The 47,382-nt window shown below is 69.8% G+C and carries 47 protein-coding genes; 16 read left to right on the top strand and 31 right to left on the bottom strand.

Going from position 1 to position 47,382, the window contains the following annotated elements; all coding sequences use genetic code 11:
• Positions 1-287 precede the first annotated feature (287 nt).
• The 6 genes from ACFWV3_RS43490 to ACFWV3_RS43465 form a co-directional block, all read right to left on the bottom strand.
• Complete coding sequence (locus ACFWV3_RS43490) at positions 288-632, bottom strand: RNA polymerase-binding protein RbpA (RefSeq protein ID WP_030470277.1); 345 nt, start codon at positions 630-632, stop codon at positions 288-290.
• A gap of 66 nt (positions 633-698) precedes the next feature.
• Positions 699-938 (bottom strand): preprotein translocase subunit SecG, encoded by a 240-nt coding sequence (secG, locus tag ACFWV3_RS43485; protein ID WP_325520958.1) that lies wholly within the window; start codon positions 936-938, stop codon positions 699-701.
• 94 nt (positions 939-1,032) lie between these two features.
• Positions 1,033-1,821: a triose-phosphate isomerase gene (gene tpiA / locus ACFWV3_RS43480; RefSeq protein WP_382419836.1), complete on the bottom strand. Its 789-nt coding sequence runs from the start codon at positions 1,819-1,821 to the stop codon at positions 1,033-1,035.
• The gene (locus tag ACFWV3_RS43475; protein WP_382419835.1) at positions 1,821-3,014 is read right to left on the bottom strand and encodes a phosphoglycerate kinase; all 1,194 of its coding nucleotides are present in this window, start codon (positions 3,012-3,014) and stop codon (positions 1,821-1,823) included. The genes tpiA and ACFWV3_RS43475 overlap by 1 nt, the downstream gene beginning before the upstream one ends.
• Positions 3,015-3,030: 16 nt before the next feature.
• The gene (gene gap, locus ACFWV3_RS43470; RefSeq protein ID WP_382419834.1) at positions 3,031-4,035 is read right to left on the bottom strand and encodes a type I glyceraldehyde-3-phosphate dehydrogenase; all 1,005 of its coding nucleotides are present in this window, start codon (positions 4,033-4,035) and stop codon (positions 3,031-3,033) included.
• Positions 4,036-4,150: 115 nt separating this feature from the next.
• Positions 4,151-4,360 carry a hypothetical protein gene (locus ACFWV3_RS43465; protein WP_382419833.1) on the bottom strand — a complete coding sequence of 70 codons (210 nt, stop codon included), beginning with the start codon at positions 4,358-4,360 and terminating at the stop codon, positions 4,151-4,153.
• A 90-nt stretch (positions 4,361-4,450) separates the two neighbouring features.
• Here ACFWV3_RS43465 and ACFWV3_RS43460 point away from each other — a divergent pair, with 90 nt between their 5' ends.
• Together ACFWV3_RS43460 and ACFWV3_RS43455 are read left to right on the top strand one after the other, a co-directional pair.
• The gene (locus tag ACFWV3_RS43460) at positions 4,451-6,811 is read left to right on the top strand and encodes an ATP-binding protein (protein ID WP_382419832.1); all 2,361 of its coding nucleotides are present in this window, start codon (positions 4,451-4,453) and stop codon (positions 6,809-6,811) included.
• A 91-nt stretch (positions 6,812-6,902) separates the two neighbouring features.
• Positions 6,903-8,975 carry an acyltransferase family protein gene (locus tag ACFWV3_RS43455; protein ID WP_382419831.1) on the top strand — a complete coding sequence of 691 codons (2,073 nt, stop codon included), beginning with the start codon at positions 6,903-6,905 and terminating at the stop codon, positions 8,973-8,975.
• A gap of 78 nt (positions 8,976-9,053) precedes the next feature.
• Here the strand turns inward: ACFWV3_RS43455 and whiA are convergent, their stop codons facing one another.
• The 7 genes from whiA to ACFWV3_RS43420 all read right to left on the bottom strand — a co-directional run bounded on the left by whiA (position 9,054) and on the right by ACFWV3_RS43420 (position 16,004).
• On the bottom strand, positions 9,054-10,040 hold the full coding sequence (gene whiA, locus ACFWV3_RS43450) for a DNA-binding protein WhiA (protein ID WP_382419830.1): 987 nt from the start codon (positions 10,038-10,040) through the stop codon (positions 9,054-9,056).
• Positions 10,031-10,999: a uridine diphosphate-N-acetylglucosamine-binding protein YvcK gene (gene yvcK, locus ACFWV3_RS43445; RefSeq protein WP_382419839.1), complete on the bottom strand. Its 969-nt coding sequence runs from the start codon at positions 10,997-10,999 to the stop codon at positions 10,031-10,033. The genes whiA and yvcK overlap by 10 nt, the downstream gene beginning before the upstream one ends.
• A gap of 5 nt (positions 11,000-11,004) precedes the next feature.
• Entirely contained in the window at positions 11,005-11,862 is an 858-nt protein-coding gene (gene rapZ / locus ACFWV3_RS43440) for an RNase adapter RapZ (RefSeq protein ID WP_382419838.1), read from the bottom strand.
• Between the two features lie 715 nt (positions 11,863-12,577).
• Positions 12,578-14,479 (bottom strand): excinuclease ABC subunit UvrC, encoded by a 1,902-nt coding sequence (uvrC, locus tag ACFWV3_RS43435; protein WP_382419829.1) that lies wholly within the window; start codon positions 14,477-14,479, stop codon positions 12,578-12,580.
• Between the two features lie 42 nt (positions 14,480-14,521).
• Entirely contained in the window at positions 14,522-14,992 is a 471-nt protein-coding gene (locus tag ACFWV3_RS43430) for a Rieske (2Fe-2S) protein (RefSeq protein WP_382419828.1), read from the bottom strand.
• A gap of 106 nt (positions 14,993-15,098) precedes the next feature.
• Complete coding sequence (locus ACFWV3_RS43425) at positions 15,099-15,338, bottom strand: Rieske (2Fe-2S) protein (RefSeq protein ID WP_382419837.1); 240 nt, start codon at positions 15,336-15,338, stop codon at positions 15,099-15,101.
• A 171-nt stretch (positions 15,339-15,509) separates the two neighbouring features.
• A complete protein-coding gene (locus ACFWV3_RS43420; protein ID WP_382419827.1) occupies positions 15,510-16,004 on the bottom strand; it encodes a hypothetical protein in 495 nt (164 codons plus the stop codon).
• A 381-nt stretch (positions 16,005-16,385) separates the two neighbouring features.
• Here ACFWV3_RS43420 and ACFWV3_RS43415 point away from each other — a divergent pair, with 381 nt between their 5' ends.
• The 4 genes from ACFWV3_RS43415 to ACFWV3_RS43400 all read left to right on the top strand — a co-directional run bounded on the left by ACFWV3_RS43415 (position 16,386) and on the right by ACFWV3_RS43400 (position 20,149).
• Positions 16,386-17,819 carry a helix-turn-helix domain-containing protein gene (locus ACFWV3_RS43415; RefSeq protein ID WP_382419826.1) on the top strand — a complete coding sequence of 478 codons (1,434 nt, stop codon included), beginning with the start codon at positions 16,386-16,388 and terminating at the stop codon, positions 17,817-17,819.
• On the top strand, positions 17,819-18,295 hold the full coding sequence (locus ACFWV3_RS43410) for a hypothetical protein (protein ID WP_382419825.1): 477 nt from the start codon (positions 17,819-17,821) through the stop codon (positions 18,293-18,295). The genes ACFWV3_RS43415 and ACFWV3_RS43410 overlap by 1 nt, the downstream gene beginning before the upstream one ends.
• A 538-nt stretch (positions 18,296-18,833) precedes the next feature.
• Entirely contained in the window at positions 18,834-19,295 is a 462-nt protein-coding gene (locus tag ACFWV3_RS43405; RefSeq protein ID WP_382419824.1) for a hypothetical protein, read from the top strand.
• Positions 19,292-20,149 (top strand): hypothetical protein, encoded by an 858-nt coding sequence (locus tag ACFWV3_RS43400; protein WP_382419823.1) that lies wholly within the window; start codon positions 19,292-19,294, stop codon positions 20,147-20,149. The genes ACFWV3_RS43405 and ACFWV3_RS43400 overlap by 4 nt, the downstream gene beginning before the upstream one ends.
• A 35-nt stretch (positions 20,150-20,184) precedes the next feature.
• Here the strand turns inward: ACFWV3_RS43400 and ACFWV3_RS43395 are convergent, their stop codons facing one another.
• On the bottom strand, positions 20,185-20,376 hold the full coding sequence (locus ACFWV3_RS43395; protein WP_382419822.1) for a S1 RNA-binding domain-containing protein: 192 nt from the start codon (positions 20,374-20,376) through the stop codon (positions 20,185-20,187).
• Between the two features lie 182 nt (positions 20,377-20,558).
• On the opposite strand from ACFWV3_RS43395, the gene ACFWV3_RS43390 reads away from it, so the two are divergent.
• Positions 20,559-21,521, top strand: coding sequence for a helix-turn-helix transcriptional regulator (locus ACFWV3_RS43390; RefSeq protein WP_382419821.1), 963 nt, complete (start codon positions 20,559-20,561; stop codon positions 21,519-21,521).
• Positions 21,518-22,435 (top strand): sigma-70 family RNA polymerase sigma factor, encoded by a 918-nt coding sequence (locus ACFWV3_RS43385; RefSeq protein ID WP_382419820.1) that lies wholly within the window; start codon positions 21,518-21,520, stop codon positions 22,433-22,435. The genes ACFWV3_RS43390 and ACFWV3_RS43385 overlap by 4 nt, the downstream gene beginning before the upstream one ends.
• On the opposite strand, the gene ACFWV3_RS43380 is transcribed toward ACFWV3_RS43385, so the two are convergent.
• Positions 22,424-23,383 (bottom strand): threonine/serine dehydratase, encoded by a 960-nt coding sequence (locus ACFWV3_RS43380; protein ID WP_382419819.1) that lies wholly within the window; start codon positions 23,381-23,383, stop codon positions 22,424-22,426. The two genes, ACFWV3_RS43385 and ACFWV3_RS43380, sit on opposite strands and share 12 nt — an antisense overlap.
• A gap of 42 nt (positions 23,384-23,425) precedes the next feature.
• Between ACFWV3_RS43380 and ACFWV3_RS43375 the strand changes: the two genes are divergently transcribed.
• Entirely contained in the window at positions 23,426-24,145 is a 720-nt protein-coding gene (locus tag ACFWV3_RS43375; RefSeq protein ID WP_382419818.1) for a TSUP family transporter, read from the top strand.
• On the opposite strand, the gene ACFWV3_RS43370 is transcribed toward ACFWV3_RS43375, so the two are convergent.
• The 8 genes from ACFWV3_RS43370 to ACFWV3_RS43335 all read right to left on the bottom strand — a co-directional run bounded on the left by ACFWV3_RS43370 (position 24,146) and on the right by ACFWV3_RS43335 (position 34,607).
• Entirely contained in the window at positions 24,146-25,729 is a 1,584-nt protein-coding gene (locus tag ACFWV3_RS43370) for an alpha/beta fold hydrolase (protein ID WP_382419817.1), read from the bottom strand.
• A 112-nt stretch (positions 25,730-25,841) separates the two neighbouring features.
• Positions 25,842-27,440, bottom strand: coding sequence for an alpha/beta hydrolase (locus ACFWV3_RS43365; protein WP_382419816.1), 1,599 nt, complete (start codon positions 27,438-27,440; stop codon positions 25,842-25,844).
• 62 nt (positions 27,441-27,502) lie between these two features.
• Positions 27,503-28,474, bottom strand: coding sequence for an L-histidine N(alpha)-methyltransferase (gene egtD, locus ACFWV3_RS43360; protein WP_382419815.1), 972 nt, complete (start codon positions 28,472-28,474; stop codon positions 27,503-27,505).
• On the bottom strand, positions 28,471-29,196 hold the full coding sequence (gene egtC, locus ACFWV3_RS43355) for an ergothioneine biosynthesis protein EgtC (RefSeq protein ID WP_382419814.1): 726 nt from the start codon (positions 29,194-29,196) through the stop codon (positions 28,471-28,473). The genes egtD and egtC overlap by 4 nt, the downstream gene beginning before the upstream one ends.
• Positions 29,197-29,199: 3 nt before the next feature.
• Positions 29,200-30,489, bottom strand: a complete 1,290-nt coding sequence (gene egtB / locus ACFWV3_RS43350) for an ergothioneine biosynthesis protein EgtB (RefSeq protein ID WP_382419813.1) — start codon at positions 30,487-30,489, stop codon at positions 29,200-29,202.
• A complete protein-coding gene (locus tag ACFWV3_RS43345; RefSeq protein WP_382419812.1) occupies positions 30,486-31,685 on the bottom strand; it encodes a glutamate-cysteine ligase family protein in 1,200 nt (399 codons plus the stop codon). The genes egtB and ACFWV3_RS43345 overlap by 4 nt, the downstream gene beginning before the upstream one ends.
• A 134-nt stretch (positions 31,686-31,819) precedes the next feature.
• On the bottom strand, positions 31,820-34,195 hold the full coding sequence (locus ACFWV3_RS43340; protein WP_382419811.1) for a PQQ-dependent sugar dehydrogenase: 2,376 nt from the start codon (positions 34,193-34,195) through the stop codon (positions 31,820-31,822).
• Between the two features lie 250 nt (positions 34,196-34,445).
• On the bottom strand, positions 34,446-34,607 hold the full coding sequence (locus ACFWV3_RS43335; protein ID WP_382419810.1) for a hypothetical protein: 162 nt from the start codon (positions 34,605-34,607) through the stop codon (positions 34,446-34,448).
• 382 nt (positions 34,608-34,989) lie between these two features.
• On the opposite strand from ACFWV3_RS43335, the gene ACFWV3_RS43330 reads away from it, so the two are divergent.
• On the top strand, positions 34,990-35,583 hold the full coding sequence (locus ACFWV3_RS43330) for a TetR/AcrR family transcriptional regulator (protein WP_382419809.1): 594 nt from the start codon (positions 34,990-34,992) through the stop codon (positions 35,581-35,583).
• A gap of 31 nt (positions 35,584-35,614) precedes the next feature.
• A complete protein-coding gene (locus ACFWV3_RS43325; protein ID WP_382419808.1) occupies positions 35,615-36,892 on the top strand; it encodes a cytochrome P450 in 1,278 nt (425 codons plus the stop codon).
• Positions 36,893-37,398: 506 nt separating this feature from the next.
• Here the strand turns inward: ACFWV3_RS43325 and ACFWV3_RS43320 are convergent.
• Positions 37,399-38,874 (bottom strand): peptide MFS transporter, encoded by a 1,476-nt coding sequence (locus ACFWV3_RS43320; protein ID WP_382419807.1) that lies wholly within the window; start codon positions 38,872-38,874, stop codon positions 37,399-37,401.
• Between the two features lie 144 nt (positions 38,875-39,018).
• On the opposite strand from ACFWV3_RS43320, the gene ACFWV3_RS43315 reads away from it, so the two are divergent.
• Positions 39,019-39,582, top strand: a complete 564-nt coding sequence (locus tag ACFWV3_RS43315) for a TIGR03086 family metal-binding protein (protein WP_382419806.1) — start codon at positions 39,019-39,021, stop codon at positions 39,580-39,582.
• 85 nt (positions 39,583-39,667) lie between these two features.
• A complete protein-coding gene (locus ACFWV3_RS43310; RefSeq protein WP_382419805.1) occupies positions 39,668-40,330 on the top strand; it encodes a glycoside hydrolase family 75 protein in 663 nt (220 codons plus the stop codon).
• A 186-nt stretch (positions 40,331-40,516) separates the two neighbouring features.
• Here the strand turns inward: ACFWV3_RS43310 and ACFWV3_RS43305 are convergent, their stop codons facing one another.
• Together ACFWV3_RS43305 and ACFWV3_RS43300 are read right to left on the bottom strand one after the other, a co-directional pair.
• Entirely contained in the window at positions 40,517-40,984 is a 468-nt protein-coding gene (locus tag ACFWV3_RS43305) for a GNAT family N-acetyltransferase (RefSeq protein WP_382419804.1), read from the bottom strand.
• The gene (locus ACFWV3_RS43300) at positions 40,981-41,490 is read right to left on the bottom strand and encodes a DUF4262 domain-containing protein (protein ID WP_382419803.1); all 510 of its coding nucleotides are present in this window, start codon (positions 41,488-41,490) and stop codon (positions 40,981-40,983) included. The genes ACFWV3_RS43305 and ACFWV3_RS43300 overlap by 4 nt, the downstream gene beginning before the upstream one ends.
• A 117-nt stretch (positions 41,491-41,607) precedes the next feature.
• Here ACFWV3_RS43300 and ACFWV3_RS43295 point away from each other — a divergent pair, with 117 nt between their 5' ends.
• Both ACFWV3_RS43295 and ACFWV3_RS43290 read left to right on the top strand, forming a co-directional pair.
• Complete coding sequence (locus tag ACFWV3_RS43295; protein WP_382419802.1) at positions 41,608-42,441, top strand: helix-turn-helix domain-containing protein; 834 nt, start codon at positions 41,608-41,610, stop codon at positions 42,439-42,441.
• Entirely contained in the window at positions 42,441-42,608 is a 168-nt protein-coding gene (locus ACFWV3_RS43290; protein WP_382419801.1) for a DUF397 domain-containing protein, read from the top strand. The genes ACFWV3_RS43295 and ACFWV3_RS43290 overlap by 1 nt, the downstream gene beginning before the upstream one ends.
• Here the strand turns inward: ACFWV3_RS43290 and ACFWV3_RS43285 are convergent.
• Positions 42,567-43,139 carry a TetR/AcrR family transcriptional regulator gene (locus tag ACFWV3_RS43285; RefSeq protein WP_382419800.1) on the bottom strand — a complete coding sequence of 191 codons (573 nt, stop codon included), beginning with the start codon at positions 43,137-43,139 and terminating at the stop codon, positions 42,567-42,569. The genes ACFWV3_RS43290 and ACFWV3_RS43285 overlap by 42 nt on opposite strands.
• A 116-nt stretch (positions 43,140-43,255) precedes the next feature.
• Between ACFWV3_RS43285 and ACFWV3_RS43280 the strand changes: the two genes are divergently transcribed.
• Positions 43,256-44,191, top strand: coding sequence for an alpha/beta hydrolase family protein (locus tag ACFWV3_RS43280; RefSeq protein WP_382419799.1), 936 nt, complete (start codon positions 43,256-43,258; stop codon positions 44,189-44,191).
• Between the two features lie 91 nt (positions 44,192-44,282).
• On the opposite strand, the gene ACFWV3_RS43275 is transcribed toward ACFWV3_RS43280, so the two are convergent.
• From ACFWV3_RS43275 to pdxT, 4 genes are all read right to left on the bottom strand, one after another.
• The gene (locus ACFWV3_RS43275) at positions 44,283-45,056 is read right to left on the bottom strand and encodes an SDR family NAD(P)-dependent oxidoreductase (protein ID WP_382419798.1); all 774 of its coding nucleotides are present in this window, start codon (positions 45,054-45,056) and stop codon (positions 44,283-44,285) included.
• A gap of 102 nt (positions 45,057-45,158) precedes the next feature.
• On the bottom strand, positions 45,159-45,731 hold the full coding sequence (locus tag ACFWV3_RS43270; protein WP_382419797.1) for a TetR/AcrR family transcriptional regulator: 573 nt from the start codon (positions 45,729-45,731) through the stop codon (positions 45,159-45,161).
• Between the two features lie 129 nt (positions 45,732-45,860).
• Positions 45,861-46,610 (bottom strand): YebC/PmpR family DNA-binding transcriptional regulator, encoded by a 750-nt coding sequence (locus ACFWV3_RS43265; protein WP_382419796.1) that lies wholly within the window; start codon positions 46,608-46,610, stop codon positions 45,861-45,863.
• A complete protein-coding gene (gene pdxT, locus ACFWV3_RS43260) occupies positions 46,607-47,251 on the bottom strand; it encodes a pyridoxal 5'-phosphate synthase glutaminase subunit PdxT (RefSeq protein ID WP_382419795.1) in 645 nt (214 codons plus the stop codon). The genes ACFWV3_RS43265 and pdxT overlap by 4 nt, the downstream gene beginning before the upstream one ends.
• Positions 47,252-47,382 lie beyond the last annotated feature (131 nt).

The raw sequence follows: 47,382 nt of genomic DNA, 5'->3' as shown, positions 1-47,382 counted from the left end.
GCTCTTGGTGCGACTCGTGACGGGACCCCACCGCAACGCAACCAAACTACGAAACAGCAAGCCGCCCAACACAAACAGGCGTGCCATCAACCCGCCCACGGCGCGGGGCCCCCGATCAGATTGCCGGGGGTCTGGGGGCAGAGCCCCCAGGTGGAAGCACGCAACAGAAACCCGCCGCCCGCAACAGGGGAACGCCAAGCAACAGGGGAACCCAAAACAAAAGCAAAAGGCCCCCTCCCTGCGGCAGGAGGAGGCCTTCCACTCAAACCAAAACCAAATCCGAACCCCTACGGCTCTTCCCGCTGCCGACGAAGCTTGGCGAGAGCCTCCTCGAGGATCGCCTCCCCATCGGCATCCGACCGACGCTCCTTCACGTAAGCGAGGTGCGTCTTGTAGGGCTCGTTGCGCGGAGGCGCGGGTGGCGTCTGCTCGTCACGACCTGCCGGCAGGCCGCAGCGCGGGCAGTCCCAGTTCTCCGGCACCTCCGCGTCGACCGCGAAGGAAGGCCGGGACTCGTGACCGTTCGCGCACCAGTACGACACCCGACGACGAGGCGCGGACTCGCCGCGCTCCGACTCACCCATCGGGCCTGCGCCGACGCGGGTACCGCGAATCGCGTTACCACCGGACATCGACCGTTACACCCCCACCAAGTGGTTACCCCAAGCCCCGGAGGGCTTCTGCCGCTGAACGGTTGATCAGGCTCCGGGGAGCTTGATCAGCAGTCCGATGCCCACGATGGCGATGATCCAGACCGCGCCGACGAACAGCGTCAGGCGGTCGAGGTTCTTCTCGACAACGGAGGAACCGGACAGACTCGACTGCATACCGCCGCCGAACAGCGAGGAAAGGCCGCCACCACGGCCGCGGTGCAAGAGCACGAGCAGCACCAGCAGCACGCTGGAGACGATCAACAGGATCTGCAGGAACAGGATCATTTCTTCCTCGCTGTCAGGCAGCCGACGCCATAGAGTACCTGTTCGACTGCCGAACGTGTGCAACCAGTGGGGTTAGTGGTTTATCCAGATCAACTTAGGGTAGAGGGCCGCCGGCGGCCAGAGCGCACAGCTTGGTGAACTCGTCGGCCTGCAGGCTCGCACCGCCGACCAGGGCGCCGTCGATGTCCTTCTGCTGGATCAGTTCGCCGATGTTCGACGACTTCACCGAACCGCCGTAGAGCACGCGCACGACGGCCGCGGTCTCCTCGCCGTACTTCTCCGCCACGAACGAGCGGACCGCCGAGCAGACCTCCTGCGCGTCCGCGGACGACGCGGTCTTGCCGGTACCGATCGCCCACACGGGCTCGTACGCGAACACGATCTTGGCGACCTGCTCGGCCGAGAAACCGGCCAGGCCGTCCTCGAGCTGCCGGCGCACCAGTTCCAGGTGGCCCTTGGCCTCGCGGACGTCGAGCTTCTCGCCGAAGCAGAAGATCGGCGTGACCTCGTGCTTGAGCGCGGCCTTGACCTTCGCGTTGACGACCGCGTCCGTCTCGCCGTGGTACTCGCGGCGCTCGGAGTGACCGACCACGACGTAGTGGCAGGCGAGCTTCTTCAGCATCGGGCCGGACACCTCACCGGTGTAGGCACCGGAGTCGTGCTGCGAGATGTCCTGCGCGCCGTACTTGATGAGCAGCTTGTCGCCGTCGACCAGCGTCTGGATGCTGCGGATGTCGACGAACGGCGGGAGAACGGCGACCTCGACCTTGGCGAAGTACTTCTCCGGCAGGGAGAAGGCGATCTTCTGCACGAGACCGATGGCCTCGAGGTGGTTGAGGTTCATCTTCCAGTTGCCCGCGATGAGCGGGAGCCGGGCTGCCATCAGGACTCCAAGACGCTGATGCCGGGGAGCTCCTTGCCCTCGAGGAACTCGAGGGAGGCGCCACCACCGGTGGAGATGTGCGAGAAGCCGTCCTCCGGCAGACCCAGGGCGCGCACGGCCGCGGCGGAGTCGCCACCGCCGACGACGGTGAACGCCTCGGACTTCACGAGGGCCTCCGCGACGGCACGGGTGCCGCCGGAGTAGGTCTCGATCTCGAAGACGCCCATCGGGCCGTTCCAGAACACGGTCTTGGCGTCGGCGAGCTTCGACGCGAACAGCTCACGGCTGCGAGGGCCGATGTCGAGGCCCATCTTGTCGGCGGGGATCTCGGAGGTCGCGAGGACCTCGTGCTCGACGTTGCCGAACTCGGCCGTGACGAGCACGTCGACCGGCAGCACGAGCTCGACGCCGCGCTTCTCGGCCTCGGCGAGGAAGCCCTTGACCTGGTCGAGCTGGTCCTCCTGCAGCAGCGACGTGCCGACCTCGTGGCCCTGGGCCTTGAGGAACGTGTACGCCATGCCGCCGCCGATGAGCAGCTTGTCGACCTTGGCCAGCAGGTTCGCGATGACGCCGAGCTTGTCGGACACCTTCGCGCCGCCGAGCACCACGACGTACGGGCGCTCCAGGTCGTCGGTGAGCTTGCGCAGCACGCCGAGCTCGGTCTCCACCAGGCCGCCGACGTACGCGGGCAGCTTCTGCGCCACGTCGTAGACGGAAGCCTGCTTGCGGTGCACGACACCGAAACCGTCGGAGACGAACGCGTCGGCGAACGACGCGAGCTCGTCGGCCAGCTCCGCGCGCTCCGCGTCGGCCTTCGAGGTCTCGCGGGCGTCGAAGCGGACGTTCTCCAGCATCACGACGCCGCCGTCGGTCAGCGCGCCGACCACGGAGGTGGCGGACGGGCCGACGAGGTCGGACGCGAGCGGGACCTCGGTGCCGAGCAGCTCACCCAGGCGGGCGGCGGCGGGCGCGAGGGAGAACTTCGGGTCCGGCTCGCCCTTGGGGCGGCCGAGGTGAGCGGTGACGATCACGCGGGCACCCGCGTCGGCCAGGGCCTTGATCGTCGGCACCGACGCGCGGACGCGGCCGTCGTCGGTGATCTTGTCGCCATCCAGGGGGACGTTCAGGTCGGCGCGCACCAGGACGCGCCGACCTGCGACACCCTCGGCGAGCAGGTCGCGGAGAGTCTTCAACGCACTTACTCCGAACTCAGATCTTGGAGGCGACGAGCTTGACCAGGTCCGCGAGGCGGTTGGAGTAGCCCCACTCGTTGTCGTACCAGCCGACGACCTTGACCTGGTTGCCGATGACCTTGGTCAGCGGCGCGTCGTAGATGCACGAGTGCGGGTCGGTGACGATGTCGGCCGACACGATCGGGTCGGTCGAGTACTTGAGGATGCCGGCCAGGGGGCCCTCGGCGGCGGCCTTGTACGCGGCGTTGACCTCGTCGACGGTGACCTCGCGCTTGAGCGTGACGGTCAGGTCGGTGGCCGAGCCGGTGGGGATCGGCACGCGCAGCGCGTAGCCGTCGAGCTTGCCCTTGAGCTCCGGCAGCACCAGGCCGATGGCCTTCGCGGCACCGGTGGAGGTCGGGACGATGTTCAGCGCGGCGGCGCGGGCACGGCGGAGGTCGCTGTGCGGCGCGTCCTGCAGGTTCTGGTCCTGCGTGTACGCGTGGATCGTGGTCATGAGGCCCTGCTCGATGCCGAAGCTGTCGTTGAGGACCTTGGCCAGCGGCGCGAGGCAGTTCGTGGTGCAGGACGCGTTCGAGATGATCGTCTGCGAACCGTCGAACTTCTCCTCGTTGGCGCCGATGACGACGGTGAGGTCCTCGTTCTTGGCCGGCGCGGAGACGATGACCTTCTTGGCGCCGCCCTCGTCCACGTGCGCGCGCGCCTTGGTGGCGTCGGTGAAGAAGCCGGTCGACTCGACCACGACGTCGACGCCGAGGTCCTTCCAGGGCAGCTTGCCCGGGTCGCGCTCGGCGAGGGCCTTGATGACCTTGCCGTCCACCGAGATGCCCTCATCGGTGACCTGCACGTCGGCGTCGAGACGACCGAGGATGCTGTCGTACTTCAGCAGGTGCGCCATCGTGGCGACGTCACCGAGGTCGTTGAACGCGACGATCTCGATGTCGTGGCCGCCGGCCCTCACGGCGCGGAAGAAGTTGCGCCCGATGCGGCCGAAACCGTTGACACCTACACGAACCGTCACGACGGACTCCTTGCGTTCAGTCTGGCAGTAACGACCCCACCCTATCCGCAGAACTGCGTCGCTGGTCACAGGGATAGTGAGTATCTCTGGATCGAGCCAGAAAAACAGGCCCTGATTAGGCCGTTCGGCGGCGCGAGGCGCGGAGCATCCAGAGGTACGCGCTCAGCTCCTCCGCTGCCTCCGCCGCGGTGCGGCAGGCCTCCGGGCTGTCCTCCGTCGCGCCGCTGCCGACGACCGCCGTGATCCGCGTCAGCCACTCGTCCACCACCGCGCGGTCGCCCGGTGGCACGAGCGGACCGTTCCCCTGCTTGTCTCGCCCCGTCATGGCGGAATCGTCCCCACGCCGGGGAAGACGGTTCAATACTCCGAAACAGCGGGTGTTACGGGTCGTTACACAGCGGTACGGTCACACTCCATGACGGCCACTGCCGCCTGCGTGACTTGTGGGAACCCCCTCACCGAGGCCGCCGCGGGCAGGCGCTACTGCTCCAACGCGTGCCGCCAGCGCGCGTACCGCGAACGCACCTCGACGCGCGAGGACGCTCCGCACGACACGACGCTGCCGAGGCCGCTCGACACGTTCGTCGGCCGCCGCGAGGAGCTCGCCGCGCTGGCCCGCCACGGGACGGACCGCCTGGTCTCGCTGGTCGGCCCCGCGGGAGCGGGCAAGACCAGGCTGGCCGTGCAGCACGTCGGCAGGCGCGCCGACCAGGTGTGGTGGGCGGCTCTGGCGCCGGTGTCCGACGTCGTCCAGGCGGTCTACCACGCCGTGGGCGCGCGCCCGTTGCCGAACCGGTCGGTGCGCGACGCGGTGATCGCCGAGGTCGAGCAGCACCGGCGGCCGTTGCTGGTGCTCGACAACTGCGAGCACGTGCTGGCCGAGGTCGCCGACGTGGTGTCGGAGCTGCTGGCCTGCTGCCCGCAGCTGCGCGTGCTGGTGACGTCGCGGGAGCCGCTGCGACTCGCCGGGGAGCAGGTCTTCGCGGTCGGCGAGCTCGGTCTGCCCCCGGCGAACGCCGAAGTCGCCGACGTCGCCGAGGCCCTGCGGCACGACGCGGTGGTGCTGTTCCGCGACCGCGCCGTGTCGGTGGACCGCACGTTCGACGTCGACGCGGCGAACGTCGCGGACGTCGTCGCGGTGTGCCGGTCGCTCGACGGCATGCCGTTGGCGATCGAGCTGGCCGCGCGCCGCATGACCGTCCTGTCCCCCGCCGACGTCCTCGCGCGGCTGGGCGACCGGCTGGCGTTGCTGACCGGGGGCCCGCGCGCCGCCGACGACCGCCACCGCACGCTGCGCGCCGCGATCGGCTGGAGCTACGACCTGCTCTCGTCCGACGAGCAGGCCGCCTGCCGCCGGCTGGCCGTGCTGGGCGTCCCGTTCGACCTGGGGGTCGCGAGCGCGGTGTGCGGCCTGGACGACGCCCTGGAGCTGCTGACGAGCCTGGAGCAGAAGTCGCTGCTGGTGGCCGACCGCGCCGGCGGCCACGTCACGTTCCGCCAGCTCGAGTCGGTGCGCCTGTACTGCCGCGAACGGGCGGTCGAGTGCGGTGACGTCCCGTTCGTGGCGGACCGGGTGGTCGGCTGGGTGTGCTCGGTGGTCGAGCCGGAGATCTCCCGGTTCTTCCCCTCGCCGCCGGTGGTGCTGCGGCTGGAGCGCAACGCCGGTCTGATCGAGCTGGCCGTGGCCCGCACCGAGGAGACCGGCGACTGGACCCGGCACGCGCTGGCCATCGTCGCCACGGCGTACACGTCCTCGCCCCGCGGGCCGCGCGGCGCGCCGACCGAGCTGTTGCACAGCGCCCTGACCCGGCCGATGCCGCCGTCGTACCGCAGCGTCCTGACGGCGCTGGCGGCGATGCACCACCGCATCCGCGGCGGCTGGGAGGTGACCCGCCGGTTCGCGCGGGAGTCGTTGTCCATCGAACGGGCCGACGCGGGCCGCCCCGGCACGCTGGCCCGCGCGCTGGAGGTGCTGGCCTCCGCGGAGGCGCACACCGGCGACCCCGAGCTGGCCTGGACGCTCTTCGACGAGGCCGTGGAGCTCATGCGCGGCGACGGCGACAAGCTCGCGCGCGGCGTCCTGCTCAACTCCTACGGCTGGACGTTGCTGCAGCACGGCGAACCCGGCACGGCCGAGCCGCTGGTGCGCGAGTCGCTGACCCTGATGCGCCTGGTCGGGTTGCCCCACATGCTCAACTCCACGCTGCACACGTCCGGCGCGATCGCGTTGGCGCGCAAGGACCACGCGGAGGCCGTGGCGCTGTTCCGGGAGAGCCTGGAGGTGGGCTCGGAGCACCCGATGGACCAGTTCTACGACCTGGAGGGCCTGGCGCTGGGCCTGGTCGGCGTGGGCTCTGACGACGAACGCGCGCTGTCGCTGCTGACCGCCGCGGGCGTGGTCCGGGCGCGCTTCGACTTCCGCGCGGAGCCCTACTGGCAGGCGCTGCTCGACGACGCCCGCGCGGTGTGCCGCGACCGCATCACGGCGGGCCGGCTGCGGGCGGCGGAGTCGACGGGCGAGCGGATGTCGTTGGCGCAGGCCGTCTCCTACGCCCTGACCGCCCAGCTCGACGTGGGCGACGACGACGGCGTGATCTCGGCGCGGGAGCTGCACGTCGCGACGCTGGTGGCGGAAGGCCTGACGAACCGCCAGATCGGGCTACGGCTGGGCATCTCACCGCACACCGTGGCCCGCCACGTGACGCACGCCCGGTCCAAGCTGGGGCTGCGCTCGCGTTCTCAGCTGGCCGTCTGGGCTGGTCGTCACACGCAGTGACCCTGCCACGACTGATCCACTCGATCGAGTTATCCTCTGGCCTCTGACGCGGACGTCTTCCGCGAAAACCCAGGCAGCTGAGGAGTCACCTGTGGCGGTCACCTCCGCCGAGCGTCCCACCGGGGTGCTCGACGCCCCTCGCCCCCAGCACGCGATGCGCGGGGACATCCAGGGCCTGCGGGCGCTCGCCGTCGGCGTCGTCCTGCTCTACCACCTGCGCCCGTCGTGGTTGCCCGGCGGCTTCGTCGGCGTCGACGTCTTCTTCGTGATCTCCGGGTTCCTGATCATCGGCACGCTCACCAACGAGCTGCGCCGCACCGGCACGGTGAGCCTGCGCGACTTCTACGCGCGGCGCATCCGCCGCCTGCTCCCCGCCGCCACCGCCACGTTGCTCGCGGTCGTCGCGGCCGTCGTCCTGCTGCTGCCGGAGTCGCGGTGGCCGGGCTTCCTGCGCGAGGTCGTCGGGTCGGCGCTGAACGCGCAGAACTGGCTGCTCGCCGTGCTGTCCAACGACTACGGGCACGCCACCGCCGGCGCCTCCCCGGTCCAGCACTACTGGTCGCTGGCCGTCGAGGAGCAGTTCTACCTGGTCATCCCGCTGCTGCTGATCGGCAGCGCCGCGCTCGCCGGCAAGCTCAACGGCCGCACGGTCCCCTACGCCGTCGGCGCCGTCGCACTGGTGACCGTCGCGTCGTTCGCGTTCTCCGTCTACTACACGCCCGTCGACCACGGCGCCGCCTACTTCGTGACGCCGACCCGCATGTGGGAGCTCGGCATCGGCGGCCTCACGGCGATGGTGCTGCACCGCGTGACGCTCTCGCGGGCGGTGCGCGAGGTGCTCGGCTGGCTGGGCTTCGCGGCCGTGCTGGTCTCCTGCTTCCTGTACTCGACCGACATGATGTTCCCCGGCTACGTGGCGGCCCTGCCGGTGCTCGGCACCGCGGCGATGCTGGCCTGCGCGGGCACGGCGCTGGCGCGGCTGCTGAGCCTGCGTCCCGTGCAGTACGTCGGTGACATCTCCTACAGCCTCTACCTGTGGCACTGGCCGGTCATCGTCGTGATCCTGGAGATCGGCGGGCGCGACCGGCTGTCGAAGAAGGAGATGCTGCTCGCACTGGTGATCAGCCTCGTGCTGGCCGCGCTGTCCAAGCAGTTCATCGAGGACCCGTTCCGCCGCAACAGGTTCGGCCGCCGCCGTGGCACCTACCTGTTCGGTCTCGTGCTCGTGGTCGTGTCCGTGGTCGCGGCCTCGATCCCCTGGTACACCGCCGAGAAGCACCTCACGCAGCTCGCGTCCCAGACGGCCCTGGACGCCGACCACCCCGGTGCGATGGCGTTCGACCCGCGCTCACCCCGCCCGGTTCCGGCCGGCGTGCCGCTGCTGCCGGCGCCCGCGGTGGCGAACGAGGACGGCCCGTACGGCGGCACGAACGGTGCAGACTGCAACGTCTACGGTCTCGACTACGCCTCGACGGCCTGTTCGTGGGGTGACCAGACGGCGCCGAAGACGGTCGTGCTGCTCGGCGACTCGCACTCGGCGCAGTACTCGACCCCGCTGATCGACTTCGCGCGCGGCGACGGCAGGGGTCAGTGGCAGGTGAAGGCGATGACCCGCAACGGCTGCCCGTTCAACGCGGTGCCGCCGTCGGAGGCGGGCACGCTGCTCACGTCCTGCTCCGACCAGAACCGCGCGGTGCTCGACCGGGTGAAGGCGCAGAAGCCGACCCTCGTGGTGCTGTCGGGCATGAGCCGCGAGTCGTACGTCAGCGACCTGAAGTGGACGTGGACGTCGCGCGAGGAGATGGTCGGCGGCTACCGGGAGATGCTGAAGGCGTTCTCCGACGCGGGCATCCCGGTCGCGGTGATCAAGGACCTGCCGCGGCCGAACGGCCAGGTACCGCGCTGCCTGGAGCGCAACGCGGACGACCCGGCGGCCTGCGGCACCCCGCGCGCCGAGGCGTTCCAGGGCGAGGGCGACCCGCTCGTGGCGGCGTCCGAGGGCGTGTCCGGGGTGAAGGTCGTCGACCTGACGCCGTGGTACTGCAAGGACGACGTGTGCCCGGCGGTGATCGGCAACGTGGTCGTGTACCGGAACAACCACGTGACGAACACGTACTCGCGCACGCTGGCGAACCCGCTGCTCACGGGGCTGGGGATGATCTGATCCCCGCCTGACCCGCACAGCGCCCCCCGGGACCTGGTCCCAGGGGCGCTGTCGTCGTCCGGGCCGGGTGCCCGGTGCTCAGACCTCGGCTTCGAGCATGTCCGCCGTGACCGCGGACTCGGTGTCCGGCATGCCCAGGTCCTTGGCCCTCTTGTCCGCCATGGCCAGCAGACGCCTTATACGGCCCGCCACCGCGTCCTTGGTCATCTGCGGGTCGGACAGCTGGCCGAGCTCCTCCAGCGACGCCTGCCGGTGCGCGAGCCGGAGCTGGCCCGCCGCGGCGAGGTGGTCGGGTGCCTCGGGCCCGAGGATCTCGAGCGCCCGCGCGACCCGTGCCGCCGCGGCGACCGCGGCCCGTGCGGACCGGCGCAGGTTCGCGTCGTCGAAGTTGGCCAGGCGGTTCGCGGTGGCGCGGACCTCCCGGCGCATCCGGCGCTCCTCCCAGGCCAGCACGCTGTCGTGCGCGCCGAGCTTGGTCAGCATCGCGCCGATGGCGTCGCCGTCCCTTATCACCACGCGCTCGGCCCCGCGGACCTCGCGCGACTTGGACGCGATGCCCATCCGGCGGGCGGCGCCGACCAGTGCCAGCGCGGCCTCCGGGCCGGGGCAGGTGATCTCGAGCGACGAGCTGCGGCCGGGTTCGGTGAGCGAGCCGTGCGCGAGGAACGCCCCGCGCCACGCCGCCTCCGCGTCGCACACGCCACCGGACACGACCGGGGCGGGCAGACCGCGGACGGGACGGCCGCGCGGGTCCAGCAGACCGGTCTGGCGGGCCAGCCCCTCGCCGTCCTTGACGACGCGGACGACGTACCGGGTGCCCTTGCGCAGGCCGTTCGACTGGATCGTGAACACCTCGGCGTGGTGGCCGTAGAGCGCCTGGATCTCCTTGAGCAGCCGGCGCGCGGCGGACCCGAGGTCGAGCTCGGCCTCCACGACGACCCGGCCGGACACGATGTGCAGGCCGCCCGCGAACCTGAGCAGGGAGGACACCTCCGCGCGGCGGCAACAGGTCTTGGATACCGCGAGCCTGCTCAGCTCGTCCTTGACCGCCGACGTCATCGCCACGGGCCTGTCCCTCCTGCTCCGGTCTCCTCGACCACCTGCCTCAGGCAACCGGCAAGCGCCTCCGGATCATGCCGTTCGGCAGCGTCCGGTGCGGCGATCTTCGCCAGATGTGTGCGCGCGCCCAGTGCCGAGGCGGCTCGAGTCAGCCGGTCCGGGGTGGGGACCGAGTCGACGTCGGCGATCACCGCGTCCACCTTCAGCTCGGGTGCGTGTTCGCAGACTACGTCCAAATGGCGCTCCGGAGAGAAACCGGCGGTTTCCCCCGGTTGGGGGACAAGGTTGAGCACGAGGACCTTCGTGGCCCGCGTGCGCACCAGCGCGTCGTGGAGCTCGGGCACCAGCAGATGCGGCAACACGCTGGTGAACCACGATCCAGGGCCGAGTAGCACGAGATCGGCGTCAAGTACAGCCTGTACCGCTTCCGGGCAGCCGACAGGTCGCCCGTTCGGGGCAGTGAGCCGGATGCGCTGCACCAGCCCCGGCGTGGTCGCGATGGCGACCTGCCCGCGGATGCGCCGCACGTCCGTCTCGTCCTCGTCGAGGCCCACGACGTCCGCCTCGATGTCGAGCGGGTCGTTCGACATGGGCAGCACCCTGCCCGTCACCCCGAGCAGCCTCGACGTGAGGTCGAGCACCGCCACGGGGTCGCCGAGCTGCTCGAGCAGCCCGGCGATCACCAGGTTGCCGACCGCGTGGCCGGCGAGGGCACCCGTGCCGCCGAAGCGGTGCTTGAACAGGGACGTCCAGAGCCTGCTCGACTCGTCCTCCCCCGCCAGCGCCGCCATGGCCTTGCGCAGGTCACCCGGCGGCAGCAGATCTTCGAGCTCCCGCCGGAGACGTCCGGAGGAACCACCGTCGTCCGCGACGGTCACCACGGCCGTCACGTCGTCGGTGACCTGCTTCAACGCACTCAGCGTCGCGTGCAGCCCGTGCCCACCGCCCAAAGCGACAGCTTTCACCTTCGTCACTCGCGTCCCAGATCCCTGTGCACGACCTTCACGGCCATGCCGTCCTCGCTCGCCAGCCTCGCGGCCAGCTCTTCGCTCAGGGCCACACTGCGGTGCTTGCCACCAGTGCAGCCGATCGCGAGCGTCAGGTAGCGCTTGCCCTCACGCCGGTACCCGGCCCCGATCAGCCGGAGCAGCTCGTGGTACCGGTCAAGGAACTCGTCGGCGCCCTCCTGGGACAGCACGTAGTTGCGCACCTCACCATCGAGACCCGTCTGCTCCCGCAGCTCCGGGATCCAGAACGGGTTCGGCAGGAACCGCACGTCCATGACGAGGTCGGCGTCCATCGGCAGCCCGTACTTGTAGCCGAAGCTCAGCACCGTCACCCGCGTCCTGGACGCCGCCTCCGTGCCGAACGTGTCCTCGATCTTGGCCCGCAGCTGGTGGACCGACAGCGCTGACGTGTCCAGCACCAGGTCCGCTTCCTGCTTGAGCGGCGTGAGCAGGATCCGCTCGGCCTCGATGCCGTCGTGCAACCGCCCGTCCCCCTGCATGGGGTGACCACGCCGCACCGCCTCGAACCGCCGGATCAGCACGTCGTCCGTGGCCTCGAGGAAGAGCACGCGAGGCTTGTACCCGCGAGCGTCGAGGTCCTTGATGATGGCGGACAGGTCCTCCGTGAACGCGCGGCTGCGCACGTCCATGACGACAGCGACCCTGGTGATGGCCCCGCGCGCCTGGGCGCCGAGCTCGACCATGGTGGCGATGAGCTCCGGGGGCAGGTTGTCGACGACGAACCAGCCCAGGTCCTCCAGGCACTTGGCCGCGGTGCTGCGGCCCGCACCGGACAGCCCGGTCACCACGGCGACTTCGATGCCGGACTTCTCCGCGTTCACGACTACGACTCCGTTACCTGTTCATGAGCGCGACAACGCTCTCTTGTGGCCAGCTTCGGTGTTGGCTCGGTTTTTGCTCGGTGTTGGCGAGGCTTCTCGTGGGGCTCCGCGTCGGTGGGGCTCCTGCTGGGCTCCGCGTCGGCGGGGCTCCTGCGGGGCTCCGCGTCGGCGGAGCTCCTGTCAGGCTCCGCGTCGGCGGGGCTCCTGTCAGGCTCCGCATCGGCGGGGCTCCTGCGGGGCTCCGCGTCGGCGGGTCGTCGAGGACTCGCTCGGTGTGAGTCTCCACTGCCCCTGCCCCCGCGTGTGGCAGGTTGGGCACTTGGCACGCTACGTGCCTCGGTGGTTTCCGACACCCGAATGGGTGAACCTCGTCCTGATTCACGCTCGGCGCCGTCTGTTGGATGTCCGGAAACCATGATCAGCCGCCTCCCGCAGGAGGAAGGGCGGGGGCGGGGCGGCGGCTGGTCGCGGGCGGTGCGGCATGGTCGCGGGGCGCGGCGAAGCCGGCCGAGGCGCGCGTGTCGGAACCGGTCGAGGCACCCAGCGAAGCAGCTTGAGGGCACCCAGCGAAGCCGGTCGAGGCGCCCAGCGACGCCGCCTGAGGGATGGGTGACGAGACCGGCTGAACGACGCGCAGTGATGCCGGCTGAGCGATCCCACGCCCCGGCTCCGATCCCACACCCGCACGCCCCCGTCAGGCCTTGCCCTCCGGCGACGCCAGGCTCGCCACCACCGCCTCCGCCGTCCGCCGCCCCACCCCGGGGACGCCGCTGATCTCGTCCACACTGGCCTGCCGCAGCTTGCGGACCGAGCCGAAGTGCTTGAGCAGTGCGGCTTTGCGGGTCTCGCCGAGGCCGGGCACGTCGTCCAGCTCGGAGGCGATCATGCGCTTCGAGCGCTTCTGGCGGTGGTAGGCGATGGCGAAGCGGTGGGCCTCGTCGCGGACTCGTTGGAGCAGGTACAGGCCGTCGCTGCTGCGCGGGAGGATGACCGGGTCGGGTTCGCCGGGGACCCAGACCTCCTCCAGGCGCTTGGCCAGGCCGACGATGGCCACGTCGGTGATGCCGAGTTCGGCCAGGACGTCGGCTGCCGCGGCTGCTTGGGGGCCGGCGCCGTCGACCACCAGGAGGTTGGGCGGGTAGGCGAACTTGCGGGGTTTGCCGGTGTCCGGGTCGATGCCCGGGTTGGGGCCGCCGGAGGCGGTTTCGCGGAGCATGGCCTGGAAGCGGCGGCGGACGACTTCGGCTATCGAGGCCACGTCGCCTTCCGTGGCGGCTTCGCGGAGGGCGAAGCGGCGGTACTCCGACTTGCGGGCCAGGCCGTCCTCGAAGACCACCAGTGATGCCACCACGTCGGTGCCCTGGACGTGGCTGATGTCGATGCACTCGATGCGCAGCGGGGCGGTGTCCAGGGCCAGCGCGTCCTGCAGTTCCTGCAGGGCGGCGGAGCGGGCGGTCAGGTCGCCGGCGCGGCGCAGCTTGTGCTGGGCGAAGGCCTCGGAAGCGTTGCGCGCCACGGTTTCCATCAGCGCGCGCTTGTCGCCTCGTTGGGGCACGCGCAGAGCGACGCGGGAGCCGCGTTGTTCGGAGAGCAGGTCTTCCAGGGCGGACGCGTCGTCCGGGAGCACGGGCACGAGCACCTCGCGCGGGGTGTTCTCCGTCTCGTCGCCGTAGAACTGCATGATGAACTGGTCGACGATCGCCGCGTCGTCCACGGCCTCGACCTTGTCGAGCACCCAGCCGCGCTGGCCGCGCACGCGGCCGCCGCGCACGTGGAAGACCTGGACCGAGACCTCCAGGTCGTCCTGCGCGAACGCCATCACGTCCGCGTCCGTGCCGTCGCCGAGCACGACGGCCTGCTTCTCCATCGCACGGCGCAACGCGCCCAGGTCGTCCCGTAAACGGGCCGCGCGCTCGAACTCCAGGGCGTCGGAGGCGGCCGACATCTCGCGTTCGAGACGGCGGATCATGTTGTCCGTCTTGCCCGCCAGGAAGTCGCAGAAGTCGAGCACGATGTCGCGGTGCTCGTCGGCGGAGACCTTGCCGACGCACGGCGCCGAGCACTTGTCGATGTAGCCGAGCAGGCAGGGGCGCCCGATCTGGTTGTGGCGCTTGAAAACCCCCGCCGAGCACGTGCGCGCCGGGAACACCCGCAGCAGCAGGTCGAGCGTCTCGCGGATCGCCCACGCGTGCGCGAACGGGCCGAAGTAGCGCACGCCCTTCTTGCGCGGGCCGCGGTACACGTGCAGCCGCGGGTACTCCTCGTGCAGCGTCACGGCCAGCACCGGGTACGACTTGTCGTCGCGGTACCGGACGTTGAAGCGCGGGTCGAACTCCTTGATCCAGTTGTACTCGAGCTGCAGCGCCTCGACCTCGGTGGTGACGACGGTCCACTCGACGGAGGCCGCCGTCGTCACCATCTGGCGCGTGCGCGGGTGCAGACCGGCCAGGTCGGCGAAGTAGGAGTTCAGCCTGCTGCGCAAGCTCTTCGCCTTGCCGACGTACACGACCCGGCCACCGGCGTCGCGGAACTTGTAGACGCCGGGAGCCTCAGGGATCGTGCCCACCGCGGGGCGGTACGTCGAGGGGTCTGCCACGCCGTCCAGACTATCGACGGGGTCTGACAAAAACCGACAGGGTCAGGTCAGGACCACCTGGTCGCCGTCGACCTTCACCGCGACCGCCTTCAGGCCGGTCGTCGCCGGCCCCTTCTTCACCGAGCCGTCGGCCGGGGAGAACTGGCTGCCGTGCGAGGGACAGGTAATGGTGCCGCCGGACGGTTCCGCGACGATCGAGCCCTGGTGCGGGCACGTCGCGTCGAAGGCCTTCACCTCGGTGGCGGACACGCGCGCCACGACGATCTTCTTGCCGCCGGGGCCGTCGACGACGGCGCCGCCGCCTTCCGGCACGTCGGCGAGCGCGACGAGCGCGCCGCCCGCACTACCGGTGGAGCCTGACGTGGGGGTGGAACCTCCCTGGGTCGGAGTCGTGGCACCGGTGCCCGTCGACGAGCCGGAGCTGCACGCCGTCACGAGTCCGCTGGGCACCGCGAGGGCAACCACGATTCCGCACAGCGCCGTCCGCCTGTTGACCGGGCTTTCGGTGTTCACGACCGTTCCTCCGTGGTGGTGGGTGTTCGGGGTCACACCACAGCATTACGCGATGAGGACGGCGAAAGTTCAGCCTGGAACAGGATGCACAGCAAACGCACAGGTCTCAGGAGACGACCAGATCGTCACCCGAAAGGGAGATCGCGACCTCGGCGAGACCGGAAGTCGCAGGTCCTTTGCGGACGGCGCCCGTGGAAGCGTCGAAAGTGCTCCCGTGCAACGGGCAGGTGATCACCCCACCGGCTGGCGGGTTCACGAACGAGCCAACGTGCGGACACGCCGGGTTGAAGGCCCTGAATTCACCTGATCGAGGTTGGACGACCAGGAGCTGGGCGTTGCCGGGCATGTCCACGAGCACGCCACTGCCCACCGGCACGGAGGAGGCGGAGGTGACGCGGTCCCCGCGACGAGCGGCCCCGACGCCGCCCGTCCTGCGGGGCGCGGGCTCACCGCAGGCGCTCACAGCAGCAGCGACGAGCCCGCACAACAGCACTGATCGACGATCCACGAGCACCGATTATCGGCGCTGGTCCTCCGCGGCGGCCTGGCGGGCCAGCGCGAGCACCGCCGTGAACGGCGGGAACCAGTGCCGCGAGTGCGACGGCGGGTTCGCCCACCGCAGCGATCCGTACCTGGTCATCGTGGGCGGGAGTGCGATCCGGTGCGGCGATCGCACGAACTGGACCTCCGGTGGCGCCTTGAGGTGCGTCGGCAGCAACGCCACCAGCTCGGCCAGGAAGATCCAGTGTTCGCGGGGGCCGGGAATCACGGTGACGGGACCGGCGAGCATGCGCGACTTGAGGTCGGCCAGGACGCGCGACCCGATGCGCGCCGGCATGGCCAGCGCGGTGGTCGCGGGCCCGAGCGGCAGGAACACTCCCTGCTCGGTCACCGACACCTGCCAGCCGAGCAACCGGTAGCCGGCGACGGCCTCCCCGATCGCCCGTTCGTGTCCCCTGTTCTGTGGGATCCCGGCACTCCCCGTGCCGGTCTCCGCGGTCGTGAGGCTCATCGGCGGTGGTCCTCCCCGTTGGTGGGTCAGGCACTGGTCAGGCCACGGGGGTCGTCCCGCCCCTGACGATGTGCAGGGTGCGTCGCAGATCACGCCAACACCACTCGCCGGCTGCATGGACGTCATGCAGCGGACGTATGAAGCCCATCCACCGAGAGGGGTACCAGGCACTGCGACACGCGAATCCATTACGTCTTATGCATGAGATGGATGGACTGACGATCACGGCTCCGTACACTTGGAAAACGCTCAGTGACGGGGGCGAGGCCGATGGATACCGCGAGACCCAAATCCAGACGCGCTTGCCCTTGTGGGGCGTTCATCGCCGCCGACAACACCGATCGGCTCTGCCACCGTTGCCGCCGCAACGCCCGTTCCGGCGTGCACGGCCCTCCTGAGGTCCCGAACGACTTCTGGGACCACCCCGCGATCGCGGCCGCGTGCACGGACCGCGACATGGGTGCCCTGATCTCCGCGTACCGGCACCACCCCCAGCACCTGAGCCGCGTCACCCAGGACCGCATGGCGGCGTGGCTCGGCATCAGCCAGGCGCAGCTCTCGCGTTACGAGTCCGGCGAGAACCAGATCGACCGGCTCGACCGGCTGCGCCACTTCGCCCAGGTGCTGGGCGTGCCGGGCGAACGACTGTGGTTCGACCGAGTCGTCATCCCAGCTCAGGTGGGCTCCCCCGAAACGGGCCCGCCAGACGTGCTCGCCGCCGCATGGGAGGCGACGAGCATTGCCCGTTCGGTCGAGGAGACGGCGAGGAGCGACTTGGCGATCAGCAGACGAGCGGCGCTCACAGGAGCCGCCGCGGTGACGGTGGGATCCGCACTGGTCGAGCCCTTGCAGCGGTGGTTGCACCCCCTGCAGAACCTGTCGAAGTGGTCGTCGCACTCGGCGATCAGCACGGAGGAGCTCGACGCACTGCAGCACGTGGCCGACGGCCTGCGCGGCTGGGGTGGCCGGGGCGGGTACGGACTGGCGCGCAAGGCGGTGCTGGGCCAGCTGGACGAGCTGGCCGAGCGGCTGCAACGCGCGCCGGCGGGCCCCACGACGGAGAAGGCGTTCTTCATCGGCGCCGAACTGTCCAAGGTCGCGGCGAGCATGTCGTTCGACGCGGGCCTGCACAACGCGGCCCAGCGCTACTACGTGCTGGCCATCCGCATGGCCAAGGCGGGCCACAACGACGGCTTCGCGGCCCTCTGCCTGGCCGCGATGGCCCGGCAGATGTTCGACCTGGGCCGCCCGGAGGACGGCCTGGAGCTCGTCCAACTGGGCCAGTACGGCACCCGCCGCACCGGCACGCCGACGTTGAAGGCCCTCCTGCTGACCAGGGAGGCCTGGGCCTACGCCCACATGGGCAAGACCAGGGAGTTCCACCAGGCGGTCGGCATGGCCCAGGACAGCTTCGCCCAGCGCGAGGCCGGCAACGAGCCCCGCTACCTGCACAGCTTCGACGAGGCCGAGCTGGAGGGCGTGATCGGCGCCCGCTGCCGCGACCTCGCCATGCACGACCCCACCCAAGCCGTGTACGCCGAACAACACATCCGGCGCGCACTGCAACTGCGAGACCCGTCGAAAGTGCGCAACCGCGCCTTCGACGTGATCGGACTGGCGCGCACCAAGATGGTCGCGGGAGACCCGGAGGCGGCGTGCGGCTTGATCAACGAGGTGCTGCCGACGGCGGCGAAGCTCTCCTCTGGCCGAGTCCTGCGCAAACTGGAGGACTTCGCCAAGGAGGCGGCACAACACCGCCACATCCCCGCCGTGCAGGACACCCGCGACGCGATCAGAGCGATCCGGACCGCCTGATGCGAGTGGGCATCACCGGGCACAGCAACCTGATCCCCGACTGCATCCCCGCAGTCCAGGCGGCCCTGACGGAGGTACTGGACCAACTGGACCGCCCCCTGGTGGGCGTCACGTGCCTGGCACCGGGCGCCGACCAGGTCTTCGCCAGGGCGATCCTCGCCCTGGGCGGCGAGGTGGAGGTGGTCCTCCCCGCCCTCGACTACCGAGAACGCCTGAAGCCACACCAACTGGCCGACTACGACGAGCTGAGGGCAGCAGCCACGGTGGTCAGCGTCCTCCCGCACATGTCGAGCGGCCGCCTGGCCTACGTGGCGGCGAACGAACGAATGCTCGCCTCCGTAGAACTCCTGGTAGCCGTCTGGGACGGCGTCCCGGCCCAGGGCAAGGGCGGCACAGCGGACGTGGTGGAACAGGCAAGGGCAAGCGGCGTGCCGATCGAGGTGGTCTGGCCTCCGGAGGCACAACGCAAGTCGTAGCGACCGCGATGCCGCAGGCGAGCCAAGCGATGCCGAAGGCGAGCACGCAATGGCGACGGCGAAGCCGAGCTGCCTTGGCTTGAAACGAAGGTTCCGGTGGGCCCCCGTCACGAGTCGTGCCACAGCTCTCGCTGCAACGAGGTAGGGGTGTCAAGCGGGCACGCTTTTCGCCCGCTTGACACCCCTACCTCGTTGTGGCCGGCTCCTGGCTCGACTCGTGACGGGGGCCCACCCGAACCGCACCACCAACGCAACGCGCAGCCGCCCAACACAAACAGGCGTGCCATCAACCCGCCGAGGGCGCGGTACCCCCAGATCAGATTGGCGGGGGTTCGGGGGCAGAGCCCCTGAGGGAAAGCACGCAACCGCAACCACCCCGCCCGCACCAGGGGAACGCCACGCAACAGGGGAACGCCACGCAACAGGGGGCCCAACGAAACAACCCAACTAGTCCGAGTGAGGGAAGTTCGTCGGCAACCGGACCAACTCCGCCCACCGGTCTAGCCCCCTCCACCCCCGTTGATCACGATTTCAGGGCATGGCAGCCGATCCGTTCGCACGCCTGGCCGACCGCCAGAAGTCCCTGCGAACAGCCCTACGAGCCCTCCAAGCCGCAGGCCCAGGCAGCCCGGACTTCCCGACCCTCCTGACGACCACGAACAAGGAAGTGGAAGCGGTCCTGGAAGCCAGACGAGACGCGGAAGCAGCGCAACGAGCCACCCCGAACCGCGCGATAGCCGCGGCCACCACCGCGGCGGCGCTGGCGGTGGCGATCGGCTGGTTCGACGCCTGGTCCCTGCTCTCCCTCCTCCTGGCGGTGGCCGTGGCAGCGGCGGTCCTGGTGGACCCCACCGGCCGGCACCACTGGGAACCACGGGCCAGGACCACGGCGATAGCGGCAGCACTCGCCGCGACCCTCCTGACCCCGATTGCGAGCGGGTGGGCCACGGTGATCACCGCGGCCGGAGTCGCCTGGTGGGCCTGGAGGACGCTCCGGTGAACATCGACCCGGTCAAGGCCCTCAACGACAAGCTGGAACGGCTGAAGAAGGACCTCCAGTCGCTCACCACCCGGCTGGACGACACCCAAACCGAGGCAGCGCAACAACAACTGAGCATCACGAACCAGCTCAAGGACAACTCCAGGAAGCTCACCAAGACCGACGAGCGCGTCAACGAACTGGCCGAGAGCGTGCACCGCCTCGAACGCCTCCTCGTGGCGCTCAACCGCAAGATCCGGGCGAGCAACACCGAGAGGGCCGACTTCGACACGTGGCCGGAGATCACGGAGAACCAGCTCACCAGGATCGCCGCCGGCCAGGACGCCTACGCCCGCAAGACGTTCACGCCGCAGGAGGCCAAGCTGACCCGCAAGGCCATCGCCGAGTACGACAGGGACGCGCGCGAGGCCATGGAGGCGGCCGAAGCGCTGACCCACCTGCCGGCGAACGCGGAGGCGTTGTGGCGCAAGAACTACAGGCAGTGGCACGACATCACCGCCCGGACCCGGCCCGACCTGCCGGACGACGACACGCACGCCAAGGACACCGCTGCCAAGTCGGCGGGCAACACGGCGATCGCCGAGGTGCGGCAGCACATCCGCACGCGCGTCGAGGACGCGGTGGCACGGGACCTGCTGTTCCCGGCGTGGTTCGAGAACGCGCTCGGGCCGGCCGCACCGCCCGGCAGGGCGGACGACTGGCTCTTCACGGCGACGGACGTGGTGCTGTACCGGTTGCTGCACAACGTGACCAGCCCGGCGGACGCACTGGGTCCCGCGCCCTCCGAGGAAGGGCACCGCAAGACCCTGCACGACCGCCTCACGAACGAGTCCGCGGACTACCGCAGGCCGTAGGTCCCGGGCAGGGCGCCTCTGCCCGGGAACTCAGCTCACGCCAGCTCCAGGCTGAACCGCTGCTGCTCGGCGTCCACCGCGAGCACCTTCACCCGCACCGACGAACCGACCTCGGCCTGGCGGCCGTGCAGGAGCCCGTGTGCACCGGCGGGGTGCTCGACGAACGAGCCGAAGGGAACGGTCGAGACGACCTTCCCCGAGAAGACATCACCAACGTTGGGAAGCATTGCGCATCACCTCCTCTCCCGAAGCGCGTTGTCCCGAAGGGCACATCGCGCGGGGTGGAGGGGCCCTGATCAAGTCAGGGCCGGGCAACCGTTCCGCTCACGGCACAAGGCCGACCCGGCAGTCATACCGCGAACCTTAGCCATCACCGGCCGCCGTCCGCAATGGAATCTAGACTTCCCCCATGCTGGAGACGTCCGCACGGCTGCTGAAGCTGCTGTCCCTGTTGCAGGTGCGGCGCGACTGGACGGGCCCGGAGCTCGCCGACCGGCTCAGCGTCGACGTGCGCACGATCCGCCGTGACGTCGACAAGCTGCGCACCCTCGGCTACCCCGTCACGTCGCTGCCCGGCTCGACCGGCGGCTACCAGCTCGGCGCGGGCGCGGAGCTGCCGCCGTTGCTGCTCGACGACGACGAGGCGGTGGCCGTCGCGGTGGGGCTCAGGACGGCGGCGAACGGCACGGTCGCGGGCATCGAGGAGACGTCGGTCCGCGCGCTCACCAAGCTGGAGCAGATCCTGCCGACGAGGCTGCGCCGGCGCGTCCAGGCGTTGCAGGCGCACACCACTCCGCTGAGCGCGGCCGGTCCGACGGTCGACCCCGAGACGCTCACGATCATCGCCGCCGCCTGCCGCGACCGCCAGCAGCTGCGGTTCACCTACGCCTCGACGCACGGCGAGCCGGCGAAGCGCCTGGTCGAACCGCAGGGTCTCGTGCACACCGGCCGCCGGTGGTACCTCGTGGCCTGGGACGTGTCCAAAGAGGACTGGCGCACGTTCCGCGTCGACCGGGTCACCACCGAACCGGCGCTCGCCGCGCGTTTCACGCCACGAGAACCACCGGCGGAGAGCCTCGGCGAGTTCGTGTCGCGGCAGATCGCGTCGAACGTCTACACCTACCAGGCCGTGCTGAAGATCCACGCCCCGCTGAAGACCGTCGCGGAGCGCACGTCGCCGATGTCCGTGTCGCTGGAACCGATCGACGACGAGTCGTGCCTGATGCGCACGGGTGCCGAGGCGCTCGACCGGATCATCTTCTACCTGCTGTACCTGGACCTCGACTTCGAGGTGCACGAGCCCGCGGAACTGATCGGCCACGTCGCGAAGCTCATCACAAGGCTGCAGAACTCGATCGGAGCGCAACGGTGACGGTGGACTTCGAGACCGCGGCGGACCCGTTCCGGCGGGAGCTGCTGGCGCACTGCTACCGGATGCTCGGCTCCCTGCACGACGCCGAGGACCTGGTGCAGGAGACTTATCTGCGCGCGTGGAAGTCGTACGGCAAGTTCGAGGGCCGTTCGTCCGTGCGCACCTGGCTGTACCGGATCGCGACGAACGTCTGCCTCACCGCGCTCGACAGCCGCGCCAAGCGGCCGCTGCCGTTCGACCTCTCGGGGAGCGCGTCGGAGCACGACCCGCTGACCCAGGACCACGAGATCCCTTGGCTGGAACCGATCCCGACCGACCCGGCGGCCATCGTCACCGAACGCGAGTCGACGCGACTGGCGTTCGTCGCGGCGCTGCAACACCTTCCGCCGAGACAACGCGCGGTGCTCATCCTGCGCGACGTCCTGCGGCTCAGCGCCGCCGAGACCGCCGACGAGCTCGACATGACCGTGGCGGCCGTCAACAGCGCCCTGCAACGGGCCCACGCGCAGCTGGAGGACCTCACCGAGGACCAGGTCGTCGAGCCGGCCGACGCCAAGCCGTTGCTCGACCGGTGGGTGACAGCGTTCGAGGCCAAGGACATCCCGGCGATCATCGGCATGTTCGCCGAGGACGTCGTCTGGGAGATGCCGCCGTACCCGCAGTGGTACCGGGGCCCGGACATGGTCGCGTGGCACCTCGCGAACCAGTGCCCCGCCGTCCCGCACGGCGCGCGGATGATCGGGACGGAGGCCAACGGCCAGCCCGCCTACGGCCTGTACCTGCGTGAGGAGGACGGCGTGTTCCGGCCGTTCAACCTCCAGGTGCTGGAAGTGCGAGGCGACCGGATCACGCGGGTGTCGTCGTTCTTCGACCTCACGCTGTTCGCGAAGTTCGGACTGCCGTCAACGGTGTGAGACCCACCGGCGGTAGGCGTCCGCGTCGACGTTGCTGCCGCACACGACGGTGACGACGTGGCGTCCGGCGAAGCGGTCGCGGTCCTCGAGGACCGCCGCGACGCCCAGCGCGGCCGACGGTTCGACGACGAGTCCCGCGTGGTCGAACAGCGCCCGCATCCCGGCGATGATCGACGTCTCCTCGACCAGCACCGCGTCGTCCGCGACCAGCAGCAGGTCGGCCAGGACGGCCGGGATGGGACGGCGACCGGCCACGCCGTCGGCGATCGTGACGGCGGTGTCGGTGGTGACCACCCGCCGTGCGCGCCAGGAGAGCGTCATCGCCGGCGCGCCCGCGGGTTGCACGCACACCACCTCCACACCGGGCGCGAGGGCCTTCAGCACGTGCCCCACGCCGGTGGCCATCGCACCACCGCCCAGGGCGATCAGGACGACGTCGAAAGAAGCGTCCACCAGTTCGAGACCGATGGTCGCCGCACCCTCGCAGGTCTCCAGGTCGAGGCTGTCCTCCAGCAACCGGATGCCGTCACGCGACGCGATCTCCGCCGCCCGGTCGCGGGCCAGTTCGTGGTCGCCGTCGACCAGCTCCAGCCGGGCTCCCAGCGCGCGGATGCGGTCGAGCTTGGTCACCGTCGCGTGCCGGGACGCGACGACCGTGACGTCGATCCCCCGGCGCAGACCGGACCACGCGGCGGCCTGACCGAGGTTCCCCGCGCTGGCGCACACCAGTGCCCGCTCCCCCGCCGCAGCGAGCCCGTGAGCGACCAGCTCGGTGCCGCGGCCCTTGAAGCTGCGCACCGGGTTCGCCGTCTCGAGCTTCACGCTCACCGCGCACCCGAGCACCGGTTCCAGCGCCTCGCACCGGTACAGCGGGGTGTCCAGGAAGACCGGCGCGATCACCTCGCGTGCCGCCTGGACGCGGGACAGGTCGATCCTGGTGTGCCGCACGACACCGGAGAGTAGTGCGCCGGATAGGTAGCATTGCTAACCATGTCGTGGGGAATGCTGGCGCTCGCCGGGGTGGCCGTCGCGCTGGGAGGGCTGCTGCAGGGCCTGATCGGCTTCGGGATGGCGCTGATCGTCGTGCCGCTGCTCGCGCTGCTGGACCCCGCGCTCGTGCCGGTTCCCGTGCTGGTGGTCGGCAGCGCGCTCGCGATGATGTCGCTGGTGAGGGAGTTCACCCACGTCGACTGGCGCGGTGTCGGCTGGGCGATGACCGGCCGCCTGCCGGGCACGGCCATCGGCATCTGGATCGTCGACTCGCTCGACCAGAAGAGCTTCAGCGTGGTGGTCGGCGCCGCGGTCCTCGCGTGCGTCGTGCTCTCGTTCGTCTCGTGGCGGCCGGCCCCCACCCCGCGGGCGCTCGTCACGGCCGGTGTCGCGAGCGGGTCGTTCGGCACGGCCACGTCGATCGGCGGGCCGATGATCGGGCTGGTCTACCAGAACCAGGCCGGGCCGCAGGTGAGGGCGACGCTCGCGGCGTTCTTCACCCTCGGGGCCGTCACGTCGATCATCGGGCTCTCCTTCGCGGGAAACGTGACGGCGCACCAGTTGTGGAGCGGCGTGCTGCTGATCCCGTTCCTGGTCGTCGGTTTCCTGCTCTCCACACCACTGCGCGGGCGCTTCGACGCCCAGGGCCTCAGAACGCCGATGCTGGTCGTCGCGGGCGCCAGCGCAGTGGTGCTCATCGTGCGGAGCGCGCTTCTCTGACTACGCGAACGGCTGCAGGTTCGGCTGGAACACCTGGCCGTCGGCCGGCGCCACCAGGTCGACCAGGTAGCGCGCCACGACGGCGTCCACCGCGGCCGCGCGGCCCAGGATGCAGTGGCCGAACGAGTCGACGCTGATCAGCCGCGCGTTGCCGAGCTGCTTGGCCATCCGTTGCGCGAACACGTACTGCGTGGCCGGGTCGTAGTAGTTGCCGACCACCAGCACCGGGTTCGGCGTCTTGCGGTTCCACGGCCCGATCCAGCGGTCCGGGTGGCGCGTCGGCCAGGTCGGGCACGCCAGCAGGTCCGAGGCGGCCTGGTAGCGGCCGAACGTCGGCGACTGCTTCTCCCACTTCGCGGCCGTCGCCGCCCAGTTGCGGTTGCTGCGCGCGAACGGCTTGTCGGTGCAGTTCACCGCGTAGTACGAGTCGTCGGCGGTGTACGGGGTCTCCGGCAGCGGGTCGACGTCGAAGCGGCCACCGCCGTTGTTCAGCGGCGCCGGAAGGTCCACAACGGACTGAGCGCTGAACGCCATGGGCGCGGGGTTCAGGGCGTTGTGGATCGACTGCAGCCACGCCACCAGCGCGACGAACCGCGGCACCGAGTAGAGGTCGCCGGCCACCCGGCCGACCACGTCGGCGAGCGTCACCTGCGTGCCACCCGGCAACGTGACGGGCCCGCGCCCCAACGCCTTCTTCATGTCCTCGAACTTCTTGCGGGCGTCACCGGCGAACGCGCACTTCTCGGCACCCGCGCTGTCGCACCGCTTCAGCATCGCGTCGAGGGCGATCTCGAAGCCCTGCGCGCGCTGCCGGTCGTACTCGGGACCGTTCGTCAGGCGCAGCTGCGGGTCGACGTTGCCGTCGATCACGATCGCCCGCGACTTCGACGGGAAGATGTTCGCGTAGGTCGAGCCGATCAGCGTGCCGTAGGAGAAGCCGACGAAGTTGAGCTGCTCGTCCCCCACCGCCTCGCGCATGACGTCGAGGTCGCGGGCGACGGCCTCGGTCGACATGAAGTTCAGCAGCGGACCGGCGTTGATCCTGCAGTAGTCCGTGTACGCCTTGGCGGACCGGATCGTGGTGCCGATCTCCTCCTGCGTGATCGGCAGCGCGGACCAGCCGGCGTTGACGTCGTCGGCCTCCTCCTGCGTGCGGAAGCAGCGCAACGGCGCGCTGCGGGCCACGCCGCGCGGGTCGAAGCCGACGACGTCGAACCGGTCGAGCACCGAGGCCGGGAAGTAGTTCTTCGCGATGGCGCCGCGGATCAGGCCGGAGCCGCCGGGACCACCGGGGTTGAGGAAGATCGAGCCGATCTTGCGGGACGGGTCGTTCGCCGGCCGCCTCATCATGGCGATGCCGGTCTTGTCCCCGCGCGGGCGCGAGTGGTCGACGGGCACTTCCTGGACCGCGCAGGTGAGCCGAGCCCGTTCCTCGGGCGTCACAGTGGCGGGAAGCGTGGCGAGAACGTCCTCCGCGCACTGCCCCCAGGCAGCGGGTCTGACCGCGGGGGCCTGGGCGGAGGCGGCGCCCTGGCCGGAGACGACGGTGCCGAGCGCGAGAACACCCGCGAGCAGGACACGCACAGATGCAGATGATGACGTCACGCGTGCACCTCATCACCGTCCGTGCATCGTTTGTACCCGTCGTTCGGAGGATTCCGGGGGCGGCAGACGGCCGCCCCCGGAAGCACCGGGTCTAGAACGGCTGCACGTTCGGCTGGTAGACCGAGCCGTTCACCGGGGCGGTCAGGTCGACGAGGTACCTCGTCACCGCCGCGTCGGCGCCGGCCGAGTCACCGAGGATGCAGTGACCGAACGCGTCGACGCTGATCAGCCGCGCGTTGCCGAGCTGCTTCGCCATGCGCTGCGCGAAGATGTACTGCGTCGCCGGGTCGTAGTAGTTGCCCACGACCACGACCGGGTTCGGCGTCTTGCGGTTCCACGGGCCGATCCAGCGGTCCGGGTTGCGCGTCGGCCAGGTCGGGCAGGTCAGCAGGTCGGACGCGGCCTGGTAGCGACCGAACGTCGGCGACTCCTTCTCCCACTTCGCCGCGGTGCTCGCCCAGTTCTTGTTCGTGCGGGCGAACGGCTTGTCGGTGCAGTTCACCGCGTAGTACGAGTCGTCGGCGGTGTACGGGGTGTCGGGCAGCACCCGCACGTCGGCGCGGCCGCCGAGGTTGTTCAGCATCGGAACGTCCACAACGGACTGAACGCCCAGGGAGGCAGCCGACGGGTTCTGCGCCACGTGGATCGACTGCAGCCACGCCGTCAACGCCTTGAACGTCGACGGGCTGTACAGGTTGCTCGACGTGCGGCCGACGACGTCGGTCAGCGTGACCACCGCGCCACCGGGCAGCGTCGTCGGGCCCTTGCGCAGGTTCTCGCGGAGGGTGTCGAACTTCTTGCGCGCACCACCGGCGAACGTGCACTTCTCCACGCCCACGGTGTCGCAGCGCTTCAGCATCGCGTCGAGAGCGATCTCGAAGCCACGAGCGCGCTCACGGTCGTACTGCGCGCCGTTGGTCAGCCGCAGCTGCGGGTCGACGTTGCCGTCGATCACGATCGCCCGCGACTTGGACGGGAAGATGTTGGCATACGTCGCGCCGAGCAGCGTGCCGTACGAGAAGCCGACGTAGTTGAGCTGACGGTCGCCGACGGCCTCGCGCATGACGTCGAGGTCGCGCGCGACGGCCTCGGTCGACATGTGGTTGAGCAGCGGACCGGCGTTGATGCCGCAGTAGTCGGTGTAGACCTTGGACTGGCGGATCGAGCTCGCGATCTCGTCCTTGGTGATCGGCAGGGCGAACCAGCCCTCGTTGACCGAGTCGGCCTCCTCCTGGGTGCGGAAGCAGCGCAGCGGGGCACTGCGGCCGACGCCGCGCGGGTCGAAGCCGATGAGGTCGAACTTCTCCAGCACCTCCGGGGTGAAGAAGCTGGAGCCGTAGGCGCTGTAGATCAGGCCGGCGCCACCGGGACCGCCGGGGTTGATGAACAGCGAGCCGATCTTCTTGGCCGGGTCGGAGGCCGGGCGCTTCATCATGATCACGCCGGTCTTGTCCCCGCGCGGACGCGAGTGGTCGACGGGCACGGTCTGGACCGCGCAGCTCACCTGGGTGCGCTCGGCGGCGGGGATCTCGGCGAGCACGTCGTCCGCGCACGCACCCCAGGCGGCGGGTCTGACGGCGGAGGCCGCTTCGGGCTGGGCGGAGGCGGTGCCCAGCCCGGACGCGATCGTGCCGAGCGCGAGCGCACTGACGAGCGCCACGCGCACGGCACGCGTAGTTGCAGGAGTCATCGCAGCAGCCCACCACTGACGGCGTGCCGCTTGTACCCGCCTATCGGAGGGTGTTCGCCCGGTTACACCGCCTGGGCCAACGAGACCGCGAAGCGGCCCTCGCTGTCGGTCCACCAGCGGTGCAACGCGAACCCGCCATCCTCCAGCTCCCGCCGCACGCCTTCCTCGCGGAACTTGGCCGACACCTCGGTGCGCAGCTCCTCGCCCTCGCGGAAGTCGACGGTCAGGCCGAGCTCGGCGAGAGTCACCCGCACGGCCCTGGTGGCCCGCAGCCGCATCTCGATCCACTCCTGCTCGGCGTTCCACAACGCCACGTGCTCGAACGCCTCGACGTCGAAGTCGCCGCCGACCTCGCGGTTGAGCACGTTCAGCACGTTGCGGTTGAACTCCGCGGTCACGCCCTGCGCGTCGTCGTACGCGCGCACCAGCGTCTCCTCGTCCTTGACCAGGTCGGTGCCGAGCAGCAGCCACTCGCCCGGCTCCAGCACGTCGCGGACCGTGCGGAAGAACTTCTCCCGCTCCTCCGGGATGAGGTTGCCGATCGTGCCGCCCAGGAACGCCACCACCCGCGGCGACTCGCCCGGCAGCAGCGCCAGGTGCTGGGTGAAGTCGCCGACCACGCCGTGCACCCGCAGTCCGGGGTAGTCCGCGATGATCGCGTGCGCGGCCTCGGTCAGCGCCGACACCGACACGTCCTGCGGCACGAACTCCCGCAACGTGCCGTGCTCGCGCAGTGCGCTCAGCAGCAGCCGGGTCTTCTCCGACGAGCCGGAACCCAGCTCCACCAACGAGTGCGCGCCCGTCGTCGCCGCGATCTCCGCCGCGCGGTCCGCGAGGATCTCCCGTTCCGCGCGCGTCGGGTAGTACTCGGGCAGGCGGGTGATGTCCTCGAACAACGCGCTGCCCACCGCGTCGTAGAACCACTTCGGCGAGACCCACTTCGGGCTCGCGGTCAGCCCGGCACGCACGTCGGCACGAAGCGCGTGTGCGGCGTCCTCGGGTGTCAGATGAACGTCCAGCACCGGCTCGGTCATATCGGTCGAACCTCCACAGTGGATGGATCAGCGAGGACGACGTGCCGGTCGGGGATCTCCCGCCAGTCCTCGTCGTCGTCGAGCGGCTCGGACGCGAGGGTCACGCCGTCGCCTTTCCGCAGCACCCACAGGGCGTGTGTCCACGTCGTCCCCACGAGTGCGCTTCCGTTGGTCAGCAGGAAGTTCAGGCGCGAGCCCGGTGCCGCGTCCGCGACCTCCCGCACGAGCTCGGCGAGCACCCGGTCCGGGCTCGCCCCGGTCTCCAGGCGTCGCCGCAGGACGGCCCACAGCAGCGCCGAGTCGGTCGGCGCGTCCATCGTGAGCAGGTCGGTGACGTCGAGCGTCTTCGCGAGGCCGGCCGCGGTGTGCGGCCAGCCGTCGATCCTGCCGTTGTGACTGAAGAGCCAGGTGCTGTCGGTGAACGGCGCGCACGCCGCGTCCGCGACCGGCATCCCGACCGTCGCGCTGCGCACCGCCGCCAGGAACGCCGTCGACTCCGTCGAGGCCAGCTGACGGAGGTTCGCGTCGCTCCACAACGTTCCGGCGCGCCGGTACCGCACCGGGCCGGGGAACCAGCCGACGCCGTAGCCGTCGACGTTGACCGTTCCCCCGGCCCGCATGTCCCGCGGGGCGTACGACTGGTGCTCCAGCGAGTGCGGTGCGTCGTACAGCAGCCTGGCCAAGGGCAGGGCGGGGCCCAGGTAAGCCAGATGGCGGCACACCGCTCAGGCGTCCCTGGCGCAGCGGAAGCCGGCGAAGATCTGCCTTCTGATCGGGTAGTCCCAGTTGCGGAACGTCGACCGGATCGCGGACCTGTCGGTGCCGAACGAGCCGCCGCGCAGCACCTTGTAGTCCGGCCCGAAGAAGACCTCGGAGTACTCCTTGTACGGGAACACCTCGAAGCCGGGGTAGGGACCGAAGTCGCTGGAGGTCCACTCCCACACGTCGCCGATCAGCTGGTGCACCCCGCTCGGCGAGGCGCCCGCCGGGTACGCGCCGACCGGGGCCGGGCGCAGGTGGCGCTGGTTCAGGTTCGCGTGCAGCTCCGTCGGTTCCTCGTCGCCCCACGGATAACGCCGCGTCAGGCCCGTCGCGGGGTCGTACCGGGCGGCCTTCTCCCACTCGGCCTCGGTCGGCAGGCGCTTGTGGACCCACGTCGCGTAGGCCTGCGCCTCGTGGAAGCTCACGTGCACCACCGGTTCGTCCGGCACGATCGGCTCGGTGACGCCGAAAGCCGTGCGCACGAACGAGTTCTCCTCGCGCTGCCAGAACCGCGGTGCCACCAGTTTCGCGGTGGTGCGGTGCTCCCAGCCCTCGTCCGTCCACAGGCGACGGTCGTCGTACCCGCCGGCCATGACGAACTCGGCGTACTCGCCGTTGGTGACCGGGGTCGTGTCGATGAAGAACGAGTCGACGTGGACGGCGTGCGCGGGACGTTCGTTGTCGAGCGCCCACGGTTCGTCCGAGGTGCCCATCTCGAACGGCCCGGCGGGGATGAACGCCTCCGTCGCGGGCACGAGCTTTCCCTTGGGGGGCAACGGCGCGTGCAGCACCGGGTCGCCCTGGCGCAGCTGGTGCGTGGCCAGCATGGTCTCGTCGTGCTGCTGCTCGTGCTGCACGATCATGCCGAACGCGAAGCCGTTCTCGACGAGCCGGCGGCCCTGCAACGGCACCTTCTCCAGCACGTCGAAGACCTTGCCGCGCACGTCACCGACGTACTGGCGGGCCTCCTTCGGGTTCAGCAGCGGCAGCTCCGGCCGGACGGACCGGCTGAACTTGAACGCGTCGTAGTACTCGTCGATGTCGCTGCGGACGGGTTCGCGACCGCCGACGTCGCGCACCAGCCACAGCTCTTCCTGGTTGCCGATGTGCGCCAGGTCCCAGACCAGGGGCGACATCAGCTTCGAGTGCTGCCGGACGAGGTCGTGCTCGTCGACGGCGTCTGTCAGTGCGGTGGAACGCGCGCGCGAGCGCAACAGTTCCCCCGCCACCTGCTCGCGGAGTTCTTCTGTCACAGCTTCCCCTCAAGCTCCTGGCTGATGGTGCTGATCTGTTCTGATGAGAGACCGGTGCGGTGCAACGCCTCGATGCCCAGTGCGACGACGTCCTTCGCCGCCCTGGCAACGCGTTCGTCCGCCATCCCGTACCGCGCGGCGACCAGCCACCGCCCGGCGGCCCGTTCCGTCGCCGCCAGCACACCGTCCACGACGGACGGGTCGCTGAACAGCGCGACGAGCAGCGCACTCGGCGCGATCCACCCGCCGGGGGCGGGCGTGTCCAGGTAGCGGATCTCCATGTACCCGCGCGGCCGCACCGGCGGGAACATCAGCGACAGGTGGTAGTCCAAGTCGTCGCTGGTGGGGCCGCGGTCGAGCGCCCCGTCGATCCACTCGGCGAACGTCAGCCTGCGCGGCGGGATCCAGCTGGGACCCGGCCCGCGCACGACGATGACCGGGGTGTCCAGAACCCTTCGCGCGTACGCGGCGGCGGGATCGGCGCACACGGCACTGGGCCTGGTGCGCACGGGATCCGTGCCGTACAGCGTCCGCATGCGCGCCGACGCCCAGCCGGCGTGCATGCCACCGGTGCTGGGCGAGTTCGCGAACAACGCGTTGAGGACCGGCCCGAGCCGGTGCACGGCGGCCCAGCGGTCCTGGAGGTGCTTCTGCTCGCCGAAGTCGATGCAGACCTGCAGGCCGGCGGTGTTGCACATCATCGAGATGCCGTCGGTGCCGAGCTCGCCGAACGCGTGCTCCATCGCGGCGTACCGGGGCACCTGCAGCATCCGGGTGGGCCCGCGGTGCTGGTCGGCGCCCTTGTCGCCGAGCACGAGGCCGTGGTCCGCGAACATCGCGGTGACGTGGGAGATGTCCTGGGCGACCGTGCGGAAGAGGTCCGGGAGACTGGTGCAGGGAGGGGTCGAGATCTCGACCTGCCCGCCCGGTTCGACGGTCAGCGGGGTGCCGCTGGGAAGCGGCCGCTGGGGACTGTCGGGAACGAGTGTCGGTGGTGCGTGCTCGCCCAGAGCGGCGGCGAGTCGTCGTCGATCGAGGACCTGTGTCGGGTCTTCGGCGTGGTGGACGGTCCACTCGAGCTCCACGCCGAAGAGCCTCGGAGGTCCGTGCTTGAAGCAGACCGAGGCGACGTACGCCTCGGCCTCGGCGCGGTCGGCGAATCTCACCGGCGCCGGTTGGTCACGCAACGCAGTCACGTCGCCACACTCCCCGTGATCGTCTGGCCCGATCGACGCTACACGCGGGTTCCTCCACTCGCAGCCTTCAAATCCTTACGAAACAAGTGATGTGCCTGTGCGCACGCGTACGCACAGGCACATCACAGTTGACATCAACCGTCGGCGCGCGCCCGGTTTCCGCCCTCGTACACGATGTCGACGTGCAGGACGCGGTCGTTGCCGGCCGAACCGTCCTTGTCGGTCGTCGTCGTGAGCCAGATGTCGCCCTCGCGGTCCACCTCGACCGTGCGCAGCCGGTTGTAGGTGCCCTGGAAGTACGTCTGCTGGTCGACGAGGTCGCCGTTGGCGTCGATGCGCATCCGGTAGATCCGCTGGCCGACGGTCGTGGCGACGAACACGTGGTCGTTGATGATCGTGAGGCCGGACGGCGAGGCCTGCGAGGTCGGCCACGTCTTCTTCGGCGCGATCGTGCCCGCGCAGTTGCCGATGGTGCCCTCGCACGGCTCCCAGCCGTAGTTGCCGCCCTTGGTGATCAGGTTGACCTCGTCCTGCTGCGAGTTGCCGAACTCCGACGCCCACAGCCTGCCCTGCGAGTCGAAGTCGAGGCCCTGGACGTTGCGGTGCCCATAGCTCCAGATCGCCTTGCCGGGGAACGGGTTGTCCGCCGGGATCGACCCGTCGGGGTTGATCCGCAGGATCTTGCCGGCGTTGGTGTTCAGGTTCTGCGCGTTGTTGCCGTTCTGCGCGTCACCGGTGGAGATGAACAGGTACCGGCCGTCCGGGCTGAACCGCAGCCGCCCGCCGTTGTGGTAGCGGTTCTTCGGCACGCCGTCGAGCAACGTCGTCCAGCCGGTCAGCCGCGCCCCGTCGAACTGGGCCCTGACCAGCCGGTTCCCGTCGCTGTAGGTGTGGTAGACGTAGACGAACCGGTCCGTGGCGAAGTTCGGCGACACCTCGACGCCGAGCGCGCCGCCCTCGCCGTTGGTGCCCATCGCGCCCGGCACCTCGCCGATGACGGTCTTGGTGCCGCCCTCGGTGATCCGCAGGACGTTGAACGTCTCGCGCTCGGTCACCAGCGCGCTGCCGTCGGGCAGGAACGCCAGCCCCCACGCCACGTCGACGCCGTTCGCGATCTGCGTGACCGCACCGGGGTTCGGCACTCCCGTGCCACCGCCCGCGCCCGGTTTGACGCTGATCTCGTTCGAGAACGCCGACAGGTTCCCCGCGGCGTCCTTCGCCCTGATCCTGGCCTGGTACGTCCGGCCGTTGGTGAGCCCGGCGACGGTGGCGCTCGTGGCGGTGCCGTCCGCGGTCTGCTTGAGGGCGCCGTCGAGGTGGATCTCGTAGCCGGTGACGCCGACGTTGTCCGTGGAGCCGCTCCAAGCGAGCGTCACGCTGGTGGTCGTGGTGGCCGTCGCTCGCAGGGTGCCCGGTGTCGTCGGTGCCCGGGTGTCCGGCGGCGCGGGCTGCGTGCGTCCCGGCACGTTGTTCGAGGCCTGCGAGACGTTGCCCGCCCGGTCCTTCGCGAACACGGTCCAGTCGTACTCGGTGTCGGCGCGCAGCCCGGTCGCCGTCGCCTCCAGCACGTTGCCGACGCTCGTGACGAGCTGGCCGTGCTGGTAGACGTCGTACCCGGTGACGCCGACGTTGTCGGTAGCCGCCTCCCACCTGAGGCTCACCGAGGTGGAGGTGGAGCCGACGAACTGCAGGTTCCGGGGTGGCGTCGGCGCCTCGTCGTCGGGCGGCCCGGTCAGCGTGGCGGTGAGCTTGTCGGCGTTCGGCCCGCCGTTGGCGGTGGTCGCGGTGGCGCGGATCCGGTTGGCACCGGCATGCAGAGTGAAAGTTGCAGTCCGGGTTTGCCACGTCGTCCACGCACCCGTGCCGGGAAATTGCACGGTCTGCGGCCCGGCGCCGTCCACGGTCACCGACACGGGCCGGTCGGTCGTCGTGCCGTTCGCGTACCGGAACGCGAGCTCGTGCTCACCACCCGACTCGGCGTTGATCGTGTACTCGACGTAGGAGCCCACCACGTTGTCGTAGTTGACGAACCCGCTGCCCGAGAACCCCGCGTGGTTCGACTCCACGACCCCTTGGCTGATGACCGCCTGCTCGGCCTCCTGTTCGAGCGCGGCTTCCTCGACCTCGACGTAGTCCAGGTTCGGCCCGCCGGTGGCGCTCGTGGAGGTGAGCTTGATCTTGTTGGCGCCCAGGTCGAGGGTGACGGCGGTGTCCGCGGTGACCCACGTGGTCCACGCCCCCGTACCCGCGAACGTCCGCTGACTCGTGTCGCCGTTGACGCTGAGGTCCGCTGTCCGGTTGTCCGCCGTGCCGTTGGCGTAGCGGATCTTGAGCGTTGCCGGGCCTGGTCGTGTCGCGTTGACCGTGAACTCGACGGAGCTGCCCACGACGTTGTCGACGTTGACGAACCCCGCGCCCGAGAACCCGGCGTGGTTGCTCTCGACAACGCCCTGACTGACCACCGCCTGCTCGGCCTCGTACCGGACCGGTGCCGCGTGGACCGGCTCCACGGCGACCGTTGCCGCGACCGTTGCCGCGGCGACGCCGAGCGCCAGGGCCCTTCTGGATGCCGCTCTACCTGGTGCCGCGCTTGTCGGTGCCACTCTCGATGCCACTCTCGATGCCACTGTCGTGCCTCCCGGGGTCGGGGATCACTGGAGCGGCGGCGGGATTGATTTAGAAACTTTCCTAACTGTTGTGCGCATCACACCACTGCCCGGCGCACACCGTCAACCCCGGCGCCGAACTCCGGGAAAGCGCTTACCGGGACCCGTCACCGCTCCGGTGCTCGGCCAGGGCGGCGATGAGGTCCGAGACCGTGCGGCTGAGCAGCAGGTCGACCACGTGGACGCCGCGGGGCTCACGCCGCTGCCACCCGAGACGCTCCGCGAGCGTCGACAGCTTGAACTCCTGGGTGTCCATGGCGGCAGAGGATATGTGCGGAAACGGGCGAGGTGGAGCAGGCCCGGCTGAAGATCCACTCGAAAGGGCGGCAGAGGGGACGGAGGGCAGGCGGGGGCGGGAGTCGCACCGGGCTTCGTGCAGCGACTCCACCGGGCACGCGGCGCGTCCGAACACGACTCGCGCCACCCGCACGTCCGGCGGATCCAACCCCGGCCCGCCGCTCCCCCAACCCGGCCACACCCCCGACCCGGCACGTCCGGCCGCGCCGCCACCCCCGCGCGCCCGCCACCGCGCACCGGCCACCGCGGGGTCCGCGACACCGGAAGGATCACACCAACGGAGGTGTCCAATCCGTACGTACGGATTGGATTTCCCACCCGTCCCCTGCCACCATCTACCGGTGCCCAGGGTGAGCCAGGACCACCTCGACGCCCGCCGCCGTCAGATCCTCGACGGTGCGCGTGCCTGTTTCGCGCGACACGGCTACGAAGGCGCCACAGTACGCCGTCTCGAGGAGGCGACGGGACTGTCCCGCGGTGCGATCTTCCACCACTTCCGCGACAAGGAGTCGCTCTTCCTCGCGCTGGCGGAGGACGACGCGCTGCGGATGGCGGACGTGGTGGCGGAGCAGGGTCTGGTGCAGGTCATGCGCGACCTGCTCGACGAGCCCGAGAAGCGCACCGAGGAGCACGCCGCCGACTGGCTGGGCACGAGGCTCGAAGTCTCCCGCAGACTCCGGACCGACCCGGACTTCCGGGCCAAGTGGGCCGAGCGCAGCCAGCAGCTCACGACCGCGACGAAGCAACGCCTCATCCGGCAGCGCGAAGCGGGCAACCTGCGCGACGACGTCGACGTGACCGTCCTGACGAGCTTCCTGGAGCTGGTGCTGGAAGGGCTCGTGTCGCACCTCGCGATGGGGCTGCCGGCCGACGACATGGAGCCGGTGCTCGACCTGGTCGAGGAAACCGTGCGCCGGCACCGCAGGAGCTCTTGAACCCCGGCGGCGCGCACCGCACCGTGGAGCCATGAAGACCGCCGTCCAGTTCTTCGCACTGCGCACGCTCGTCCGCGGCTACGCGCTGCTCGGTGACCCGTACGCCGGTGTCATGGCCTCGCCGCCGGACCGCGACCCGTACCCGATGTACGAGAAGGTGCGCGCCAAGGGCGACATGGTCCGCAGCCGCATGGGCGCGTACGTCACGCCGAGCCGCGAGATCTGCGACTCGGTGTTGCGGGACAACAGGTTCGTCGTCGCCACGTTCGACGAGGCGTCGATGGTGCCGATCACGCTGGTCCAGGACGGCGAGAAGGTCGTCAACCCGGTGCAGGACTCGTTCCTGATGAAGAACCCGCCGGACCACACGCGGCTGCGCAAGCTCGCGCAGCCGTTCTTCACGCCACGGGCGCTCAAGGAGCGCACGGAGTCCATCCGGAAGATCGTCACCGACCACCTCGACCGGCTCGGCACGAGGTTCGACGTCGTCACCGAGTTCGCCTCGCAGGTGCCGATCCAGGTCATCGCGGACCTGCTCGGCGTGCCGGACGGGCACAGGGAGACGTTCGCGCGCTGGGGAAGCGCATTGGCCGAGACGCTCGACGGCGTCTGGTCGAAGAAGCAGCTCGACAACCTGCACGCCACGATCGTCGAGTACAACGACTTCATCGACACGCTGATCGCCGAGCGCCGGAAGAACCCGCAGGACGACATCGTCAGCCATCTCGTGACGCAGCACGAGGACCTCAGCCGCGAGGATCTCGTTGCCACGACCGGTTTGTTGCTTTTCGCCGGATTCGAGACGACCGTCAACCTCATCAGCAACGGTGTGCTGAAGGCGTTCGAGAACCCGCACACGGTGGCGCCACTCGCGCAAAGTCCCGAGTACGCCGAAGGATTTGTCGAGGAAGTGCTGCGACTCGACCCACCTGTGCAGTACACGATCCGCTGGCCGAAAGAACGTCTCGAACTGGCGGGAGTCAGTCTCCCTCAGGGAATGCCGGTCATGCTGATGCTGGCGGCGGCCAACCGGGACCCGCGCGTGTTCGAGAACCCGGCGGAGTTCGACCCGACGCGCTCCAACGCGCGCGAGCACCTCGCGTTCAGCGCCGGAATCCACTACTGCATCGGCGCGGGACTGAGCCGGATCGAGGGCGCGATCGCGTTGCACGAACTGTTCAAGCGGTTCCCCGGCCTCGCACCGGACGGGCCCGTGGCGCGGCGGAAGTCGAAGCTGATCCGCGGCGCTTTGCGACTTCCGGTGCGTGCGAACGAAACCAAACGATCACTCGCTGTGAAGCCAGGCTGACGAAAAGCGAAATTCGTTGCAGCACGTGCTCTACTTCACCCGCGTGGAGCAATGTTCGTGCCCCAATGACACAGATGCGTAGTGCATTCTTAGAGCAGAGAGGGAGACCCGCCGCACCGCCGCCGCGACGGGCCTCCCTCTCGCCTTGTGTCCGGGCCTGCTCGACGCCCGCCGTCCGGTGTGGCCCGGTTGTGCGGTGGCCGAGCCGCCAGCGTCGCACCGACGAACCCCTCGCACCGAGGTTCCCCCGCACGCCGAAAGGCCCCACGCACCGAGGGGCCCCACGCGATCGCGAGCTGGCCGCGCCCGGCCCGCCCACGCGGTGCCCGAACCGCTGGCGTCACACCGAGGTTCCCCCGCACACCGAGGGCCCCCTCGCACCGAGGGGCCCCTCACGCCAAAGTCCGCACCACGCCGAGGATCCCCCTCTACTACGAGACCCGCCCAGCGCCCCGACCAGGCAGCGCGGCAAGGCCCCCACCCCTCACCGCGCCCGCGACCCGGCCTTACTCGACGCCCGCCATGAGCTTGCGGATCGACGGTGCCGCGACGGCCAGTGCGCCGCCGAGCACCACGGCCGCGCCGCCCAGCGTGAAGAAGTACGCCGACGGACTAGTCGTGTAGAACTTCACGAGCTGCGCCGCCACACCGGTACCGGCCGACACCGCGAGGAACCACAGGCTCATCGTCTGCGAGGCGAACGCCTTGGGCGCCAGCTTGGTCGTCGCCGAGAGACCGACCGGCGAGAGCATGAGCTCACCGCAGGTCATGAACAGGAACATCACCACGAGCCACAGCGGCGTCACCTTGCCGTCGGCCGCCGAGTCGCTCGCGAAGTACATGAGCACGAACGACAGGCCGACGAACACCAGGCCGCCCGCGAACTTGCGCGGCGTCGACGGCGCGCGGTCGCCGAGCTTGAGCCACAGCCACGCGAACACCGGCGCCAGCGCGATGATCATGATCGGGTTGATCGACTGGAACCACGCGATCGGGAACTCCCAGCCGAACACGTGGTTGTCGACGTGCGAGTCGGCGAACTCGGCGATGACGGAGGAGCTCTGCTCGAAGATCAGCCAGAACATCGCCGCCGCGATGAACAGCGGGATGTAGGCGAGGACGCGCGGCTTCTCCTCCGGCAGCGTTTTCTTGCTGCGCAGCATCACGGTGAAGTACCCGATCGGCAGCACGATCGACATCACGCTGATCAGCAGGATGACGCCCTCGACGCCGCCCAGCAGGTACGACCCGACGCCCAGCGCGGCGATCGCGACCACGACCAGCGCGATCAGGCCGTAGATGCGGCCCTTCTCGCTGTGCGGCAACGGGTTCGGCGCCACGGCGGCCGATCCGCGCAGGTACTTGCGGCCCATCCGGTACTGGACCAGGCCGAGCGCCATGCCGACCGCGGCGACGGCAAAGCCGGCGTGGAAGCCGATGCCGTCGGCCAGCGCGCCGGTGATCAGCGGCGACACGAAGCCACCGATGTTGATCGCCATGTAGAACACCGTGAAGCCGGCGTCGCGACGCGTGTCGTCCTTGTCGTACAGGCCGCCGACGACCGTCGAGATGTTCGGCTTGAGCAGGCCCGTGCCGATGACGATGAAGATCAGGCCCAGGTACACGCCCGTGATCCCGATCGGGATCGCCAGGGCGATGTGGCCGCACATGATCAGCACGCCGCCGTAGAACGTCGAGCGCTGCCCGCCCCAGACGCGGTCGGCGAGCCAGCCGCCGGCGACGCCGGACATGTAGACCGCTGTGCCGTAGATGGCGACGACCGACAGGGCGAGCGCCTTGTCGACGCCGAGGCCGCCCTCGGACACGGCTGTCCACAGGTAGAGGCCGAGGATGGCCTTCATCCCGTAGTACGAGAACCGTTCCCAGAGCTCGGTGAAGAACAGCGTGGACAGGCCTCGGGGGTGCCCGAAGAAACCCTTGTCCTGGCCGGAGATGCTGGCGCTAGGGGCGCTCACGCTCATCGTCCTCTCGTGTCAACGATGTCACGGCGGATCCGGTGCACATTACGCCGAACGCTCGTACTGCTAGCAAATCGAGGTTGCGCCTGAGTGGCCCAGCTCTCACGTCAGGGTGCGCATTTGAGCGGAGTTTGATGCACTGCTGGGATGGAGTTGATCCAGGCGCACGGAGTGGCGATGACGGAGTTCGACCGGCGGGTGCGGGAGATCGCGCCCGACCAGTGGTCGCTCGGCACCCCCTGCCGGGAGTGGTCGGTCAGAGACCTCGTCGGCCACCTGGTGTACGAACAGCTCTGGGCGCCCGAGTTGCTGGCCGGCTGCACGGCCAAGCAGGTCGGTGACAGGTTCGACCACGACAACCTGGGCGACGACCCGCTCGTGTCCTGGGTCGTGGCGGCCGCGGCGGCGCGCGAGGCGTGGCTGGAGCCGTCCGCCCTGAAGAAAACCGTGAGCGTGTCGTCGGGCGAGATGGACGCCGAGGAGTACTGCTGGCAGATGACCGCGGACCTCGCCGTCCACGCGTGGGACCTGGCGCGCTCGATCGGCGCCGACGAACGCATCGACCCGGATCTCGCGTCGGCCGTCCTGGGGTACGTGGAACGCACCATCGACGACTGGAGCGGTTCGTCGATGTTCGATTCGCCGATTCCGGTCGCGGAGGACGCCGACGACCAGACGCGACTGATAGGACTGTTGGGACGTAAGCCCTAGCCCCTTGACGCCCGTTCGCAGCATTGCGCACAGTGGTGCTCCCGCCGCTTTCAGTCAGGAAAGTTACCTGTCGAAAGAGGGAACAATGCGCAAGCTCGTCCCAGGGCTCCTCGCCGCGTCCGCGCTCGTCGCCGGTGTCCTGGCCTCCCCCGCCGCCCAGGCCGCCGGTCCGAGCGCGTCGCAGCTGCTCGCGAAGCTGACGTCGTGCCAGCAGATCTCGAGCGGCAAGTACCGCAGCGACGACGAGACGTCCGCGAACATCCCGGTCTGCGGCAAGAACGGCGCCGTCTGGTACAAGGCCGACCTGGACATCGACTGCGACGGCCAGCGAACCGCGAACTGCAGCGAGAGCACGGACCCGTGGTTCCAGCCGGACACCGCGTTCCACGACTCCAAGGGCAAGCCGCTCGTCGCGGACAAGCTCCCGTACGTCGTCGTGCCCTCCCCGAGCGGCACGTGGGACTACCGCAACTTCGGCATCCAGGGCGGTGGCGTCGTCGCCGTCATCTACAACAACAGGGTCGAGTACGCCGTCGTCGGCGACACGGGTCCGACGAACATCATCGGCGAGGCGTCCTACGCGACCGCCGTGGACCTCGGCATCAACCCGAACCCGGAGAACGGCGGGACCGACGGCCCGGTGCACTACCTCTACTTCAAGAGCTCGAAGGTGTCGCCGATCGAGGACCACGCCAAGGCCACCTCGCTCGGTGAGTCGCTGGCCCAGAAGTTCCTGAACGAGAACTGAGCCCGTACCCGAAGCGCCCCGCTCCGCATCCCCCTCGCCTCCTGCGGGGCGGGGCGCTCCTCCCCCCGATCGCGGCGCCGGATCCCCCCGGACCGACGGCCGCTCCGCCTTTGTACACGGAGATCGTTGTCCGGTGTCGGCGCGCTTTCACCGGACAACGACCGCCGGACAACGATCCGGTCTCCGTCAGGCGACCCGCTGCTCCAGCGTGACGCACCGGATGCCCACGGCGTCGAGGTGCTCGGCGACGCGGACGAACCCGGCGCTCTCGTAGAACCGCAGGTTGTCCTCGCTCTCGGCCCCGGTGAACAGCCACACGACGTCCACGCCCTCGGGAGCCTTCGCGCTGATCATGTGCAGGAGCTTGCGCCCGACCCCGCCGCCCTGGACGTCCGGCGCGACGCACAGCCGCGCGACCTCCATCCGCCCACCGTCGACACGGCTGCGCACCGACCCGACGAGCCGGGTGCCGTCGAACGCCCCGAGCGCGGGTGTGCCGTCGCTCAGGTGAGCGCGGACCTGGGCGAGCGTCTCGACGAGCGGCGGCAGGTCCCACGCCCCGTACCGGCGCGCCTCCTGGAGGTACGCGGCGCGCTGGATCGTCATGACCTCGCCGGCGTGGCCGTCACCGATCGGTCCGATGTGGACGTTCACGGGCCGGTGACCCCCGGCGTCCAGCTCTCCGGGATGCCGCTCTCGGTGAGGATCAGCTGGTGGTCGTGGAACCCCTCCGGCGCGTCGGGCTGCCACGGCCAGTGGCCCTGCGGCGTCGGCACGATGATCTGCACGGCCGCGAAGTCCGAGCCGTCGTAGAGCAGGTAGGCGCTGCCGAAGAACTCGGGGTAGAAACCCTTGTACACCCGCTCGAACGTGATCGGCACGCCCTCGAAGAAGTCGGGGTAGAGCTTGCCCGGCAGGAACCTCTCGCCGCCGCTGGCCCGTCTCACGTACGCGTTGACCAGGTTCTCCCCCATGCCCTGCGGCAGCCCGATCACGACGGCCTCCGCGACGCCGAACCTCCGCCAGGCCCCCACCGAGAACACGTACCCCGGACCCTCGTCGTCCGGGTTCACGACGATGTTGGTGTGGCCGTGGCGGTCGGCCGCGGAGAGCAGGCGGGCCCTCAGCTCGATGTCTTCGTCGGAAAGCACGGCCTCCACCCTACGGCACGCTTTCGGCGCCTTATGGCTGCTTGGAGCCGTTCCAACGCTCCCACCTTCAGGCACATTTGATGCTGAACGATGGAGTGCGCGCGGTTCGGCTCCTAGCGTTCCTCCATGCCCAAGAGATCGTCCAGCGTGGTGGGCCGCGAGTTCGGCAACGGCGTCCGGACCGCCGTGGAACGCACCGGCCTCACCCAGCGCAGGCTCGCCGAGGTGCTCGGCTGGCAGGAGGCCAAGGTCTCCGACATGCTCGCCGGCAAGGGCGGGGTGAACGAGGCCGAGGTGCGCGAGTTCCTCGCCTACTGCCGCACTCCGCTGCGGGAACGCGAAGAGCTCCTCGACCTGTTCCGCGAGTCGGGCAGCGTCTACCTCCAGGTGCCGGACGACGGCGTGCCGGACCAGGTGCGCACGCTGATCGGTCAGGAGAAGGAAGCAGACGAGATCGTCTGCTGGTCGATGATCCTGGTACCCGGCCTGCTCCAGATACCCGAGTACATCGAGGCGGTGACTGCCAAAGCACGAACGGTCCCGCCGGAGAAGCGCCCTGCGGTGGTGGCAGCGAGGGCCGCTCGCGCGGCGATCCTCGAATACACCCGAACCTTCACCTTCTACGTGCACGAGCAGGCACTGCGACTGCCGGTCGGCGGACAGGAGGTGTGGCGGGAACAGCTCGCCCACCTGTTGCGGCTGTCGGTGCGGAACTACATCAGCATCCGGGTCGTCCCGACGGCGATCGGCATGCACGCGGGAGTCTCCGGCGACTTCCGCCTCATGAGGTTCCCGAAGTACCCGCCGGTCGTCTACGTCGAGAGCGTGAAGTGCTGCCTGTTCTTCGACGACTCGGACACGGTCAAGGTCTACGAGAACATCCTGAAGGACCTCGCTGGTGCCGCCCTGGATGAGGAACAATCGAGGGCGGTGATCAACAGCATTCTGGAGGGTCCCTGATGACCGTGTGGCGCAAGAGCAGTTACAGCGGGGACGGCGACAACTGCGTCGAGATCGGCCACGGCGTCGGCATCCGGGACAGCAAGGCCCCCGCCACCCATCTCCCGGTCAGCGCCGAGGCGTGGTCAGCCTTCCTGGCTCTCGCTACGGCATCCGTCGAGCAGTAGCCCGATCGTCACGCGCGCGTCGTAGTCCGGGTCGACCCGCTCGGCGCCCGCGCAGATGTCACCCACCGCGCGCAACAGCTGGTACGGCGGGATCTCCCTGGTGATCTCGCCTGCCTCGCGTGCCGCGCCGAGGAGGTCCGCGAGCACCGGCACGAGTCCGCCGAGCAGCGCGTGCAGGGCGGCGAAGCCCTCCGGGTCGTCGCGCATCGCGGCGGCCAGGCCGTGTTTGGTCACGAGGAAGTTCACGAAGAGGTCCACCCAGTCGCGCAGCGCCGCGAACGGCGACTCCGCCTCCGCGAGCAGCGCGGGTCCCGCTTCGCCGAGCGCCTCGATCTGGTGCCGGTAGACGGCGACCACGAGGTCGGCGCGCGTCGGGAAGTGCCGGTAGATCGTGCCCATGCCGACGCCCGCCTCGGCGGCGATCTTGCGCACCGGCGCGTCCACGCCGTCGGCCACGAACACCGCCGCCGCCGCGTCGAGCAGCGCCTTCTCGTTGCGCCGGGCGTCCGCGCGCTTCCCAGACCCAGCCACTGGCACACCTCTCCACGAGCCCGCACTTGCCAAGCGGAGCACTGCTCCGTATATTCGGAACCACGCTCCGGTTCGGAGTCTACAACGTTCCATCGCTCGTGGAGAAGGACCCTTCCATGCCTATGACCAGCACCGCCGTGCCCGCGTTCACCTCGGCGATCCTCAGCGTCAAGCCGGTCGTGCTGCCCGCACCGGACCGCGGTGACGACCTCCAGGTGCGCGTGTCGGCACCCACGTCCGGCACCGGACTGCCGATCGTCGTCTTCGCGCACGGCTTCAGCCAGTCGATGTCGTCGTACGACCCGCTGGTGGACTTCTGGGCGGGCAACGGCTTCGTCGTCGTCCAGCCCACGTTCCTCGACTCGGCGACCCTGGGCCTCACACCCGACGACCCGCGCTACCCGGAGATCGCGAACTTCCGCGTCCAGGACGTCCAGCGCGTGATCGACGACCTCGACGTCGTGCTCGGCGCCGTCCCCGGTCTCGCCGAGCGCGTCGACCGCGACCGTCTGGCCGTCGCCGGGCACTCGTGGGGCGCGCAGACCGTCGGCCTGCTGCTCGGCGCGCGCGTCCTGGACGCGGACGGCAAGCCCGGCCCCGACCTGACCGACTCCCGCGTGAAGGCCGGCGTGCTGTTCGCGGCGACCGGGCTCGGCGGCGACAACCTGACGCCGTTCGCGCGCGACAACTTCGGCTCGTTCATGTCCCCCGACTTCGAGCAGCTGGCCACGCCGTTCCTGGTCGTCGCGGGAGACGCGGACCAGTCGCTGCTCGGTGTGCGCGGTCCCGAGTGGTTCACCGACGTCTACCACCTCAGCCCCGGCGCGCAGGGCCTGCTCACGCTGTTCGGCGGTGAGCACTCGCTCGGCGGGATCCACGGCTACAACGCCACGGACACGACCGACGAGAGCCCGGAGCGCGTCGCGTTGATCCGCCGCACGTCGTGGGCGTTCCTGCGCAGCGCGCTCGGCATCGACGGCCAGGACTGGAAGCAGGTGCAGGCCGACCTGGCGGAGGCCGCCGAGCCGATCGGCCGCATCGAGACGAAGTAGGACCGCTCAGCCGATGGCCGACGTGACGCTGGGGTCAGGCCGCCTTCCGGGCGTCCTACCCCAGCGCCTCCCGCTCACCTCGCGGACAGCGTCACTGGTTGCGGCCGGCCATGACGCCGCCGTCGACGTCCCAGACCGCCCCGGTGACCCAGCCGGCCCGCTCGGAGAGCAGGAAGGTGACGGCCGCCGAGATGTCCTCGGTGGTGCCGACCCGGCCGGCGGGGTGGAACGGACCGAACCCGGCCAGGACGGCGTCGACCTCGGCCGGCGGGATGAAGCCCTCGTAGATGGGGGTGGCGACCACGGCCGGGGAGACGGCGTTGACCCGGATGTGGTGGGTGGCCAGCTCCAGGGCGAGGTGCTGGGTCAGGGCGTGCAGGCCGGCCTTGGCCATCGAGTACGCCGAGGACGGCGTCGCGCCGACGGCCTGCTTGGCCCACATGCTGCCGATCGTGACGATCGCGCCGCCGCCACTGGCCACCATGCCCCGCACCACGGTCTGGGTGATCAGGAACGTGGCCCGGTTCAGGTCGTGGTAGCTGTCGTAGTCGGCGGCGGTGTGCTCGAGGAACGGCAGCGGCTTGAACACCCCGGCCGCGTTGACCAGCAGCGTCGCGTCGGCGTGCTCGCCGGCCAGCTCCTCGCGCACCCGCTCGGCCGCGGCGGGGTCGCGCAGGTCGGCGGTGATGCCCCAGGCCCGCCCCTGGACGCCCAGGTCGGCCACGGTCTGCTCGACCCGCTCCCGGCGGGAGCCGATGACGACCGCGCTGCCCCCGCCGCTGACGACGTCCGCGGCGATCTGGCGCCCCATGCCGCTGCTGCCGCCGACCACGACGAGCTTGCGTCCGGTGAAGTCCTGTCCCATGGTCTTTCTCCTCACGTGACTACCTACTAGTTGGAAGGTTGCTGGGTCATGCGACGACGCGCCGCGTGCCGATGGCGCGCGGCTACGTCAGGTGGTGCGATTTCAGAGCAGGGCGTCGACCAGGGTCGCCGCCACCGACCGGACCACGTCCCGATCAGGCTCGGCGGTGCCCTCCGGCTGGCCATGAGCACGGGACAGCAGCAGGGCGCCCTCCAGCGCGGCGAGATAGGCCTCCGCCGCCGCGCCGGCCTTCGAGGCGGGGACGCCCGCCTCGATCAGGACGCCCGCCACCCACCGCCGCTGGTCGTCGAAGAACGCGTCGGTCGCCTGCCGCACCGGAGCGGGCAGGCTTTCCGCGTCCACGGCGAAGACGCCGCAGAGGCAGATGCGACCGCCTCGGGCGAAGGTCGCGGCGTACAGCCCGGCGTAGTCCACGAGACGCTGCCTCGCGCCGCCGGTGCTGTCGTCGACCTCCACGAGCGCCGCGGCGAACTGCTCCCGGTAGCGCGCGATCAACGCCTCGGCCAGTGCGGCCTTGGTCGGGAAGTGGTGGTGGATGCTCGGTTTCGTGATGGACAGCTCGGCACTGATGTCGGCGTAGGAGAAGCCGTTGTACCCGCGGACCTGCACCAGCGCCTGAGCACTGTCCAGGATCCGTTCCACTGTCGTCGCCACGGGGAATTTCTACCTTCTAGTTGGTAGGCTGGTCAACACTTGTGACCGGCGTCACCGCACCGATGAGGCCCAGGGCCGAAAAAACGCCGGTCACGCTCTTCGCGTGACCGGCGTCGCTCGCGTTCCAGGTCAGCCGACCTCGGCCATGACCTCGTCGGAGACGTCGAAGTTCGCGAAGACGTTCTGCACGTCGTCGCAGTCCTCCAGCGCGTCGATCAGCTTGAAGATCTTCTTGGCGCCCTCGGCCTCGAGCTGGACCGAGACGGACGGCAGGAAGCTCGACTCGGCCGACTCGTAGTCGATGCCGGAGTCCTGCAGAGCCTTGCGGACCGGGATCAGGTCGCCGGCCTCGGAGACGACCTCGAAGGCCTCGCCCAGGTCGTTGACCTCCTCGGCGCCCGCCTCCAGCACGGCCATCATCACGTCGTCCTCGGACGTGCCCGCCTTCGGCACGATCACGACACCCTTGCGGCTGAACATGTACGACACGGAGCCGGGGTCGGCCATCGAGCCGCCGTTGCGCGTCATCGCCGTGCGAACCTCGGTGGCGGCGCGGTTGCGGTTGTCCGTGAGGCACTCGATGAGCACCGCGACCCCGTTGGGCCCGTAGCCCTCGTACATGATCGTCTGCCAGTCGGCACCGCCGGCCTCTTCACCACCACCGCGCTTGCGGGCGCGTTCGATGTTGTCCAGCGGCACCGAGTTCTTGCGGGCCTTCTGGATGGCGTCGAACAGCGTCGGGTTGCCGTCGGGGTCCCCACCACCGGTGCGGGCCGCCACCTCGATGTTCTTGATCAGCCGCGCGAAGAGCTTGCCGCGCTTGGCGTCGATGGCGGCCTTCTTGTGCTTGGTGGTCGCCCACTTGGAGTGGCCGCTCATTTCTCCTCCGAACCAGTCAAACCACGAACCATGTCCACGAACAGGCGGTGGACGCGCTCATCCCCCGTGAGCTCCGGGTGGAACGCCGTAGCCAGCACCTTGCCCTGCCTGACCGCGACGATCCTACCGGCGGCCTCGCCCGCCTCAGCCGTAACGGGCACCGTAGCGAGCACCTCGACGTCCCCGCTCACCGCCTCCACCCAGGGTGCGCGGATGAACACGGCGTGCACCTTCTCCCCGTCGAGATCAAGATCAGTCTCGAACGAGTCGACCTGCCGCCCGAAGGCGTTCCTCCGCACCGTGACGTCCAAACCGCCGAGCTGGTGCTGGTCCTCGCGCCCGTCGAGCACCGTGTTGGCCAGCAGGATCATGCCCGCGCACGACCCGTAGGCGGGAAAGCCGTCCTTGATCTTGGCCTTGAGCGGCTCCAGCAACCCGAAGTTGTCGAGCAACTTGCTCATGGTCGTCGACTCACCACCGGGGATGACGATCCCGTCGAGCTCGTCCAGCTCCTCGGCCCTGCGCACGGGCCGCGCGGTCACGTCGCACTTGGCGAGGGAGACGAGATGTTCCTGGACGTCACCCTGGAGGGCGAGCACGCCGATGACGGGAGGGGCAGCGACAACCATGCCTACCAGCATATTCGAGCCTCTCGCGAAGCCGGAGGCGAGCACGCGAAGCCGGAGGCGAGCCGAGGCGACGGCGAAGCCGAGCTGCTTGAAAGCTTGAGACAGAAGGTTCGGGTGGGGTGGTCCCGTCACGAGCCGTGACG

This window comes from Lentzea sp. NPDC059081, from assembly GCF_042738015.1.
Taxonomy (GTDB): domain Bacteria; phylum Actinomycetota; class Actinomycetes; order Mycobacteriales; family Pseudonocardiaceae; genus Lentzea.
Note: the sequence above shows the minus strand (reverse complement) of the source record. Positions and strands in the feature narration are given on the sequence as shown.

Coding starts and splice junctions, on each gene's coding strand:
- ACFWV3_RS43490 (WP_030470277.1), bottom strand. CDS start 632: ATGTCCGGTGGTAACGCGATTCGCGGTACCCGCGTCGGCGCAGGCCCG.
- ACFWV3_RS43335 (WP_382419810.1), bottom strand. CDS start 34,607: ATGGACACCCAGGAGTTCAAGCTGTCGACGCTCGCGGAGCGTCTCGGG.
- ACFWV3_RS43460 (WP_382419832.1), top strand. CDS start 4,451: ATGACGGCCACTGCCGCCTGCGTGACTTGTGGGAACCCCCTCACCGAG.
- ACFWV3_RS43375 (WP_382419818.1), top strand. CDS start 23,426: ATGTCGTGGGGAATGCTGGCGCTCGCCGGGGTGGCCGTCGCGCTGGGA.
- ACFWV3_RS43280 (WP_382419799.1), top strand. CDS start 43,256: ATGCCTATGACCAGCACCGCCGTGCCCGCGTTCACCTCGGCGATCCTC.
- ACFWV3_RS43265 (WP_382419796.1), bottom strand. CDS start 46,610: ATGAGCGGCCACTCCAAGTGGGCGACCACCAAGCACAAGAAGGCCGCC.
- ACFWV3_RS43395 (WP_382419822.1), bottom strand. CDS start 20,376: ATGCTTCCCAACGTTGGTGATGTCTTCTCGGGGAAGGTCGTCTCGACC.
- ACFWV3_RS43295 (WP_382419802.1), top strand. CDS start 41,608: ATGCCCAAGAGATCGTCCAGCGTGGTGGGCCGCGAGTTCGGCAACGGC.
- pdxT (WP_382419795.1), bottom strand. CDS start 47,251: ATGCTGGTAGGCATGGTTGTCGCTGCCCCTCCCGTCATCGGCGTGCTC.
- ACFWV3_RS43320 (WP_382419807.1), bottom strand. CDS start 38,874: ATGAGCGTGAGCGCCCCTAGCGCCAGCATCTCCGGCCAGGACAAGGGT.
- secG (WP_325520958.1), bottom strand. CDS start 938: ATGATCCTGTTCCTGCAGATCCTGTTGATCGTCTCCAGCGTGCTGCTG.
- tpiA (WP_382419836.1), bottom strand. CDS start 1,821: ATGGCAGCCCGGCTCCCGCTCATCGCGGGCAACTGGAAGATGAACCTC.
- ACFWV3_RS43365 (WP_382419816.1), bottom strand. CDS start 27,440: ATGACTCCTGCAACTACGCGTGCCGTGCGCGTGGCGCTCGTCAGTGCG.
- ACFWV3_RS43310 (WP_382419805.1), top strand. CDS start 39,668: ATGCGCAAGCTCGTCCCAGGGCTCCTCGCCGCGTCCGCGCTCGTCGCC.
- ACFWV3_RS43420 (WP_382419827.1), bottom strand. CDS start 16,004: ATGAGCCTCACGACCGCGGAGACCGGCACGGGGAGTGCCGGGATCCCA.
- ACFWV3_RS43410 (WP_382419825.1), top strand. CDS start 17,819: ATGCGAGTGGGCATCACCGGGCACAGCAACCTGATCCCCGACTGCATC.
- ACFWV3_RS43325 (WP_382419808.1), top strand. CDS start 35,615: ATGAAGACCGCCGTCCAGTTCTTCGCACTGCGCACGCTCGTCCGCGGC.
- ACFWV3_RS43275 (WP_382419798.1), bottom strand. CDS start 45,056: ATGGGACAGGACTTCACCGGACGCAAGCTCGTCGTGGTCGGCGGCAGC.
- ACFWV3_RS43465 (WP_382419833.1), bottom strand. CDS start 4,360: ATGACGGGGCGAGACAAGCAGGGGAACGGTCCGCTCGTGCCACCGGGC.
- ACFWV3_RS43315 (WP_382419806.1), top strand. CDS start 39,019: ATGGAGTTGATCCAGGCGCACGGAGTGGCGATGACGGAGTTCGACCGG.
- ACFWV3_RS43290 (WP_382419801.1), top strand. CDS start 42,441: ATGACCGTGTGGCGCAAGAGCAGTTACAGCGGGGACGGCGACAACTGC.
- ACFWV3_RS43390 (WP_382419821.1), top strand. CDS start 20,559: ATGCTGGAGACGTCCGCACGGCTGCTGAAGCTGCTGTCCCTGTTGCAG.
- ACFWV3_RS43405 (WP_382419824.1), top strand. CDS start 18,834: ATGGCAGCCGATCCGTTCGCACGCCTGGCCGACCGCCAGAAGTCCCTG.
- egtD (WP_382419815.1), bottom strand. CDS start 28,474: ATGACCGAGCCGGTGCTGGACGTTCATCTGACACCCGAGGACGCCGCA.
- ACFWV3_RS43425 (WP_382419837.1), bottom strand. CDS start 15,338: ATGCCCGGCAACGCCCAGCTCCTGGTCGTCCAACCTCGATCAGGTGAA.